Genomic DNA, 54,321 nt, shown 5'->3' with positions numbered 1-54,321 from the left:
TATAGAAGAGATTTTATTCTAGATAATGATTTAAATTTTGTTGAAGGTGCACATGCAGCAGAAGATTTAAACTTTATATTTAAAAGTTTATGGAATTCTACAAAAGTTAAAGTTATAGATAAAAGTCTTGCTTATTATTATCAAAGAAAAGATTCTTTAACTAATACTCCGAACATAGGAAAGAATATAACAGTTGTAGATTCTATGGATGATTTAATAGAAGCTGCTAGAAAAAAAGGTTTAGGTCTAGATTTTGAAAGAATGATAGAGAGTGGATTTGCTGTTGAACATATTATGTATCAAATACTTGGTTCATTAAATAGTAAAAATAAAAAAGATGTTTTAAATAAAATAAAACAACAACAAGTAAAAAAATATCTTGTAGAAAGTAATAAAAAGAATAATAGATATGGTAATAGTATGTTTATGTGGAGTAAACTAGCGGCATATTCACCAGCTTTATTTATATTCTTATACTTAAAAAAATCTGGGAAATAAATAATTTTATAAAAAAATATCATATGTTCATAATTTGTTAATATTTTTTTAGTATTATATATAAAGGTTTTAATAATATTTAAGTTAAGAGTAAAAGTGTTATAAATTATTATATAAAAAGTTGAAAACAAGAGATAAAGTTTTTAGTTACATAGGAGGATATAATAATTATGGAAAATTTAGAAAACGTACAACCTTGGAAGGGATTCAAGGACTTTGTAGTATATAAAAAGGTTATGGAAAATGCAGAAGTATCATCTTTATACTTAAAGCCAGTTGATGGAGAAAAAGTTGTTTTACCTAAGGGAGGACAATTTGTTACTATAAAAATAAACTCAGGTGATGAAAAATATGATGTAGTAAGAAGTTATAGTTTATCAAATAAGCCAAATAACGACTACTACAAAATAACAGTAAGAAAAGTTGAAGATGGAAGAGCAAGTGTTTATTTAACAGATATAGTTGAAGAAGGCGATGTAGTAGGGGTTAGACCTCCAGCAGGAAGATTCTGTTTAAAGGATGCTCCAAAGGAAAGACCAATAGTATTAATAGGAGCTGGTATTGGTATAACACCTGTTTTATCAATATTAAAGGACACTATTGGTAAGAGAGATAACATAAAATATGTAGAAATCTTTAGAAATTCTGATTATCAAGTTTTACATGAAGAAGTTGAACAATATGTAGCAGATAAGATGATTGATAACATAGTATTCTATACAAGACCATTAGAAAAAAATGAGCTTGGAAAAGACCACCATGTTCAAGGTTATATAACAAAGGAATGGATAGCAGATAATTTACCTTTAGATGCTGATTTCTATTTCTGTGGATCAAAAGATTTTAGTAAATCATTACAAACATACTTAACAGAGCTTGAAATAGCTAAAGAAGATATTAATTTTGAATTCTTCTAGAATAAAAACAATCAACTTTAAATATTAATATATAACAGTTATTATAGGGGCTGTCTCATAAGGAGACAGCCCTTTAGTTTTATTTTTATATCTTGAAATTGGATAAATAGTGTATAATAATAAAGAATTAAAATTATAATGGGGGAATTATGAAGGAGTATAGATTAAATAAAAGATTTATTCTAAAAATGATAATAACAAGATTAGCTTTTATTGTAATTTTAAATATATGTTATATTACATTTAAGCATAAGGCTATAAATATCTATTCTTATTATTTAATAATATTAATGTGTTTAGTAAATATAGTAGGTTTTTATATATCTATAATATCTCCATTTATTGAATATTTACTTTTTAAGTACTATATATCCGAGAATGAAATTCAAATAAAATATGGAGCTATTTTTAGAAAATCTGTTTATCTGCCTATACAAAACATTAAATATATAATAATTACAAAAGATCCATTAGATTATTTACTGAGGATAAATAAGGTTAAATTGTATACTACTGCTGGACATAGAGTAATAAAATCGTTAGATAATGAAAAAGCCAAAGAACTTTGGAATATTATGAAAGATAATAAGGTGGAGTACTGATGATATATTATGGAAGAAATCATTGGTATACAATACTTATAAATTATTATAAATTATTAAAAAAATTATGGGCAGTTTTAATAGTTATTACAATTCCATCAATAGCATATGGTTTTGATTATATTATTTTTACATTTATATTATTAGCTTCATTTTGCTTTTTAAAATGGTTAAATGAATATATTTTTATAAATGAGGAGTATTTAATTTATAAAAAAGGTATATTTATGACTGAAAGAGTCAAAATCCCTTTAAATAGTATTTCTTTAGTAGAGTTTAAGAGAAATATTGTTTATGTTATTATGGGAATTCAAAAATTAAAAATAGAGAGTATTTCTCCGAAAGATAGAAGATTTGATATAGTAATGATTATTAAAAAAGATAAGATAAGAGAATTTCAGAAGGTTGTAACTATAAATACTAATTTATATATGGGATATAAAGTTCAGGATAATATATCAGCTGAATTTGGCTATAAAATATATGGTAGACACTTATTAATATTAGCTACACTTAGAAGTAATATAATTTTAGGTATTGGTATTATATATTCTTTAGCACATTTTATAAGTTTAATAGATCAACAGTTTAAAGATGATATTAAAGATTTGATTTTTAAATTAATTAATAATAGTTTTTTACTAACTAAGGATATAGGAGCTTTTATTATATATTTTTTACTAAGTATAATTATATTAGTAGTAGTCATCATTATATTTTCTATTATAGGAATTATTTTTAAGTATTATAAATTTAGATTATATAGAATTGAAAATTATATAAATATAAAGCATGGTTTACTTGTTAGGAAGGAATATTCAATAAATATAAATAAGGTACACGCTATAAAAATCGAGCAGAATTTAATAAATCAAATTTTAGGTTTATATACACTAAAAGCTGCAGTTGTTGGATTTGGTAATTCACCTAAAGAGGATGAAATAATATTTCCACTTTGTGATAAAGAAATATGCGATTATATTATAAAAGATATAATTCCTGAATTTAAGTTTACAGAAAAAGTTCATATACCACCTAAAAGGGCTTTTAATAATTTTTATATGTCATGGATAGGATGGTCAGCAGTTATTGCTGTTATAGTTTATTTTATGACTAAAGGTTCTTTAATTGGGGGAATATTAATTCCTTTAACTATTTTATGGAGATTTCTTGTAAAGAAAAATTCAGGGCTTGCAGTATCTGATGATGTACTATATTTTAGTTCTAGGTCTTTTGTAAGAAGAATTTTTCTTATTAGAGCATCTAGTATGATAGAATGTACTAAGGTAGTTAATCCATTCCAAAGGAGAAAAGATATTTGTGATTATAAAATAAAATTTTATTCTCAAAAAAAAATGGACTGGATTAAGGTTAAAAATATGGAAAGCTATTTATATAAAGAAATTAAAGCTGGAATGAATAAAAGAATAAAGATTAGGAGGAAATAAGATGAGTAAGATTTTAGTGCTTGCTGAAAAACCATCAGTAGGAAGAGACCTTGCAAGGGTTTTAAATTGTAAGAAGAAAGGAAATGGTTTTTTAGAGGGAGATAAATATATTGTAACTTGGGCTATGGGGCATTTAGTAACTCTTGCTGCACCAGAATTTTATAATAAGGAATGGAAAGATTGGAAGATGGAGCATCTACCAATGCTTCCAAAGCATATGAAACTTGTCATTATTCCTAAAACAGCTAAACAATTTAATGCTGTAAAAAGTCAATTAACTAGAAAAGATGTAAGTGAAATAGTAATAGCAACTGATGCTGGAAGAGAAGGAGAACTTGTTGCTAGATGGATACTTGAAAAAGTTCATGTAAATAAGCCTATAAAAAGACTCTGGATTTCATCTGTAACAGATAAGGCTATTAAAGAAGGATTTAATAAGCTAAAAGATGGTAGAAGCTATGATAATTTATATAGAGCAGCTGAAGCAAGAGCAGAAGCTGACTGGGTTGTAGGAATAAATGCAACAAGAGCACTTACTTGTAAGCATAATGCTCAATTATCATGTGGTAGAGTTCAAACACCTACGATAGCAATTATTAATTCAAGAGAAGAAGAAATAAAAAACTTTGTACCAAAGGATTATTATGGTTTAGAGCTTAAGGCTGATAATATTAAATTTATATGGGCTGATAAATCTAATAATACAAGAACATATTCTAAAGAAAAGGTTGAAAAAGTTCTAGCAGTTGTAAAAGGTCAAAAGGCTGTAGTAAAAGAAATTAATAAAACAAGTAAAAAGAGTTTTTCACCAAAATTATATGATTTAACAGAATTGCAAAGAGATTGTAATAAGATGTTTCAATATACACCCAAAGAAACTCTTTCTATAATGCAAAGACTTTATGAAAATTATAAAGTTTTAACATATCCAAGAACTGATTCAAGATATTTAACAGATGATATGCTTGGAACTTTAAAGGATAGAGTGAAAGCTTGTGCTGTTGGTTCTTTAAGTAAGTTTTCAGTAAAGCTTATGAATACAGAAATAAAAGCTAATAAATCATTTATAGATAATTCAAAGGTTAGTGATCACCATGCTATTATCCCAACAGAAGAAAGAGCAAATCTTTCACTTATGGGAGATAAGGAAAGAAAGGTATATGAACTTGTTTCAAAGAGATTTTTAGCTGTTTTAATGCCTGCATTTGAATATGAAGAGGTTTCATTAAATCTTGATGTAGCAGGGGAAACTTTTAAAGCAAAAGGAAAAATTGTTAAAAAGCTTGGATGGAAAGAAGTATATAGTCATATAGAAGAAAATGATGATGAAAGTGATTTAAAGGATCAAGTTTTACCAGAAGTAAAGAAAGATGATATATTAAATATTAGCTCAGTAAAAATAACAGAAGGAAAAACAAAGGCTCCTGCAAGATTTAATGAAGCAACATTATTATCAGCTATGGAAAATCCAGCAAAATACATGATTGGAGAAAGTAATGAGCTTAAAAAGACAATAGGAGAAACAGGTGGACTTGGAACTGTTGCAACAAGAGCAGATATAATAGAAAAATTATTTAATAGCTTTATGCTTGAAAAGAGAGGTAATGAAATAATAGTTACTTCAAAAGGTAAGCAATTATTAGACCTTGCACCAGAAGAATTAAAGAGTCCAACACTTACAGCTCAATGGGAACAAAAACTTGCACTTATAGAAAAAGGAAAGCTTAATCAAAAAGATTTCTTACAAGAAATGAGAAATTATTCAGTAGCATCTATTGAAGAGATTAAAGAAGCAAATAGTAAATATGTACACGATAATATGACAAGAAGAAAATGCCCAGAGTGTGGTAAATATCTTCTTGAGGTTAATGGTAAAAAAGGAAAGATGCTTGTTTGCCAAGATAGAGAATGTGGATATAGAGAAAGCCTTACAACTATAACTAATGCAAGATGTCCTGAATGTAAGAAAAAACTTGAATTAAGAGGACATGGTGCTGGAAAGGTATATGTATGTACAGGATGTGGCTTTAAAGAAAAGGATGCAGTATTTAAAAAGAGATTTGCTGATAAAAAATCTAAAGTAAGTAAAAAAGAAGTTAATAATATAATGAGAAAGATGCAAAAAGAAGCAGAACAAGATATAAATAATCCATTTGCTGATTTACTTAAAGGTTTTAAATAAACTAAAAGACTTATACTTTGAAATTGAAAGTATAAGTCTCTTTTTATATTTTAGAGTTTAATAGTGTCTATTTTTCTTAACTTATCTTGTAGGTCAGTATTATTATAAAGTATATTCATTACTTCAAATATTTCTTTAGAGTTTGTCCAATCTTCTATTGGTAGTTCTTTAGAGAATTATACTTATTTCTTACAAACTCTAGATAGTCATTAAGTTGATTTTCACTTTCCTTTGAGTAAAATTTATTTTCTATAAGAAATACAAATTTTTTTGTCTTAGATATTATAAGTAAATCTATATATCTTTTTTTAGAAGTTTTAACTTCTCTTTCAATTGAAATATTATAAGAATTTAGTCTTAGAATTTGAGATATATCTAAATTTATATTAGTGAGAATATCTATATTTTCTTCTTTTGATAAAAGCTTTGCAATAAATCCTTTTAAAAAGTATTCATTCATATTATGGTTTTCATTAGGTGTAAGCAGCCATGCTAATATATTAGAATGTCTTATTTTATATTTTGAACTTTTTAAAATTTTTATTGGATTAAACTTATTAAGATTTTTATTAAGGGTTTGGAATTCTAATGAATTAAATAACATAGAGTAGCTATAAATATCATCTTTAAGCAAAATTAAATCCCCCTTTATTTTGGTTTTATAATATTATATCAGTAAATAAGGAGTTTATTAACATAAAGATATTAAATAAACCTCAAATTATGATTTGTAAATGAGAAGGGAATAAAAAGTTTGATAAGCAGATTTAAGCTGTAAATAAGAATGAAGAATAGCGATATGTAGTATAAAAAGAAAAACTAGAAATTAAATCTAGTTTTTCTTTTTTATATTTATATTTGATTCTAGATTATTAGATTTAGTACTACAATCTAAAATATCTTCTAAAGTATATAATGAAAATTCCTCTATAAATTTAGCTAAGGCATCATTCATTATACCTTTTAACTTACAACCCTTAGATAAAATAGGACAATTCTCTACTGAGGCAAAACAACTAGCTATATTAAGATTTTCTTCTGTAATTTCTAATATAGATCCAAGGTTAATGTCCTTAGGTTCAAGACCAAGTTTTAGTCCTCCTGAACGTCCTTTTAATGATATGACATAATCTGTTTTAGCAAGTTTTTGTATTATTTTTTTTAAGTGATGCTCAGATATATCTAGGTTAGTAGATAATTCTTCAACAGTACAAAGTCTTTCACTATTACTAGCAAGATATATTAAAGCTCTAAATGAATAGTCTGTAAATTTTGATAAGTACATAGAAAAGCTCCTTTTTTATTTTTATCCTTAATTTAATTCTAAATCATTTATATAAAAAAACAAGGATATTATAGCTAAATTTAAATAAATTTAATCTTAAAATAATATATGAGTACTATATATGAATAAAAAATATTAAATTATAACTAGAAAATTTAGTATATTTATTTTTAATATATTAAATAATATCTTAAAAAATATTAAAATAAATTGTTAATAAATATTATTTTTTATGTTAATATATATAGATGTTAATAGATATGGTGAGAAATATTTTATTATATTTATTTTTGTTTAAGGGGTTAAATGGAAAGGAAAATAGATGGAAAAAGTAGATTTAACCAAAGGGAATGTTTTTAAAGTTATTGTTTCACTTGCTTTACCTATAATGGGAACTTCATTTTTACAAGTAGCTTATGGACTTATTGATATGCTATGGGTAGGAAGACTTGGAAGTGGTGCAGTAGCAGCTGTTGGGACATCAAATTTCTTTATAAATTTAGGATATGCTATAAATTCCTTAGTAATAGTAGGGGTTGGAATAAAAGTAGCTCATTCTATAGGGAAAAAAGATGATAAACAGTTAAAGGAATATATAAATATTGGAATGCTTTTAAATGGTATTATAGCAGTAGTATATTGCGCTATATTAATTATATTTAGAAAGTATCTTATAGATTTCTTTGATTTAAATAATGCAGCATTAGAACAAGAAGCTCGTAATTATTTACTTATAAGCGCGCCAATGCTTTTCTTCTCTTTTTATAATTTTCTTTTTACAAGAATACTTGGAAGCTTTGGAAACAACAAAATAGCACTTAATATAAGTATGCTAGGGCTTATTTTAAATATAATTTTAGACCCTATTTTTATATATACTTTTAATATGGGAGTAGAGGGTGCAGCAGTAGCTACTCTTATATCTAAATTATTAATGTTTATAATGTTCTTGATGAAAAAAGGAAGCCCATTTAGATATTGTAGACATTTAGAAGTGTCAATGGCAAAAGTAGTAGAGATAATCAAGCTTGGATTTCCTACTGCATCACAAAGAATATTATTTACACTTGTAAGTATAGTTCTTGCTAGAATAATTGCTAATTTTGGAGCTGATGCTATAGCAGCTCAAAAGATAGGACTTCAAATAGAAACAATTACTCTGATGATAATAGGAGGACTAAATCGTGCTATCTCAGCATATACAGGACAAAATTATGGAGCTGAAAAGTTTGATAGAATAAACGAAGGGTATCATAAAACTTTACTTATAGGTATTGGATATTCTCTTATAACAAGTATAATATTCTTAGTAATTCCAAAACAAATAGTAAGTTTATTTGTATCAAATCAATCTACAATTGAAAGTGCTAGCAATTATCTAATAATAATAGGGATAGCTCAGATTTTCTCTTGTTTAGAAGTGATATCTAATGGAGTATTTACAGGACTTGGTATACCTAAAATACCAGCTGTAATAAGTATTACATTTACTCTTTCTAGACTTCCGATAGCTATGGTTCTTGCTAAATTTCTTGGAGTTAATGGAATATGGGTAAGTATAGCTGTTACAAGTGCATTAAAGGGAATAACTGCTTTTCTTGTGTATGAATTTAGAGTTAAGAAAAGATGTAGATTACATTTATATTAGAAAAAATTTATATATAAAAATAAGGACTATCTAAATAGATAGTCCTTATTTTATCTTTTTGAAAAAACTTCTATTCTTTTATTTCTATGTTTATTTATTGAATATTCATAAGGCCTACCATTAGTTAAATATCCAATATTATAAACTACTAAACTAGGTGCTCTTTCTTCTATATTTAAAAGTTCAGCTTCTCTTGATGTAAAAAATGAACTTTCTATTGTTTTATGTGCATGTGAAACTTCATATCCAAGTTCAGTTTCTACATAATATAATATGCTAGCTAAGCATTTTTCTTTTGTTAAGTTTGGAAATAGTGATACTGGCATAAATGTATTTTCTAAATGATGTAATTCATTATTAATATAACGAGCTCTTAAAATATGCCATACTTCTTTAGAATCATCTAATTGCAATTTATTAGCAACATCATCATTAGCTATAATTTTTTTTAAATAAAATATTTTACTACTTAAATTTTTAGCTGCATGTAAATCAAACATAGAAGATAAGCTTAGAAGATGGTTTGTTGGAATTTTATTAACATAAGTGGCACCACCATAAACTTTTGTAAGATAGCCTCTTTCAATTAAATGTTGAATAGAGACACGAATAGTATGTCTATTACAATCATACATTTTAGCAAGTTTTGCTTCAGATTCGAGTTTTGAAAATTCTTTAAGTTCACCGCTTACTATATTTTCTATCATATCTTTTATTATGTCTTTGCTAGTCAATGTAAAAACCCCCTTTATTTTATTATAATTAGGAGTTTGAGTATATACAACAAATTTTATGTACTTTGTCTATACAAGCAATGATTTTTAAATCAAATAATTCTATTATATAATCAATGAAACGTATACATAGGGGGATATTAAATATGAATAAATATGTTTTTCCAAAAGATTTTTGGTGGGGGGCAGCAACTTCAGGTCCACAATCTGAAGGGAGATTTAATAAGGCAAATGATAGTGTTTTTGATTATTGGTTTGATATATCTAAAGAAACTTTCCATAATGGAGTTGGACCTAATGTAGCATCAAACTTTTATAATAGTTATAAAGAAGATATAGCTATGTTAAAAAGTATAGGTCTTAATTCATTTAGAACATCTATACAATGGTCAAGACTTATAAAAGATTTTGAAACAGGAGAAGTTTGTCCTGATGCTGTAAGATTTTATAATGATGTAATTGATGAATGTATAAAAAATAATATAGATATAATTATAAATCTTCATCATTTTGATTTACCTATAGATTTATATAATAAATTTGGTGGATGGGAATCAAAGAAAGTTGTTGATTTATATTGTGATTTTGCAAAGAAGTGTTTTGAGTTATTTGCAGATAGAGTGGATAAGTGGACAACATTTAATGAGCCAATAGTAGTTGTTGAAGGACAATATTTATACAAATTCCATTATCCTTGTTTAGTTGATGGAAATAAGGCTGTACAAGTAGCTTATAATATAAATCTTGCATCAGCTAAAGCAATAAGGGCTTATAAAGAAGGAAACTATGATGGTGAAATAGGTATAATAGTAAATCTAACACCTTCATATCCAAGATCAAACTCAAAGGAAGATTTAGAAGCTGCAAATATAGCCGATTTATTCTTTAATAGAATGTTCCTTGATCCAGCTGTAAAGGGAGAATTCCCAAGTGAGCTTGTAGAATTATTGGCAAAGGATAATGTTTTATGGGAATCAACAGAGGAGGAACTTAATATTATAAGGGAATCCAAAGTTGATTATTTAGGTATAAATTATTATCAACCAAGAAGAGTTAAGGCAAGAGAAATTGAGTTTGAGGAAAGTACATGGATGCCAGATAAATATTTTGAAAATTATCTAATGCCAGGAAGAAGAATAAATAAGCATAGAGGATGGGAGATATATCCTGAAGCTATATATGATATTGCTGTAAATATAAAAGAGAATTATGGAAATATAAAATGGTATGTATCTGAAAATGGTATGGGTGTTGAAGGTGAAGAGAAATTTATCAATAAAGATGGAATGATAGAAGATGATTATAGAATTGATTTTATAAAGGAACATTTAATTCATCTTCATAAAGCTATAGAAGAAGGTGCAAATTGTAAGGGATATCATTTATGGACACCAATAGATTGTTGGTCATGGTGTAATTCATATAAAAATAGATATGGATTTATTTCTCTAGATTTAGAAACTCTTAATAAAACAATAAAAAAATCAGGATATTGGATTAAAAAAGTCTCTGATAGTAATGAATTAGTAGAATAAAACTTTATACGATAAATATTTAACAATAAAAATATAATGTAATGAAATATTGTTAAAAAAATGTTAAACTAATATTAGGAAACGATATTAGGGATTTAAAGTTTATTTTTATAAAAACATAATTTCGTTAGTTTCTTTGGGTTTGTGTTATGGTTACAAAAAATAAGATTATTTAGGAGACTAAAGATGAACAAAAGATCAGCAGCAAGTAGAATTAGAAAAAAATTAAATAGAAGAGTTAGTATAAGAAGAAGAGTGGAATTAATGAGATTAAATAAAAAGAAACACGAAATGGAAATGTTAATTGAAAATCAAGAAATGTAAAAAAGCTAGGATTTTATCCTAGCTTTTTTTTATTTAGCTTCTAAATACTCATCGTAAGTACATTCTTTGTTGAACTTGATTTGTCCTTCATTAATTTCAATTATTCTACTTGCTATTGTTTGAACAAATTGGTGGTCGTGACAAGCAAATAATATGATACTCTTATAGTCTATAAGACCATTATTTAAAGCTGTTATTGATTCAAGGTCTAAGTGGTTAGTTGGTTGATCTAATATAAGTACATTAGCTGGGCTAAGCATCATCTTAGATAACATACATCTAACTTTTTCTCCCCCTGATAAAACAGTTGCTTCTTTAAGAGCTTCTTCTCCTGAGAATAACATTCTACCAAGGAATCCTCTTAAATAACTTTCAGATTTTTCTTCTGAATATTGACGTAACCAGTCAACAAGTGAATAATGACAGTTTTCAAAGTATTTTGTATTATCTTTAGGGAAGTATTCTCTTGAAGTTGTTACACCCCATTTGAATGTACCAGCATCTGGTTCCATTTCTCCCATTAAGATTTTAAATAGAGTAGTGATAGCTATTTCATCACCTGTGAAAGCAACTTTATCTTCTCTTCCAAGGATAAAGCTTACGTTGTCTAAAACTTTAACTCCATCAACAGTCTTTGTTAAACCATCAACCATTAAAACATCATTTCCAACTTCTCTTTCAGGTTTAAATCCAACGAATGGATATCTTCTGCTTGAAGGTTGGATATCATCAAGAGTAATCTTATCTAAAAGTTTCTTTCTTGATGTAGCTTGTTTTGACTTAGAAGCATTAGCACTAAATCTTGCGATAAAGTTTTGTAATTCTTTAATTTTTTCTTCTTTTTTCTTATTTTGATCTTTAGCCATTTGAAGAGCTAATTGACTTGATTCATACCAGAAATCGTAGTTACCTACATAAAGTTTTATCTTACCAAAGTCAACGTCACATATTTGTGTACATACCATGTTTAAGAAGTGTCTATCGTGAGATACTACTATAACTGTTCCTTCAAAGTTTGATAAGAAGTTTTCAAGCCATTCAATTGCTTTAAGATCTAAGTGGTTAGTAGGCTCGTCAAGGATTAGAACATCTGGTTTACCAAATAAAGCTTGAGCTAAAAGAACTTTAACTTTTTCGTCTCCCTTTAATTCTCCAACGTTTTTAAAATGAAGTTCTGTTCCAATTCCAAGTCCTTGAAGTAATGATGAAGCATCTGATTCTGCTTCCCATCCTCCCATTTCAGCAAATTCAGCTTCAAGTTCTGAAGCTCTCATACCATCTTCATCTGAAAAATCAGGTTTTGCATATAAAGCATCCTTTTCTTCCATAACTTCAAATAATCTTTTGTTTCCCATCATAACTGTCTTTAATACTTCAGTATCATTATATTGGTTATGATCTTGCTTAAGAACTGACATTCTTGAGTTAGGAGCCATTGAAACGTCTCCTGTATTAGGTTCAACTTCACCAGATAATATTTTTAGGAAAGTTGATTTACCAGCACCATTAGCACCGATAACTCCATAACAATTTCCAGGTGTAAATTTTAAATTTACATCTTCAAAAAGTTTTCTTTCACCAAATCTTAAACTGACATTAGTAACTGTAATCATTCTTTTCTTCCTTTCAAATTTACAAAATCTAAATTAAATTTAACTAAAAGTTAATATTTTTACCTTTAAAAAGATTTGAAGCTACTTTAAGTTACTTCAATTGACTATTATATCATAAATATAGTCAAAATCCTATTGTATTAGATATATCATTATGTTATATTTATAAAAACTTTTAATTTAGTCCAGAGAGGCTAAGAAGGGGGAAGAAATGACAAAAAAATTAAATAATCAATTAAACATTCACCAAGAAGGACTTGCAGATATAATAGGAGTTGAAGAAAAAATTCCTTTTAAAAAGGCTTTTCCATTTAGTTTACAACATTTATTTGCTATGTTTGGAGCATCAGTTCTTGTACCGATATTACTTCATGTAGATCCAGCTACGGCTTTTTTATTTAATGGAATAGGAACTTTGTTATATGCATTTATTACTAAAAGAAAGATACCAGCATTTTTAGGTTCAAGCTTTGCTTTTATAGCACCAACATTATTACTTTTAGATAGAGGATATTCTTATGCAGAAGTTCAAGGTGGATTTGTAGTTTCAGGTCTTGTCTTTGCAGGAGTAGGTATATTAGTAGCTTTTATTGGAACAGGATGGATTAAAAAAATATTCCCTCCAGCAGCTATGGGAGCTATTATAGCTATTATTGGTTTAGAACTTGCACCTAATGCAGTTGACATGGCAGGATTCCCTGTTGGTCTTAGTAATTCACCTACATTTAATGGGACATGGGTTTTAGTATCTATGGTAACACTTATAACAACAATTTTAGCAACTGTTTTATTAAAAGGATTTTTAAAGATTATTCCTATACTAATAGGAGTTGTTGTTGGTTATATAACTTCATGTATGGTTGGTTTAGTCAATTTTAATGAGATAAAAGAAGCAAGTATAATTGCTGTTCCTCATATGCAAATGGCTAAATTTAATATAAATGCTATATTAACAATACTTCCAGCAACTTTAGTTGTTATTGCAGAAAATATTGGACATTTAGCAGTAACAAGTAGTGTTGTAGGAAAAGATTTATCAAAAGATCCTGGTCTTCATAGATCACTTATGGGAGATGGTTTTTCAACAGCTTTATCTGGATTATTTGGTTCAGTTCCAACAACTACATATGGAGAAAATATTGGTGTTATGGCATTAACTAAAGTTTATAGTGTTTATGTAATATGTGGTGCAGGTATTTTATCAATCTTGCTTGCATTTTCAGGAACACTTGCTACAATAATAAAAACAATACCTACTCCAGTACTTGGTGGTATAAGTATTCTTTTATATGGAAGTATTGCAGCTTCAGGTATTAGAACATTTATTGAAGCTAAGGTTGATTATTCAAAAGCAAGAAACTTAGTTTTAACATCTGTAGTTTTTGTTGTAGGTATGAGTGGTATGTCACTTAAAATAGGAGCTGTAGATTTAAAAGGAATGGGCTTAGCTACTGTAGTTGCAGTTGTAATGAGTATAGCTTTCCTTATATTTGATAAGCTAGGAATAATGAATGAAAAAGAAGATGCTGATGAGTTTGTAGAAGAAAATTAATAAGCAATATTTTGGATTATTTTAATTAAGGGCATTTTATAAAATAATAAAAAAGAACTATCTAGAAAAGATAGTTCTTTTTTTATGATTTATATAAAAGTCTAAGTGATTTTTATTAATAAATTTTTAAATTACTTAAAATTTTATTAATTATTTATATATGTAAAAAATAAATTTGATTTTATTTAATTTATCATATAAAATAGTGATGTTAATTGAATAGGACAGTTCGGAAGCTTCCTGTCCCTAAATAAAACTACGGCAAAACTTTAATTTAATCTTATTTAAGATTAAGTTTATTTTTGATGGGAAAAATTATTTTCCTATTTAAATAGTAATTATTTTAGATTTTAAGTTTAAAACCGTAATTTTATATTACGGTTTTTTTATTTTGGAGGTTTATAATAGATGAATAATACAAGTTCAAGAACTAAGAAATTAGTAGTATCAGCTATTATTGCAGCTTTATATGCAGTTTTAACTTTATGGCTTGCACCAATAAGTTATGGACCAATACAATCAAGATTATCAGAAGTAATGGTTCTTTTAGCATTTATTGATCCTTTCTATATATGGGGATTAACACTAGGTTGTTTTATAGCTAATGGTTTAGGACCAGATGCTGTTTCAAATATAATTTATGGAGTTCCAGCAACATTTATAAGTGTTGTATGTGTAGCTTTAACAGGAAAATATTTAAGAAATACAAAGTGGGGAGTATTTTTAGCTTCTCTTTGGCCAGTATTATTTAATGGTGTTATTATAGGATACATGCTAAATAAATTATTTAATTCACCATTAGTATTAACTATGGTTCAAGTTGGTGCTGGAGAATTCTTTGCAGTATCAATAGTAGGAATAATAGTATATAAATATATATTTGTTAAACTTAAAGATAGAAAAGTTATATAAAATATAATAAGCTTCAAAATAAAAAGGAGGTTTCAAATTGAAACGTCCTTTTTTATTTGATAAATTAATTTTTTAATGAATGAAGAGGAGCTGGAATTCGACCACCTCTATCTATAAATAAATCACAATTACCAGGGGAAGTTCTCATTATAGGAGCAGTTCCAAGGAGTCCACCAAATTCAACTGTTTCCCCTACATTTTTTCCAGGGACAGGTATTATTCTTACAGCAGTAGTTTTATTATTTATCATACCAATAGCAGCTTCATCTGCAATTATTCCAGAAATAGTCTTATCAGAAGTTGAGCCTGGAACTGCTAACATATCAAGTCCAACTGAGCAGACGCAGGTCATAGCTTCTAATTTTTCTATTGTTAAGAATCCATTAGAAACTTGTTGTATCATACATTCATCTTCTGAAACTGGAATAAAAGCTCCACTTAGCCCACCAACAGATGATGAAGCCATAAGACCACCTTTTTTTACAGCATCATTTAACATAGCTAGAGCAGCAGTAGTTCCATGACCTCCACAATTAGAAAGACCTATTTCTTCTAAAACTCTACCAACAGAATCACCAACTGCTGGAGTTGGGGCTAAAGATAAATCAACTATCCCAAAAGGAATATCTAATCTTTTAGAAGCTTCCTTAGCTACAAGCTGTCCAACTCTTGTTATTTTAAATGATGTTTGTTTTATTGTTTCTGCAACTTCTTGTAGGCTTTTACCTCTAATATCTTCTAGAGCTTTTTTTACAACTCCAGGTCCACTTACACCAACGTTTATAATTTTTTCAGCTTCTCCAGTTCCGTGGAAAGCACCAGCCATAAATGGATTATCTTCAACAGCATTACAGAATACAACTAATTTTGCGCAGCCAAATCCATCTGGAGTAATAGAAGATGTCTTTTTTATTATTTCTCCCATCAGTCTTACAGCATCCATATTTATTCCATATCTAGTAGATCCAATATTAACAGAAGAACAAACTATATCAGTTTCTTTTAATGCTTCTGGTATAGAATTAATAAGAGTTAAATCGCTATTAGTAAAACCTTTATGTACTAAAGCTGAAAATCCACCAATAAAATTAACTCCAACTTCTTTAGCAGCTCTATCCATAGCTTTTGCTATTGGAAGATAGGAATTTGCTTTTGTAGCAGCTGCAACTAATGATATAGGAGTAACAGAAATTCTTTTATTTATTATAGGAATACCATATTCTTTTTCTATATCCTCACCAGTTTTAACTAAGTTTTCTGCTGAAAAAGTAATTTTATCATATATATTAGTACAAATTTTATTCATATCATCACTAGCACAATCTAATAGAGAAAGTCCTAAGGTAATAGTTCTAACATCTAAATTTTGTTGTTTAATCATTGATAGAGTTTCAAGAACTTCATTTTGAGTAATCATTTAAATCGCCCCCTAAATTTTATGCATTGAATTAAAGATATCTTCATGTTGAATAATTACATCAACAGCATTATTTTTTGAGTAATCATTAAATATTTCTTTTATAGTTCCAAAGTCTTCTTTACAATTTGAAAAATTAGTAATCATCATCATTGTAAAATAATCTTCCATTATTGTTTGACTGATATCAAGTATATTTATATTATTATCTGAAAGAATCTTTGAAACTTCTGATATAATACCAACTCTATCTTTTCCAACAACAGTTATAACAGCTTTCATCTAAAACACCTCATTTTACAGTTTTTACTAATTATATCATAATATTTAATATTTTGCTTATTATAAGTTGAATTTTATATATGTAGTGATTTAAAAATTAACTATTAAAAGCATAGTTTATAAGATATAATTATTAGAGATTATTTTAAATATCGAGGTGATTGATTATATGAGTATAGCAGGAAATGGATGCGATATTTTGGTGCCCTTTAATGAAAGGAAGCCACTTAATGAAATAGAAAGAAGTATAATAAAAAAGTATAGAAGAAATATATGGTCAAAATTTATAAAAGGTATAAAAAATTATAATTTAGTTGAAGAGGGAGATAAAATAGCTATTGCTATTTCAGGGGGAAAGGATTCTCTTTTACTTGCAAAGTTATTCCAAGAATTAAAAAAGCATGGAAATGTAAACTTTGAAGTTGTATTTATAGCTATGGACCCTGGATATCATCCACATATAAGAAAGCTTTTAGAAGATAACTGTGAGTATTTAAATATTCCAATAGAAATTTATGAATCAGGTATTTTCAATGTTGTAGATAAAATAGCACAGGATTATCCTTGTTATATGTGTGCAAGAATGAGAAGAGGTTCATTATATGCAAAAGCTAAAGAACTTGGATGTAATAAACTTGCTTTAGGACATCATTTTAATGATGTTATAGAAACTACAATGCTTAACATATTATATGCAGGTAGCTTTAAGACAATGTTACCAAGGCTTAAGGCAAGTAATTTTGATGGTATAGAACTTATAAGACCAATGTATTATATAGAGGAAAGATACATAAAAAACTTTATTCAAAACGCTGGTATATGGCCACTAAATTGTGCATGTATGGTAGCTGCCAAGAAAATAGGAAATACACGTTTTGAAATAAAAGATATGATAGAAGAATTTAAAAAGAAATTTAATGATGTAGATAAATCAATATTTAGAGCTGCTGATAATGTTAATATAGATGCAGTTTTAGGTTATCAAATAAATGGTAAGCATCATTCATATTTAGATTTCTATGATGATGAAAGTCTTTTAAATACAGTAGGAAATTTAACTAATGAAAAGCTTGCTGATGAAAAAGTAATAGCTGAGAAAGTAAGAATAGCTAAAGAATTATTAGATGTTCTTGATATTGAAACTATTGCAAAGAAAGTTGATATGGATGTTTCAGAAGTTAAGAAGATAAAAATGGATTGTGGAAAGTAAACTTAATTTAGTAATCTTTAGATTTTATGAAACTTTAAAATTACATAATTAGAGGAGATATTAATATATATATTAATATAGTAATTTTAAAGGTGAAAATAATGTTGATTACAGCTATAGAACTTCCTAGCCCTAGGATAATAAAAAAGAAGCTTAAGAAGTATATGAATGCAGAAAGAATAACTATTTATTCTTTAGCATCAATAGGAATTGTAGTTGTTTGTTTTAATTCAGTTCCAGTGAAAATACTTCCTATTGCATCCCTTATATACTGTACAGTAGCATATGAGATTATACAAAAATCTGAAGGTTTTATAGAAGATCCAGAATTGATAAAACTTATAATGGAAGATCCAATGTTTACAAATCAATGGCATTTATAATATATATAATTATATATTAATTTATAAAAGGAGAACAAAGCCTTGGAATTAATAAAAGAAATAACAAATAATGATATAGGGTTAGAAACTAATAAAAAGGATAAAAACTATAGAATAAGAAGAGCAGCTAGAGCTATAGTTATAAATGATAAAGATGAAGTGGCAATTTTAAAGGTTTCAAATTTAAACTATCATAAATTACCTGGTGGTGGTATAGAAGAAAATGAAACTATAAAAGAAGCTACTTATAGAGAGATAAAAGAAGAAACAGGCTGTGATATTAACATTCTAGATGAAGTTGGAATGATTATAGAATATGCAGATAATGATGATTTTTTACAAATATCTTATTGTTATCTTACAAAAGCTTTTGCTTATGGACAAATAAGTTTAACAGAAGGTGAGATAGCAGAGGGAATAGCTTTAGAATGGATGCCTATAGATAAAGCATTAAAAGTATTTAAGGAAGATAAGCTAGAAACATACAGTGGTAAATTTATAAATCTTAGAGATTTAATGTTGTTAGAAAAGGCTTATGAAATTTATTATTTAAATAAATAGAGGTAATATTTGGGAAAAATAAAGAAACTATTACTATAGAAATTTTTAAGAAATTTTATAGTGATAGTTCTTTTTTATTATTTTAATCCTTTGATTATTCTATATAGAATATCAGGATGATTTGTTATTATTGAAGTTATTTTTTTATCTACTAGATATCTCATATGGTTTTCATCATTTACTGTATAAGCATTTATATCTATATTACTTTTTTGAAGTTTTTCAATATTAGAGCTTATAAGAAGTGATGTATAGTTTGGATGCATTGCATCTGCATTACATGTTTTACAGTATTCTTGAGGATTATGCATTAGATTATCATATAGCAGTCCTGTTTTGATATTTTTATCTAGATTTTTAACTTTAATCATTGATTCATGATTAAAAGATGAGATAATAACATCTTCTTTTAATCCAAATTTATAAATTAAGTTAAGAGTTATTAGTTCTAAATCTTTATAATCTATAACGCTATTTTTTAGTTCTATATTTGTATATATTTTATTAGATTTAGCAAATTCCAGATATTCTTCTAATGATGGAATTTTTTCGTTATTACCAGCATTAAGAGTTCTTATTTCTCTATAAGTAAAATCTTTAACTTTACCAAGCTGTCCTGTAGTTCTTTCTAAATCTTCATCATGTATTATAATAGGTACATTATCTTTTGTTAATTGAACATCTAGTTCTATACCATCACATAATCCTTGTTCTTTAGCTTTTGTAAAAGCTAACATAGTATTTTCTGGGTAAAGAGCAGAAAAACCTCTATGTGCTATATTAAGAGTCATAATTAAAACCTCCATTATTTTTTTATTAATATATTTAAATATATCAATTTTGATGGCATAATGAAATAGTAAGTTTTAATAGGAGGAAAATCATGGACTTTAAGATAGGTAAATTAGATATAATTATTGTTTTAATAGGACTTATTTTGGCTATACTAAGTTATATATTCTATGAAGCAAATATTATAGTTTCAATCGCAATATGGGTTTTAGTTATACTTATATATAGAAGATATTATAGAAACAGAAAGAAAAAAGATATGTTAGGAGATGAAGAATAGTATGGAATTAAAAATATTTTTAAAAGCGAAAAGAGAACCTGTTATATATAAAGGTGATAGAATAGATGTACTAGATTTTCAAATGGGAGGAATTGAGTATAAGCAAATTAGGTATTTTAAAAAAGGATTTTCAAAGTCAGAACTTATAGAAACTAAATTAATAAATAAAATAGAAGAGGCAAAATAGAAAAAATAAACTAAAGAAAAGCTAGGTGATATACAGGTGAAAGGTAAAATAAATTTATTAGAAGATAGTGAAAAAAGTTTACTTGTTAAATATATGATACCATCAGTAAGTGGAATGTTAGGACTTTCAATATGTATTTTATTTGATACTATGTTTATAGGAAGAAGGTTAGGAAGTCTTGGACTAGCAGCACTTAATATAGGAGTACCAATTTTCAGTGTCTATTATGCTATAGCTTTAACTTTTGGAGTGGGTGGAGCAACTGCTCTTTCAATAGCAGTTGGAAGAAAGAAATTTCATAAAGTTAATGATATTTTTACTAGCTCCCTTATAGGAGCTATTATAGTAATAGTTTGTATTAATATACTAACATATTTATTTTTAGATGATATTTGTTACATACTTGGAGCAACTCCACAAACATTTGATTATGTTAAGCAATATTTAAAGATAATTTTTGATTTTAATGCAGTATTTATACTTTCTAATTTCTTAAATGTTTTTGTTAGAACTGATAAGGCTCCAAAGCTTGCAATGCTATCTATAATAACAACTAATATTGTTAATATAGTTTTAGACTATGTGTTTATATATCCATTAAATATGGGGATGAAAGGTGCAGCACTTGCAACAACCATAGGTCAGGCCTTTGGATTAGCAGTGTTACTAATACATTTTATTCAAAGAAATAATAGTATGCATTTAGAATTTAAAGCAGCAAGAACATCAACAATTTTTAAAGTTATAGCAAATGGTATGCCTAGTTTTGTAACGGAGCTTTCAGCAGGATTTGTTATATTTGTATTTAACAAAGTTATTTTATCTATAGGTGGTAATATATCTGTTTCAGCTTATGGAATTATAGCAAATATAGCACTTATATTCCTAGCTGTATTTAATGGCATAGCACAGGGAATGCAACCTCTTATAAGTATTAATTATGGTGGAGGAAAAGAAGAAAGAGTTAAAAAATTATTTAATATATCATTTAAGATAGCTTTAGGATTAGGTATTTTCTTCTTTTTAATAGGATTTATTATGCCAAAACAATTAGCATTAATATTTACTGATCAAAGAGGAGAATTAATTGATATAACTGTTAAAGGGATAAGAATATACTTTATAGCATTTATATTAATGGGAGTAAATATAGTTTCAATATCATACCTACAAGCTATCGAAAAGGCTAGATCATCATTTATATTATCAACATTTAGAGGTTTAATATTAACAATAGTATTAGTTATATTACTACCTAAGATTTTTGGACTTACAGGAGTTTGGATTACAGCTCCTTTAGTTGAAATTATTATTATGATTTGCTTTGTTATATTAAAATTAACAGAAAATAAAAAAGCAAAGTTATAAATTTATATATTTAATATTTGTAGAACAAATAAAAGTCGTATATAATAATTATAAAGTTAATTTATAAATGGAGGGAGAATTATGGATTTAAGTAATTATAAGTCAATAGATCCATTTATGCTACTTAGTATAATCAATTTAAAGCTAAGAGATTTTTATAGTTCACTTAACGAACTTTGTGAAGATTTAAACATTAATAAAGAAGAATTAAAAGAAATATTAGAGAAGAATGGTTTTGAATATATAGAATCATTAAATCAGTTTAAATAAGAGCGGCAGTATTCAGGAGGGAAAGTTTACATGAACACAGGAAAAGAGCCATATATTTTAGTATTTGGGGCAGCAATAGTAGATATTTTTGGATTTAGTAGATCAAAATATAGATCTTATAATTCAACACCAGGAGAAGTTAAGATGTCATATGGTGGAGTTTGTAGAAATATAGCAGAAAACATGGCTAGGGTAGGAGCTAATGTTAAGTTCATATCTATATTAGGAGACGATTCTAATGGACAACAGATGATGGAGCATGGTGCAAAACATGGTTATGATATGTCAGATTCATTAATATTAAAAGGAATGTCAACACCAACTTATCTTGCTGTATTAGATGAAAATGGTGAAATGGTATCAGCTATAGTTGATATGAAGAGTATAGACAGAATGACACCAGAATTTATAGATAGTAAAAGAGAAATAATTGAAAATGCTGAATATGTAGTTTTAGATGCAGATAACCCTGCAATAATGGAATATTTACTTACAAACTTTAGTGACAAGACTAAATTTATTTTAGATCCAGTATCAGCAGAAAAAGCAGGTTGGGTAAAACATCTTGTAAAGTATTTCCATACTATAAAACCAAATAGACATGAAGCTGAAATTTTAGCAGGCTTCCCTATAATAGATGATGATGACCTAATAAGAGCAAGTAACTACTTTATAGAACTTGGGGTAGAAAAAGTATTTATAAGTTTAGATGCTGATGGAATATTCTATAATGATGGTAAGGAATGTGGTAAAATATGTTCTGGCAAAGTTAAGGTTGTTAATGTTACAGGGGCAGGAGATTCATTTGTAGCAGGTATGGGATATGGATATTTAAATGGTCTTTCATCAGAAGAAACAGTTAAGTTCTCAATATCAATGTCTGTATTAACAATAGCTCATGAACAAACAATACATCCAGAAATGTGTTATGAAAAGGTAATAGAAACTGCTAATAATATGGAATGGACTGTAAAGAAATTATAGTTTTAATTTAAAATAAAGATCTTAATTAATATTTATAGGTGGTGAATTAAAATGAAAATTAAAAAAGGAAAAGCTACTTTGCTTGCTCTTGCAAGTGCTGCTTTAATAGCATCTTTAGCTTATGATAAGAAAAACAAAAAAAATAGTAATAATCAAGAAGAAAAAGAGGAAAGCGAAGAAAAGAGCTTTACATTATAATTTTCTTAAAAGATAGTTATTTTAAATAACTATCTTTTATTTCGAATTTTAACTTATAAATTATTTAATTAGAGTAAAATAAAATTTTAGGAGATTTTAGGTATGAATGCTATACAAGTATTAAGAGATGAACATAGAAATGTTGAGAGAATTTTAAATATAGTAAAAGCTATGGATTATAAAGTTTTATTAGATGATAAAATAGATTATGATGATTTCTTTATTGTAATAGATTGTATAAGAAATTATGCTGATGGAATACATCATAAAAAAGAAGAGGACATGCTATTTAAAGTTATGGTTAATGAACTTCCATTAGCAATAAAAAAGACTATAGAATCAGGAATGTTAGTAGAACATGATCAAGGTAGATTTTTTGTTATGGAACTTGAAAAGGCTGTAAATGCATATAAAGCTGGTGATGATAAGAAGAGACTTGAAATTATATCAAATTCTATGGGATATGTATCTCTTTTAGAAAGGCATATAAATAAAGAAGATAATGTTGTATTTAAATTTGGCGAAAATAATTTAAGTAAAGAAAGTATAGAAAAGTTAAATAAAGAATTTTCAGAAGTAATGTTATCACAAGATAGTAAAAAGTATATAGATAAAATAGAGTTATTAGAAAAGAAATATTTAGCTTAATAAGGGAAAGAGTTGTCTTTATAATTGACAACTCTTTTTTATTTATAAATTTAATAGGTTCTTAATAAACAAAGTTTATTACTTTTTTATTGTGTATTCTGTACATCTCAGGTGTTGTTTCATCTATCTTTTTAAATTCATAACCTGCATCTTTATAATGTTTAATAATTTTAGGAAGTGCAGTTGATGTATTATTGTGTAAATTTGTACAATGCATAAGTAGGATGATATATGGCTGATTACTCATAGCTTTTTTATAAATAGTAGATACTGAACTCTTAGGGTTTGCCCCATCTGCTGTATCAACATTCCAATCATATATCATAAAACCTTTATTATGTAAAAATGTTTCCCAATCTTTATTTATATGGAAAGATGTATTATTAACTCCAAAAGGAAATCTTAATATATTAGTTTTTACAGAAGTAATTTCATAAATTTTATTTTGTGTTTTTAACATTTCATCTAAAAATGCTTCTTTTGACCTATAAATTTTGTTTCTTTCATGAGTATATGTATGAAGTCCAACAGAATGACCTTCGTCAACCATACGTTTTAAAATATCTTGATTATCATCTAAAGTTTCACCTATTAGGAAGAAGGTAGCTGGAACTTCTTCTTTTTTTAATGTATCTAATATTTTAGGAGTAATTTTACATGAGATACCATCATCAAATGTTATATATATGACTTTAGATTCAGATGATTCTAAAGGTGAATCTTTTTCTTTAGCTAATACACCTGTATAAGGAATTATAATAGATAATATTATAGTTATTAAAATATTATAAATTGTAAATTTCTTAAACATACAATTCAGTCCTTTCTTATTATGCTAAGATTATTATTTGTATAAAATACTTATAATATTAGTAAATCCTATTAATATTTAAAAAACGATTTCTCTATGATATAATATATAAAAATAGAAAAGAAGGGATGTTTATGAAACAGATTATAGGAATAGTTCTAGGGATTATTATACTATTATTTGTAGCAAAGGTGTTATTAGCAGCTTTACCTATAATAATAGTAGCTGGAGCAGCTTTATGGTTATATTTAAGATATAAAACTAATAAAAGAATTAAGGAATTTAATGATAATATAAAGAACCAATATAATAGAGAAAATAATATGAGGTCACAAGAAACATATTATAATAAAGATAAGCAAGAGGAAAATTATAAAGGACCTATTATAGATGTAGATTATGAAGAAACAGATGAAAAATAGAGGTTTATAATATGAATTTTAGAAAATTAAAAATATTTTATGAAACAGCCAGCTCGTTAAATATGACGGAGGCAGGTAAAAAACTTTATATAAGTCAACCATCTGTTAGTCAAGCTATAAGGGAATTAGAAAATGAATTAGAAGTAAAACTTTTTGATAGAATAGGTAAGAAACTTTACTTAACAAATGAAGGTGAAATTTATTTAAAGTTTGTAAGTAGAATTTTGAATCTAAATGAAGAAGTTAAAATTATGTTAGATGATCTAAAAAATAATGTAACTGGCAAAATAAAAATAGGAGCTAGTACAACTATAGGAACTTATATTTTGCCTAATGTAATAAAAAGTTTTTTAGAGAAAAATAAAGATGTAGAGATATCTATAGTGATAGAAAATACTGAAGATATAGAAAAGTTAATTCTAGATAATGATGTAGATATAGCCTTTGTTGAAGGTGATGTAAATTCTAAAGATATAGTTAAAGAAGAACTATGGAAAGATAAATTAGTATTTGTTAAAGCTAAAGATATTGATATAGAATATAAAGAAAAAATTCCACTTATAATGAGAGAAAGAGGGAGTGGAACAAGAGATATAATTGAGACTAACTTAAAAAATAGTAATGTAGATTATAGTATTTGTATGGAACTTGGAAGTACAGAGCTTATTTTAAAAGTAGTTGAAGTAGGTCTTGGAATTGCATGTGTACCATATAGATGTGTAGAAAAAGAAATTAAAGAAGGAATTCTAGAAGAAGTCTTTATTGATGGAGTAAAAGAAATAAAAAGAGATTTTAGATTTATTTATCATGAAGATAAATTTTTATCTAATACTATGAAAGCTTTTCTAGAAGAACTAAAATCATATAAATAAGAGTCTATCTTTAATAAGATAGACTCTTTATTTTTTTATAATACATAAAAATAAACAGAAATGAAGTGTGATAGACTTCCAAGTAAAATAAATATATGAAATATTTCATGAAAACCTAAATGTTTAAATTCTAGAAATTTAGGTTTAACTGCATAAATAACTCCTCCGATAGTATATAAAATACCACCTAAAGCAAGCCAAAGAATACCAGCTAGAGAGATAGCAGAATATAAAGGAGCTATAATAAATATTGATACCCATCCCATTGCGATGTATATAGAAGTTGATAACCATCTAGGGCAATTAAACCAAATCATTTTAAATAAAACACCTGCTATAGTTGCAATAACTATTATACTTGTAAAAATTATTCTTAGATTACCTTGTAAAGCTAAAATACAAAAAGGAATATATGTTCCACCTATTAATATAAAAATCATTGAATGGTCTAGTCTTCTTAAAAAGGCTATTACATTTTCTGATGATATTGTTAAATGATAAGTTGCCGATGCGCTATAAAGAAGTATTAGGCTTATTCCAAATATGATGACTGAAATAAGACTTAGAGTCATATTTTCATTAATATAAGTTACTTTAGTTATCATTATTATTAGAGCTATTAAAGATAATATTGCTCCAGCTAAATGAGTAAATCCATTTACAGGCTCTCTAAAGTGGTTATTAATATTCATAAAATTCAACCTCCTAATCTGACATCTAGTTTTTAAAACTACGTTATGTTATAATCTGATTATGAACTAATAAAATATAAAAGTCAATAAAAAAATTCATATTTAATATATGAATATAATCATAGATTTTTGATATAATTAAAGCTGGATTAAAAAAATTAATACTTTTTTAATATTTAATGAGGTGAAAAATTGAGAGACTTACTAGATGAAACAGAAAATTTAAATTTAACAGATAATATAGAACTTCAAGATATTCCTGAAATAGATTTATATATGGATCAAGTTATACAAATATTTGAATCAAAACTTTCAAATTACAAAAGAAATGAAGATGATAAAATACTTACTAAAACGATGATTAATAACTATGTGAAAGGCAAGCTTTTAATGCCAGTAAAAAATAAGAAATATAGTAAAGAACATATAATACTTATGAGTTTTATTTATAATTTAAAGGGAGCTTTATCAATATCGGATATAAAAAAATTATTAGAACAAATTGTTGTTGATATAGAGGATGGGAATGATGTAAATATAGAAGAAACATATTCAAAATATCTTGATATCAACAAAATAAATTCAGAGAATTTTAAAGAAGAAGTAAGAATTATAAATGAAGAAATAGAAAAGCAAAATATAAATAAGAATAAAGAATTGATATTAGCGAGTGCTCTTATTGATAAAGCTAATATGTATAGAAAATTAGCAGAAAAAATTATAGATGAAAATAATTAATAATAAGATATAAAACTAAAAAAACAATCACCCTAAGCTAGATATATTCATATATATATATTAAGTAAAGGTCTTAATATTTTTTATAACTGAGGAGGTAAAGTTATGAACTTTGAAGAATATATGAATTATCAAAATTCTGGCGACGTTTGTGATTGTGAATGGGAAGAAGATTACGATGATGATTTTTGTGAAGAAAAATATGAACCAGAATGTGAAGAAGAAGATCCATATTGTCCAGAAGAACCAGATTGTGAATATGAAGAAGAACCACCATGTAAATGTGAACCAGAAGAAGAATGTTTAGAAGATACAGTAGATAATAGTTGTATGAGCTGTTGTAGACCAACTTATAAACCATTACCTAGAATGGGAAAAGTAGAAGCTTTTTCATTTTTAAATTGTGTTGATGGTGAAGCAATAAGTGGAGTTCCTTTCAATTTATATTTAATAGAAGATGGTTGTGAAAAGTTAGTAGCAAGCAAAAAGACAGATAAATGTGGAAGAGTAGAATTTACTTGTTTAAAGAATGGATTATATAGAATACAACAAGTAGTTGATGAATGTGTATTTGAATGTCCAGAATATTTCCCAGGAAGAGAATTCTGTATTACAGACAGAACTAAATGTCAAAAAATAGTCGTTATTAATAAGCTTAGACAAATAGACAGATGTTTAAAGAAAGTGATTGATAGAGCTGCAGAACGTGCTGTTAATAGAGCTCTTTGCAGAATTGCTAGAGCAAGAAGATGCTGTTAAAATCATTTGATTAAGATAAAAGAATATTTTATTTTATTAAAAGAAGAGGATTATCCTCTTCTTTTAAATTTAAGCAAGTTCTTCCCATTCTTCGTAAAGTTCTGCTATATATTTTTCAAGATTTAAAATTTCCTTATTAACTTTTTCACTTTCAGTTGGATTTGAATAAACTTCTTCTTTACATAGTTCTTCTTGAAGTGCAAGGAGCTTATCTTCACTATCTGAAATTTCTTTTTCTAAGTTTTTAAGTTTCAATTTTAATTCTTTTTCAGCTTTTTGAGCTTCTTTTTTCTTTTTACGATCTTCTTTGATTTGAGTTTTAGTTTTTGAAGTTCCATTTTCACTTTCAAATTCTTCAAATCTATTAGGATTTTCTTTTTTCTCTGAATAATAACTATAATTACCTAGATAAGTATTTATATTATTTTCTTCAAGTTCAAGTATTTTTGTAATAACTTTATTTAAGAAATATCTATCATGAGATATAACAATTAAAGTACCATCATAACTAAGAATGGCATCCTCTAAAGCTTCTCTAGACATTATATCTAAATGGTTAGTAGGCTCATCAAGTAATAGGAAATTAGGCTTTGATAACATAAGCTTTAACAGGTTTATTCTACATTTTTCTCCACCACTTAAAAGAGATATTTCTTTAAATACATCATCTCCAGTAAATAGGAATGAAGCTAGAGCGTTTCTAAGTTCTGTTGTAGTCATTTTAGGGAATGTATCCCAAACTTCATCTAAGATAGTTTTATTTAAATCAAGATCAGATTGTTCTTGGTCATAGTATCCTGAGAATACATTTTTACCCATAGAGAATGAACCAGAATCTGCTTTAATTTTTCCTAAAAGTATTTTTAGAAGGGTAGTCTTACCTCTACCATTTTCACCTATTAAAGCAACTTTTTCTCCACGTTTTAAATCAAAAGATATATTTTCGAAAAGTTTCTTCTCAGCAAAGCTTTTTGAAAGATTTTCTACATGAAGAACATCATTACCGCTAGTTACTTCTGCTTTAAATTTTATATTAGAAGCACGTTTTGCTATTTCAGGTGCATCAAGTCTTTCCATTTTATTTAAAGCTTTTTCCCTACTTTCAGCAGCTCTAATACTTTTTTCTCTATTAAATGAACGGAACTTTTCTATTATTTCTTCCTGTCTTTTTATTTCATTTTGTTGAAGTTTATAAGCTTTAAGCTTTGCTTCTAAATCCTTTTCTCTAAGCTCTAAGAACTTAGTATAACTAGCATTGTAGCAATTAACCTTACCACTCATAAGTTCATATGTATAATTAGTAACTGAGTCTAAGAAAAATCTATCGTGAGATATAACAAGAACAGTACCTTTATATGATTTTAAATAATCTTCTAGCCATTCAATAGCATTTAAATCTAAGTGGTTTGTAGGTTCATCAAGAAGTAATATATCAGGTTTTGATAAAAGTAGTTTACATAGAGCAACCCTTGTTTTTTGTCCTCCACTTAGGAAATTTATTTGTTTGCTATAATCATTTTCAAAGAAACCAAGCCCTTTAAGAACTCTTGAAATTTCACCCTTATAAGTATATCCACCAATATTTTCAAGCAATTCTTGAGAAGTAGTGTAATCTTTTATAAGTTTATTATGATAATCTTCTTTACTAGGATCAAAAGGTTCATTCATTTTTTCTTCTAGCTTTAATAATTTATTTTCTAAATCAGTTATTCTAGAAAATACTGATAACATTTCATCATAGATTGTTTTATTTTCATCTAAGGAAAGATTTTGTGAAAGGTATCCAAGTGATTTATTTTTATCTATAAATAATTCTCCAGAATCAGCTGATGATTCTTTAGTTAATATTTTAAAAAGTGTAGATTTACCTTCACCATTAGCACCTATAAGTCCAACCTTATCTCCTTCATTTATATTAAATGTGACATCTCTTAAAACTTCATCTATACCAAAGCTTTTTTTTATATTTTTGCAACTTAAAACGATCATATTATTAAACTCCTTTTTAGCTATAGTATGAATTCCTGTATTAAACAATATATTAATTATACTAACAACTTCTATTAAATTCAAATAAGTATTGGCTTGAGGCTAATATGTTAAGTAACGTATCTGCCTTATTTTGAATAGAATAGTGTGGAGACAATGTAGTTATGTTATCTTCAATTATTATAAAATATCATAGAGTATAGATAATAATTAGATAGTATAAACTAAGCTTAGTAAATAAATAGAGTAGAGTTAGATTAATATAATTCATTGATATTTATAAATTTATAAACATTTAAAAATAAAGTTGAAGATAGATAATAAATTTTAGGAGAAGTTTATAAGGGAGGAGAAAATAACTTATAGAAATACAAAAGAATATTATAAATATGAAAGGAGGATTAATAAAAGATTAGGTATTTAATCTAATTTTTTATTAAGATAAGATATGAGTAATATAGATAGTTATAGAAATTTATTTATTGGTGTTGATGATAAATTAAAAAATAGTGATGGAAGTTTATTTATTCCTATTAATTTTGATAATGCAGCTACTACACCTGCTTTTAAATATGTTCATGATAATGTAGAAGAATATTCGCATTGCTATGGGTCAATAGGTCGTGGTAAGGGTTTAAAAAGTTGTATGTGTACTGATTTCTATGAAAATTCAAGAAAGGTAGTTTTAAATTTTTTTGATATACCAGATGATAAGGATTATACAGTAATATATGTTAAAAATACAACAGAGGCAATAAATGTTTTAGCACAGGCTCTCATAGATGATAAAAGTGAAAAAATTATATCTACTAGAATGGAACATCATGCAAATGACTTACCTTGGAGAGAAAGAGCTAATGTTCTTTATATAGATGTTGATGAAAATGGAAGATTAAATTTATCTGATATTGAGAAAGTTTTAAAAAATAATAAAATAAAATTAGTTACTATTACTGCTGCTTCTAATGTTACTGGTTATATAAATTCAGTAAATAAAATAGCTAAAATTGCTCATAAATATGGAGCTATGATAGTTGTTGATGCTGCTCAGTTAGTTGCTCATAAGCATTTAAATATATTAGGTGAGAATGAAGGAGAAGATATAGATTTTGTAGCTTTTTCAGCGCATAAAATGTATGCTCCTTTTGGAGCTGGAGCAATAATAGCAAAAAGAAGTTTAATCAAAGATAAAGTTCCATTTATAAAAGGTGGTGGAGCTGTTGATATGGTTTTAGATAATAAAGTTTATTGGGAAAAGATACCTGCAAGATATGAGGCAGGAACACCAAATTTTTTAGGTGTAGTTGCATTAGTTTCAGCAATACAGGAATTAAATAAAATAGGCTTTAGTAATCTTGAAAAACATGAAATTTCTTTAAAAAAATACTTGTTAGATAGGCTGAATTTAATACCCAATATAATTGAATATGGACAACCAAGAGATAATGATAGTATAGGGGTTATAAGTATTAATGTAAAAGGAAGAGAGCATGAGGAAGTTGCTAAATTATTATCAGATATTAGAGGGATAGCAGTTAGAAGTGGAGGATTTTGTTCACATCCTTATGTTAGAAGATTAATTGGCTATGATGAAAAAGAAAGTATGAAATATATAAAAGACTCTAGTATAAGTAGACCAGGACTTGTTAGGATAAGCTTTGGTTTATATAATAACGAATCTGAGGTGGATATATTTTTAGATACCTTAGAATATATAGCAAGAAATAAGAATTTAAGAATATAAAAAAGAGGTGTCTCTATTGAGACATCCTCTTCCTATAATATAAAGTTACCGTATATAGGTAAATCAGTTTCATTATTATTGATTGTTTCATTGTTTATTAAAGGTCTAAAGTAATCTAAGGCTTCCTCAGTTACCCCATTACCTTTTTCATTTATCCAATCAGTAGGGAAGTATTTTATATTATTAGCTACATTTTTAGCAGGGATTAATATTGATTTTGAACTATAGATTTCAAAATTATTTCTTTCTATTCCAACCATAATACCATTTTCACAATCTTTAGAATACTTAAGAGCATCTCTACCTACCATTTCTGCTTCTTTAAGATCTACTTTAGAAGCACAGTGCATAGCACATCTTTGTAAAACTCCAAGTTCTAATGATTTAACTCTACTTGTGATTCCTGATTTTATAATTAAATTCTTTAGATAATTTCCCACACCACCAAGTTGAGCATGTCCAAAGTTATCATGTGAAGAAATTTTTGCTTCTGCTATAAATTTATTGTTAGCATCTTTAATTCCCTCAGAAGCTACTATATAAACATGATTATTTTCTTTAAATAATCTTTCTACATCTTTTAAAAATTCATCTTCTGAGAAGGCTGCTTCTGGAAGATATATAAGGTCAGCACATTGTTTTCCATTAATATGTGCTAGAGCAGCTGAAGCAGCAAGCCAACCAGTATCTCTTCCCATAGCTTCTAAAATGAATATGCCATTATTAGTATATACTTTTGAATCAAGATAGCTTTCAAGTACAGATGTTGAAATAAATCTTGCTGCACTTCCAAAACCAGGTGTATGATCTGTATACATTAGATCATTATCAATTGTCTTTGGTATTCCTATAAATTTGATTTTTATATTATTAATATTGGCATATTCACTAAGTTTAGCGATTGTATCCATAGAATCATTACCACCAACGTAGAAGAAAGTAGTAACATTTAATTCGTTTAATATATCTATAAGTTTTATATATTCTTCTTCTGAAGTATTAAAATCTTTTAATTTATATCTACAAGAACCAAGTCCAGAAGATGGTGTATTTTTAAAAGTTTCTAATTTATCTAAATCAATAGAAGATAAATTAACTATTTTTTTTTGTAGAATACCTTCTATTCCGTTTAGACCTCCATAAACATTATCATATATTTGTAGATTAAAATTTTCTTTAACAACTCCATAAACACTAGAATTTATAACAGATGTAGGTCCACCTGATTGAGCGATAATACAATTCATATAAGATACTCTCCTTTGATTAGTTAAATATATGTGATATACAATTTAGTATAATAAGATAACACAATTAATAATATACAACATATTAGTAAATAAATCAAAGGAAAAATATTTTATTTTTATAAATTAAAATTATTTTAACAATATATATATTAAAGTAGCGTATTCTAAATATTAATTAAATATAATTTTAAAATAATATATACAAAAAATATAATAAGTTATTATATGTTATAATTAATATATAAAGAATTCGTTAAATGTAGGAGTAAGAACTATGGAAATTAGGGAAGTTTTAAAAAGTAAAAATATAAAGATTACAAAAGCTAGACTTTTAATATATGATTTATTATTAAATAAAGAGGAGAGTCTTTCAGCAGAGTACTTATTTAATAAGTGTAAAGAGCAGGAAGATATAAATTTATCTACTATATATAGAACATTAGAATTATTTGAGAAGAAAGGAATAGTTGATAAAATTTTTGCTCTTGATGGTACAAGTGCATATACCATAAGAAAACATAAACATAATCATATAGTTGAATGTAGTTTATGTCATAAAGAAATAGAAGTAGCTTGCCCAATGACTCAAATAGAAGAGCTATTAAAAGAACAAACAGGTTTTAAGTTAACTGAACACAAATTACAATTAAAAGGATTATGTAAGGAATGTTCAGTAGATGAGGATAAAAATAAAAAGTAGCCAATAAATAATATGGCTACTTTTTTTATAATTTTTTTCTATTTATAATAATTGAAATTATAAGAATTGCTACAGATGTTAAGGCGATTGTTCCACCAGGAGCACTGTTATACTCATATGATAAGAATAATCCAAGAACAACATCTATAAATCCTATAAGCATAGATAAGAATAGAGTTCTTCCAAATCCTCTTTTAAATTGCATTGCTGTTGCAACAGGTACTACTATTATTGAAGATATAACAAGTATACCCATAACTCTTATTGAAACAGAGATAGTAGCTCCTACCATTAAAGTAAATAAGTAATTTACAAGTCTAGTATTTATACCTGAAACTTTAGCTCCTTCTTCATCAAATGTTGTATAAAGAAGTTTATTATAAAGAAAATAAATACCTACAAAACATATAACAGCAACTAGAGCGATCATAATTAAATCTGATTTAGATACTGTTAATATACTACCAAATAAGAATGAATCAACTTTAGCTGATGATTTACCAGAGCTTACAAGAACTATTGCTAAACCAAGGCTAAAAGTTAAGATTATTGACATTACTAGTTCTGAATATTTTTTATAGTAATTTCTTAAAAGTTCTATAATTATTGCACATAAAGTAGTAAAGATAAATGCTGTTAAAAGTGGATTAAATCCAATTACAAGACCAATTGCTACTCCGGCAAATGAGGAGTGAGCAAGGGTATCCCCTATCATTGAATATCTTTTAAGTACTAGGAAAAGTCCTATACAAGGACAAAGTAGAGCAATTATAATACCTGCCATAAATGCATTACGCATAAATTCAAGTTGAAACATTTCTAACATAATCTAATTAACCTTTCTAAGTAAGTTTTCATTATAGTGTTTTAAGAATTCATCTTTTGAATATAGTTTTGCTCCTCCAAAAGATAACTCTAATATGTCTGAAGAATATTTAATAGCTTTTTCTTTATTATGCTCAACAGAAACAACAGTAATATTTTGATTTCTATTAAGTTCATAAATTAAATTATAAATTTCATTTTGAGTTTTTTCATCAACACCAGTTGATAATTCATCAAGAACTAATAAATCAGGAGAGCCTATAAGAGCTCTAGCTATAAAAATTCTTTGTTGTTGTCCTCCAGAAAGGCTTCCGATTAATCTATTTTTAAACTTTTCCATATTAACAGCTTTAAGAACTCTATCTATTTCAGTTTTATCTTTTAATTTTAATGCTTTTAAATGACAATATAAAATTTCATATACTGTTATTGCAAATTCAGAGTTAAAGTTTTCAAGTCTTTGAGGAACATAGCCTATTTTATTGAAATCTTTTTTTATTTGTCCTTTTTGAGGTCTTAGATGACCTAGTATAAGTTTTAATAATGTTGTTTTACAACTACCATTTTCACCAACTATTGAAATAAAGTGAGATTTAGGTAAATTTATATTTATATTCTCAAGATTATAAGGTGCACACCCTGTATATGAGAATGAAAGATTTTCTATTTTAATCAAATTAATCACCCCTATAAGTTCAATAGTAATATTATATACTTAAATGCAAAAGATTTGCAACAAGTCGTGCTAAAAAAATAAAAAATTTATATTTTTTCTAAAAGATATCTATGATTTATTATCTACATAAAGTGAAATATCATTAAGTTTCCAAGTGTTAGAATCCTTTTTTAGTTTTACTAAATAACTTTCATCAAATTCAAAAGAATTTTTAGTTATTGTATCAATTTTATAAATCATTAAATCTTCACTAGAAAATAGTGTCTCTTTTGACTTTAATTTTTTTATATTAAATTTATCATTATTTTTGGCATGATATTCTAAAGCTTTAGAGTTAGATTTACATATATAACTTATGTAAAATGATTTAGTAATTATAGATATTAAAATAATACAAATTACAAGAGATATGTTTTTTAAGAACTTAAGTTTATTAAATTTTATTTTTATATTTTTTTTCAAAATATCAACTCCTATATGGTAATTATTTACAAATTAATTTTATCATATTTAAGTTATACTGAAAATAATTCTTTAGATTGAAAAATATTCTTTTAATTGTTAAGATGTAAAGATAAAGTTAAATTTTATAATAATAAAATAGTTAATGTGTAGAATAATAATGGATAAAAAAAGAGAGGAAGAGATAAATGGATTTTTCATCATTAGTATTAATGGAAAAAGATAAAGAAACAGGATTTTTAGGAAAAGAATTAGGAAGTTACTCAGTTGGAGAAGGAGCAAAATATGTTAAAAAATTATTTGCTTTAGGAGATGATGTAACTTTAGTTTTTGATACTAAAGAAGATGTGGAAGAATGGGAATTTTCAGCGATTTTTGACTTGTTTAATATGGAAGCTTTTTCGGAGCTTGGATATAAAATAGAAGAAGATGATAATGAATATAACCCAACATGGGTAATTAATTTTAAATATGATGAAGAGCATGAAGAGATGAGAGCTATTTTAAATGAGCTATGTAATCTTATAGAAGCTAATATGCAAAAGGTATTTGAAGATATAAAGGGAAAAGAAGAAGAGTATAAATAAAACAAATATTTTATTTTTAAATTTATATATAGGAGGAGAATTATGAGTAAAAAACTTAGAGAAAGAAATGAAATTCCAGATAAGTATAAATGGGCTGTAAATAAGATATATGCAAATGTGGAAGAGTGGAATAAAGATTTTGATAAGTTAAAAGTAGAATCTGTAAGATTAAAAAATTTTGCAGGTAAATTATCAGATAGTAAGGTGCTTTTAGAATATTTAAAGCTAAATGAAACACTATCTAGAACTTTAGAAAAACTATATGTATATGCCCAAATGAGAAGTCATGAAGATACTTCAAATACAGAGTTTCAAGCTTTATCAAGCAGAATAGAAGGATTTGTAGCAGAGTTTTCAAGCTATACATCATTCTTTGAACCTGAAATTCTATCTTTAGATGAAGATAAATTAATGCAAGATTTAGATTCAAATATGGAATTAATGAAATATAAGTTTTTCTTTAAGAGTATTTTAAAAGAAAAGCCACATATTTTATCAAAAGATATGGAAGAACTTTTAGCTAGTGCTTCAGATTGCTTAAGAGCCCCTGAAAACATATTTGAAATACTTACTAATGCAGAGCTTAGAATTGGAAATATAGAAGATGAAGAGGGAAATACTGTAGAACTTACAGAAGGTAATTACGGAAATTATATAAGAAGTAAAAATAGAAAAGTAAGAGAAAGTGCTTTTAAATCATTATTTAATGCATATAAAAATTATGAAAATACTATAGCTACAAGCCTTACTAGTTCTATAAAAACAAATGTATTTAAGGCTAAGACTAGAAAATATAATAGTTGTTTAGAAGCTTCTTTAAGTCCTAATAACATTCCAACAAAAGTCTATTTTAATGCTTTAGAAACAGTTGAAAAGAATTTGGGGCTTCTTCATAGATATGTTTCTCTTAAAAAGAAACTACTTGGATTATCAGAGATTCATATGTATGATTTATATGTTCCAGTAGTAGATACACCAAATGAAAAAATAGAATATGAAGATGCTATAAAAATAGTAAAAGAAGGTTTAAATGTTCTTGGAAGTGAATATATTGATATTTTCACAAAGGGAGTAGACGAAGGTTGGATAGATGTTTTTGAAAATAAGGGAAAAAGATCAGGAGCATATTCAAGTGGTTCATATGATACAATGCCATATGTCCTTTTAAATTATAATTATGATTTAAATGATGTAAGTACTATAGCTCATGAAATGGGTCATTCAATCCATTCATATTATTCAAGAAATAATCAACCATATATTTATGGAGATTATACTTTATTTAGTGCTGAAATAGCATCAACAACAAATGAAATTCTTCTTATAAATGATCTTATAAATAAAGAAACTGATAAAAAGAAAAAATTATATCTTGTAAATCAAGAATTAGAGCAAATAAGAACAACAGTATTTAGACAATTGATGTTTGCAAGATTTGAAATAATAACACATGAAGCTCTAGAAAAAGGTGAAGCTTTAACAGCAACAGAACTTAATAATATCTGGCTTAATTTAAATAAACAATATTTTGGTGATGATATTGTTGTAGATAAAGAAATAGAGATAGAATGGGCAAGAATACCTCATTTCTATTCAGATTTTTATGTTTATCAATATGCAACAGGATATGCAGCAGCATCAGCTTTTAGTAAAGCTATATTAAATGAAGGAAATACTGCTATTGAAAGATATAAAGGTTTCTTAAAAGATGGTGGAAGTAAATATCCTATTGACGCTATAAGAGATGCTGGAGTTGATATGGAGCAAGCAAAACCTATAGAAGATACTTTAGAAAGATTTAAAGAACTTCTTGATATATTAGAAACTTTAATTTAATAGAAAATAAAAATAGCTGTCTTTTTGAGATAGCTATTTTTTTAATGAACTTAGAATATAAAAATGGTAGAATAATGTAGGGGAATATAAATTTTATTAAGGGGGAAATAATGAAAAATAATAAAATTAGTACGTTTCAAGTTGAGTTATTTAGAAATTTATCTAAAAGCTATAAGTTTATAACTGAAGAAGTTTCTGTAGAAAAAGGAATATGGATTTCTTTTAAATATATATCTGAGAATGAAGTTTATGTTGTAAGTATAAGTAGAGATAAAAATGAGGAAGAAGTATATCTAGAGCTAAAAAGATATTTAGATGAAAAGGGACTTAAATATAATATACATAATATAGTGTTATCTAAAGAAAATTTTAATTCAAGTTTAAATAATGATAAATATTATCCTATCTTTATAGATGTAAATAGTAAGTCTATTGTTTCATATAACTCATTTTCAGAACCTGTAGTTAGAGTTTTAAAAGCAACTTTAGAGCTTTCTAAGTCTTCTAGTTATAAGAAAAGAAATTTTAAAGATAAAATAAAAAGCTTTAATAAGGATATTCAAACAATAACTAAGTGGCTTATTTATTCTAATATTGCTATTTTTGTTTTATCAATGATACTTAGTGTAGCATTTGGTAAAGGGATTTTAAATAGTTTATTAGAAATAAATCCTGGAATTCTTTATATTATGGGAGCAAAGGTTAATTCACTTATTTTATATGATGCACAATGGTGGAGACTTATTACAGCTATGTTTTTACATGCAGGTATAGTACATTTATTATTTAATATGTATGCTTTATATATTTTAGGAAATCAATTAGAGAGTATATTAGGAAAAGAGAAGTTTATATTAGTCTATTTTATTTCTGGAATAGTATCTAGTTTAGCTAGTTTTATCCTTTCAGCTAATATGTCAGTTGGAGCTTCTGGTGCTATCTTTGGATTGCTTGGAGTTCTGCTAATATTCGCTTATATAAAGAAAGATGAGCTTGGATTTAAGTTTTTTAAAAATATTATAATAGTTGTTTTACTTAATTTAGTTATAGGTTTTAGTATAAGTAATATAGATAATGCTGGACATATTGGTGGACTTGCATGTGGAATAATTATCGGAAGTATTATATTTAGAAAAGAACTTTTTATGCAACTAAAATCTTTTAATTAAAATATACATTATTAAATTTTATGAGAATAGTTTTATATTATAATAAAGTTTTATAATGAGAGGTAGAAAATGAAATTAGTAGAAACAAAGTTATTAATAGAAGAAAAAGACTTATTAGATTTAGTTAAAATGGCTATAAATATAGAGGAACTTAATATAAATTCTCTGAAATTTAATGAAATAAAAAATGAGATTGAGCTTAATGGATCTATTAAAAAAGTTTTTTCAGTAAAATTTATTTGCATATTAAGTCTTGAAAAGATTATAGATAAGAATATTATTTTAAAGATAAAGAAAATTAAAGCTTTAAAAGTTGATATGTTTTCTGTTATAGATAAGATTATAAATAATAAGCATAAAAAAGGACTTAAAAACAGTGGTGTAGAAATAGATGGGAAAAAGATAAAAGTAAATCTAGATACTTTAAAGAAAAACTTTAATTTTGTAGATTTTAATATAAAAGAGATAACTATAAAAAATAAAGGAATCTTAGTAGAATTTAATTATATAAATGTTGATATAGAAAAACTTTTATTATTTAAATTACAAAAGAAAGGTTTAGGCAGTAGGAGAAGTATTAAGTCATGTTAGGAGGAGAGACAAATGAATATATCAGAGGTTGTTACTAAATTAAGTGCTAGTGATATAAAAAGTATTATAAATGATTTTGTAAAAGTTGAAGGATTAACTATAAATAATATTGAAATATTAGATGGACAGTTAAAGGTTCAAGGTAGTTTTAAAAAGATATTATCACTAGGATTTAAAGCTGTAGTTGAGATTGATGGAGTAAAAGAAAATAAATTAAATATTAAACTTAAAAAAGCTTCTTTAATGAAGATAGGAATTTTAAGACCTTTTAGAAGAATAGGATTAAAACTTGCTTTAAAAGGATTTAAGGAAAGAGGAATATTTATTTTAAATGATAGTTTAATAATAGATATTCGTAAAATTTTAGAAGAGGTAAAGCTTATAAAATTAGTTCTAAAAGAAGCAAAAATTACAGAGAATTATATAGAAGTAAAAGTTCAAGATATTGATTTACTTCTAGGAGATATTATGGGAGCAAAACCTAAAGTTGTAGTTGAAGAGTCTGTTAAGCTTGATGAAGAGGTTATAACTGAAGAAGAAAAAGAAGACTATATACTAAATTTAAATGTAGAGAAAAAAGAGGATATTTATACTCAAGGAAGAGAAAAGGTAGTTGAAAAAATTCCTAATAAGGTTAAAGGATATTCAGATATAATAATGTTCCTTCCAGATATTTTAGCTTTAATAGCTAGATTATTTAAAGATAATAGAGTTCCAAAGAAGACTAAAATTGCTTTAGCTCTAAGCCTTGGATATACAGTACTTCCAATAGATATAATACCTGATAAAATTCCTATATTAGGTAAGATAGATGAAGTTGCACTTATTTTATTTGCCTTAAATAGAATTATTGAAGATGTTCCAATAGAAGTAATTTTATCAAATTGGCAAGGAAGTACAGAATTTGCTTTAATTCTAAAAAATGCAGTTGAATATTTAGTAGCATTTACAGGAGCTAAAAATTTAAATAAGATATATGATGTTATAAATGCTTTAGCATAATCAAAAGAAGAGATAAAGAAAATAAAGTTATTAAGGAGAGATAGTATTGGCTAAAAAAGTTTATGCAATAAAAGAAGGATATGATTCAAGCTTAAATGAAGTAGTACAAAATAAAATAGTAAATACATGGGCAGAGTGTTTAAAATATGTAAAAGGTGTTAAAGGAGCAAAATATAAAAGTTTTGAAAGTATGGAAGCTGCAAAGGAATATTTAGCTGATACGAATACTTTATTGAAAAAAGGAAGAGATGAGTATCCAGAAGATTGCTTACATATCTATGTTGATGGAAGTTACAATATAAAAACGCAAAGATATTCATATGGTCTTGTAGTAGTAAATAACAATGTAGTTGAGTATATGGAGAGTGGCTCTCCTTTAGATACAAGTAAACGTAACATAAGGCAAATTGCAGGAGAGCTTGATGCTGCAATTAAAGGAGTAGAATATGCATTAAAAAAAGGTGCTAAGAAAGTAGTTTTATTCCATGATTATGAGGGGATATTTCATCATGCCACAGGTAGTTGGGATAGAAAAGAGGACTCATCTACTGCTTACTATGAGAAAATGAATACTTTCTTCAAACAAGGAATAGAAGTTATATTTGTTAAAGTAGATAGTCATACAGGGGATTTCTTTAATGAACTTGCAGATGAAAGTTGCAAAAAAAGACTTGCAATAACTTCAGAGAAAGTTGTTGAGAAATGGCTAAGAGAGAATAAATTATTTGTGGCTAATAAAGAGCTTAAGGAGCAGATTTTAGAATTAGCTAGTAGTTGTGAGGATAATATTATTATTAAAGATGTAGATAATATTACTAAAGAAAGAAAGACACAAGAAAATAATGATGTTAAAGTAGAATTACTAGAATTGATTAATAAGTTAACAGATGAGCAAAAACTAGAAGTATTAAAGTATACAAAATATATTATTGAAAAATAAAAGTATAAGGGACTGTGATGAAAGTAGGAATACTAGATTATAGTCTCTTATTTTTTTGATATTAATAATTGGAAAGTTCTTATTTTTGTAAACCTATTATTTTTAAATTTTGTTTAAATATATATAGTGAAATTTAATCGTATATAAATTAAAAAAATTATTTAGGTAAAAGATGTTAAAATTAATCGATAAATTATTAAAAATGTTGGTATATTAGAATTTATTGATAGGCAAATAAATGAAGATGTTGATACTAAGGCTTAAAAATAGTATTAGAATTTATTGTAATATCAAATAGAAAGTAATTATATTAAAAATAGTATTAAAATGAAATAAAAACAGATAAAAAATAATAAGTGTATAGAAAAGTCTTTATAAAAATGATAAATAGATAATTAAATAGTTATATAAAAATAAAATGGTAATATTTCTGTTATTTAGGTATAAGGAGTAAAAAAAATTATTATTGTAATAATTAACTTAAAAGGGTAATATAATATAAGCCTAAAAATTAGATACGATCAGATAAAAGAATAATATTAACTTATGATGAAAACAAGGGAGGAAAACAAAGTGCCATTTAATAAGAAATTATTAGAGTTAGTAGTTGCTACAACAGCAGCGATGGTAATAGGAAGCAATGTCCATATGGATTTAAATGAAAATAATAATTCACAACATAAAGGGTTAAAAATAAGCAATCAAAAGTTATTAGTTCAAAGTGATAATAATTCAACAATAAATGATTCAGATACTATAATCATGGCTGGAAATGGAAAAGCATATACTGATTTAGAGAATATAAAGTTTAATTTAAATGGTGTTCCTGTGAGTGGAAGAACAATTACAGTTGAGAATGCTAATGGTGATTTTATTGGAGGTGGAATACTTTCAAATGGAGTAGTTCCTGTTTCTGAATTAGAACAAGGGCAAACTGTCTTAGGGAAACAAGATATAGTTATTAGGGTGCAGGGATGCAAAGAACCAATTATAATAAAAGATAAAAATATAAATATGTTAAATTATGAAATAACTAAGGTAAGTGGCTTAAAACCTGGTGTAACTTATGAAGTTAATGCATCTCCAGCTTCACAAAATAGTACAGTAACTGCTAATAGTAATGGAGATATATTTATAAAAAGAGATAATGCCTATGCATATATTAATTTATATAAAAATGGGCAATTAATTAAATCATTGCCTGGAGCTGGTCCTATATCAGGAGTAAATGAAATATATACAATACCAAATTTAAAGAAGGCAGAAACTGAAATATTACCTTATTTTGTTATAGGTAAGGGTGACATAATAATAGATTTAGGTACTGTAAATAGAAAATTTGTAGATAGTAATGGAAAAGTAATAAAAGAAGATTCGTTTACTGGTGAGGTAGGAACAAGTATTGATAAGGTAGAAATTCCACAAGGATATGAAGTTAAAAGTATTACTGTAGAGAAAAATGGACAAGTTATTTCAGGAGAATTACCACCAATAAGTATAGGAGATTCAAAGATAACTGTAATTTATCATTTACAAAAGAAAGAGCAATATGGGAATGCAGTTATAAAGGTTGTTGATGGTAAAACAGGAAAGGTATTAGCGGGGGCAACTGTAAATATAGATGGACAAATATTACATACAAATTCAAATGGAGAAGTGTATGTAAGCAATATTAAACCTGGAGAAATAAGTGCAACAGCTTCAGATGAAGGATATATTAAAGCTAAAACTTCAGTTGAGGTAGATCCAAATAAAACAGTGACAGGAAAAATTTCTCTAATTCCAGAAGAAGGAAATGTTATAGTAACAGTTAATGGTGAGAATGGGCCACTTAAAAATACTAAGGTAACAGTAAATGGAGTTTCAGAAACAACAGATGCAGATGGAAAAGTAATTGTAAAAATATCAGAAGGTTCTAATAATATAACAATAGGTTCAAAGGATTATCAAAATGGAACAATAATAGTTGATGGTAAACCGGGAAAAATAAAAAAAACTAATATTACATTAATACCGGATAATGGAACGATGAAAATAACAGTAGTGGATAGTTTAACAAAGAAAGTATTAGGAAATGCAAAAGTAACTTATGATGGAAAAACTTATACAACTAATTCAAATGGAGAAGTAACAATATCAAACGCAGTACCAGGAGATATAACAGTTGATGGTTCATATAAAAATTATCATAATGGAAGTACTAAAGTTGAAGTAACTCCAAATGGAGAAGGAAATGGAATAATTTCATTAACACCGGACAACGGAATAATGAAAATAACAGTAGTAGATGGCTTAACAAAGAAAGCACTAGGAAATGCAAAAGTAATTTATGATGGAAAAACTTATACAACTGATTCAAATGGAGAAGTAACAATATCAAATGTAGTACCAGGAGATATAACAGTTGGTGGTTCAGATAAAAATTATCATAATGGAAGCACTAAAGTTGAAGTAACTCCAAATGGAGAAGGAAATGGAATAATTTCATTAACACCGGACAACGGAACAATAAAAATAACAGTAATAGATAGTTCAACAAAGAAACCATTAGAAAACGCAAAGGTAACTTATGATGGAAAAACTTATACAACTGATTCAAATGGAGAAGTAACAATATCAAACGTAGTTCCAGGAGATATAACAGTTGATGGTTCAGATAAAAATTATCATAATGGAAGCACTAAAGTTGAAGTAACTCCAAATGGAGAAGGAACTGGAATAATTTCATTAATACCGGACAACGGAACAATGAAAATAACAGTAGTAGATAGTTTAACAAAGAAAGCATTAGCAAATGCAAAAGTAACTTATGATGGAAAAATTTACACAACTGATTCAAATGGAAAAGTGACAATATCAAATGTAAAATCAGGAGATATAACAGTTGATGGTTCAGATAAAAATTATCATAATGGAAGCACTAAAGTTGAAGTAACTCCAAATGGAGAAGGAACTGGAATAATTTCATTAACACCGGATAACGGAACAATGAAAATAACAGTAGTAGATAGCTTAACAAAGAAAGTATTAGGAAATGCAAATGTAACTTATAATGGAAAAACTTATACAACTGATTCAAAAGGACAAGTAACAATATCAAATGTAGTTCCAGGAGATATAACAGTTGATGGTTCAGATAAAAATTATCATAATGGAAGTACTAAGGTTGAGGTAACTCCAAATGGTCAAGGAACTGGAACAATTTCATTAATACCGGATAACGGAACTGTAGTTATAAAAGTCGTTGATAGTAAAACAGGAAATGTATTATCAGGAGTAACTGTAAATATAAATGGGCAAACATTACATACAAATTCAAATGGGGAAGTACAAATAAATGATGTTAAACCAGGAGAAATAAATATAACAGCTTCAGATAAAGGATATACTAATGGACAAGCTTCGGTTAAGTTAGATCCGAATGGAAAGGCAACAGGAATAATTACCTTAAATCCAGAGGAGGGAAAAGTTATAGTAACAGTTAATGGTGAAAATGGATCACTTAAAAATACTAAGATAACAGTAAATGGAGTTTCAGAAACAACAGATGCAGAAGGGCAAGTAACTGTAAAAACATCAGAAGGTTCTAATACTATAACAATAGGTTCAAACAATTATCATAATGGAACAGTAATAGTCGATGGTAAACCGGGAGAAACTGAAAAAACTAATATTACATTAATACCGGATAACGGAACAATGAAAATAACAGTAATAGATAGTTTAACAAAGAAACCATTAGAAAAAGCAAAAGTAACTTATAACGGAAAAACTTATACAACTGATTCAAATGGAGAAGTGACAATATCAAATGTAGTACCAGGGGATATAACAGTTGAAGGATCAGATAAAAATTATCATAATGGAAGCACTAAAGTTGAAGTAACTTCAAATAGTGAGGGAACTGGAATAATTTCATTAACACCGGATAACGGAATAATGAAAATAACAGTAGTAGATAGCTTAACAAAGAAACCATTAGAAAATGCAAAAGTAACTTATGATGGAAAAACTTATACAACTGATTCAAAAGGTGAAGTTACAATATCAAATGTAATACCAGGAAATATAACAGTTGATGGATCAGATGATAATTATCATAATGGAAGTACTAAAGTTGAAGTAACTCCAAATGGAGAAGGAACTGGAACAATTTCATTAACACCGGACAACGGAACAATGAAAATAACAGTAATAGATAGCTTAACAAAGAAACCATTAGAAAAAGCAAAAGTAACTTATGATGGAAGAACTTACACAACTGATTCAAATGGAGAAGTAACAATATCAAATGTAAATCCAGGAGATATAACAGTTGATGGATCAGATAAAAATTATCATGATGGAAGTACTAAAGTTGAAGTAATTCCAGATGGACAAGCTACAGGAATAATTTCATTAGTACCGGATAATAATTATAAAAATGAAAGTAGTAAAGTAGAAGTAGATTCAAATGGACAAGGGAAAAAAATAACTTCATTAGTACCAGATAACGGAATTGTAGTTATAAAAGTTGTCGATAGTAAAACTGGTAAAGTATTATCAGGAGCAGATGTAAATATAAGTGGAAAAATATTACGTACAAATTCAAATGGAGAAGTACAAGTAAATAATCTTAAACCAGGAGAAATAAGTGTAACAGCTTCAGATAAAGGATATACTAATGGACATATATTAGTTAATGCTGCTTCAAATAAAACAGTAATGGGAACAATTTCATTAGTACCAGAAGCAGGAAGTACTACAATAACAGTTAATGGTGAGAATGGACCACTTAAAAATACAAAAGTAACAGTAAATGGAGTTTCAGAAAAAACAGATGCAGAAGGCCAAGTAACTATAAAAACATCAGAAGGCCCAAATACTATAACAATAGGTTCAAAGAATTATCATAATGGGACAGTAATAGTTGATGGTAAACCAGGAGAAACAGAAAAAACGAATGTTACATTAACACCAGATAACGGAATAATGAAAATAACAGTAGTAGATAGCTTAACAAAGAAAGTATTAGGAAATGCAAAAGTAACTTATGATGGAAAAACTTATACAACTGACTCAAATGGAGAAGTAACAATATCAAACGTAGTACCAGGAAATATAACAGTTGATGGTTCAGATAAAAATTATCATAATGGAAGTACTAAAGTTGAAGTAACTCCAAATGGAGAAGAAAATGGAATAATTTCATTAACACCGGATAACGGAATAATGAAAATAACAGTAGTAGATAGCTTAACAAAGAAACCATTAGAAAATGCAAAAGTAACTTATGATGGAAAAACTTATACAACTGATTCAAAAGGTGAAGTTACAATATCAAATGTAATACCAGGAAATATAACAGTTGATGGATCAGATGATAATTATCATAATGGAAGTACTAAAGTTGAAGTAACTCCAAATGGAGAAGGAACTGGAACAATTTCATTAACACCGGACAACGGAACAATGAAAATAACAGTAGTAGATAGCTTAACAAAGAAACCATTAGAAAATGCAAAAGTAACTTATGATGGAAAAACTTATACAACTGATTCAAAAGGTGAAGTTACAATATCAAATGTAATACCAGGAAATATAACAGTTGATGGATCAGATGATAATTATCATAATGGAAGTACTAAAGTTGAAGTAACTCCAAATGGAGAAGGAACTGGAACAATTTCATTAACACCGGACAACGGAACAATGAAAATAACAGTAATAGATAGCTTAACAAAGAAACCATTAGAAAAAGCAAAAGTAACTTATGATGGAAGAACTTACACAACTGATTCAAATGGAGAAGTAACAATATCAAATGTAAATCCAGGAGATATAACAGTTGATGGATCAGATAAAAATTATCATGATGGAAGTACTAAAGTTGAAGTAATTCCAGATGGACAAGCTACAGGAATAATTTCATTAGTACCGGATAATAATTATAAAAATGAAAGTAGTAAAGTAGAAGTAGATTCAAATGGACAAGGGAAAAAAATAACTTCATTAGTACCAGATAACGGAATTGTAGTTATAAAAGTTGTCGATAGTAAAACTGGTAAAGTATTATCAGGAGCAGATGTAAATATAAGTGGAAAAATATTACGTACAAATTCAAATGGAGAAGTACAAGTAAATAATCTTAAACCAGGAGAAATAAGTGTAACAGCTTCAGATAAAGGATATACTAATGGACATATATTAGTTAATGCTGCTTCAAATAAAACAGTAATGGGAACAATTTCATTAGTACCAGAAGCAGGAAGTACTACAATAACAGTTAATGGTGAGAATGGACCACTTAAAAATACAAAAGTAACAGTAAATGGAGTTTCAGAAAAAACAGATGCAGAAGGCCAAGTAACTATAAAAACATCAGAAGGCCCAAATACTATAACAATAGGTTCAAAGAATTATCATAATGGGACAGTAATAGTTGATGGTAAACCAGGAGAAACAGAAAAAACGAATGTTACATTAACACCAGATAACGGAATAATGAAAATAACAGTAGTAGATAGCTTAACAAAGAAAGTATTAGGAAATGCAAAAGTAACTTATGATGGAAAAACTTATACAACTGACTCAAATGGAGAAGTAACAATATCAAACGTAGTACCAGGAAATATAACAGTTGATGGTTCAGATAAAAATTATCATAATGGAAGTACTAAAGTTGAAGTAACTCCAAATGGAGAAGAAAATGGAATAATTTCATTAACACCGGATAACGGAATAATGAAAATAACAGTAGTAGATAGCTTAACAAAGAAACCATTAGAAAATGCAAAAGTAACTTATGATGGAAAAACTTATACAACTGATTCAAAAGGTGAAGTTACAATATCAAATGTAATACCAGGAAATATAACAGTTGATGGATCAGATGATAATTATCATAATGGAAGTACTAAAGTTGAAGTAACTCCAAATGGAGAAGGAACTGGAACAATTTCATTAACACCGGACAACGGAACAATGAAAATAACAGTAATAGATAGCTTAACAAAGAAACCATTAGAAAAAGCAAAAGTAACTTATGATGGAAGAACTTACACAACTGATTCAAATGGAGAAGTAACAATATCAAATGTAAATCCAGGAGATATAACAGTTGATGGATCAGATAAAAATTATCATGATGGAAGTACTAAAGTTGAAGTAATTCCAGATGGACAAGCTACAGGAATAATTTCATTAGTACCGGATAATAATTATAAAAATGAAAGTAGTAAAGTAGAAGTAGATTCAAATGGACAAGGGAAAAAAATAACTTCATTAGTACCAGATAACGGAATTGTAGTTATAAAAGTTGTCGATAGTAAAACTGGTAAAGTATTATCAGGAGCAGATGTAAATATAAGTGGAAAAATATTACGTACAAATTCAAATGGAGAAGTACAAGTAAATAATCTTAAACCAGGAGAAATAAGTGTAACAGCTTCAGATAAAGGATATACTAATGGACATATATTAGTTAATGCTGCTTCAAATAAAACAGTAATGGGAACAATTTCATTAGTACCAGAAGCAGGAAGTACTACAATAACAGTTAATGGTGAGAATGGACCACTTAAAAATACAAAAGTAACAGTAAATGGAGTTTCAGAAAAAACAGATGCAGAAGGCCAAGTAACTATAAAAACATCAGAAGGCCCAAATACTATAACAATAGGTTCAAAGAATTATCATAATGGGACAGTAATAGTTGATGGTAAACCAGGAGAAACAGAAAAAACGAATGTTACATTAACACCAGATAACGGAATAATGAAAATAACAGTAGTAGATAGCTTAACAAAGAAAGTATTAGGAAATGCAAAAGTAACTTATGATGGAAAAACTTATACAACTGACTCAAATGGAGAAGTAACAATATCAAACGTAGTACCAGGAAATATAACAGTTGATGGTTCAGATAAAAATTATCATAATGGAAGTACTAAAGTTGAAGTAACTCCAAATGGAGAAGAAAATGGAATAATTTCATTAACACCGGACAATGGAATAATGAAAATAACAGTAGTAGATAGCTTAACAAAGAAACCATTAGAAAATGCAAAAGTAATTTATGATAGGAAAACTTACACAACTGATTCAAATGGAGAAGTAACAATATCAAACGTAGTACCAGGAGATATAACAGTTGGTGGTTTAGATAAAAATTATCATAATGGAAGCACTAAAGTTGAAGTAATTCCAAATGGAGAAGGAACTGGAATAATTTCATTAACACCGGATAACGGAACAATGAAAATAACAGTAATAGATAGCTTAACAAAGAAAGTATTAGGAAATGCAAAAGTAACTTATGGTGGAAAAACTTATACAACTGATTCAAATGGACAAGTGACAATATCAAATGTAGTTCCAGGAGATGTAATAGTTGATGGATCAGATAAAAATTATCATGATGGAAGCACTAAAGTTGAAGTAACTCCAAATGGAGAAGATACTGAAATAATTTCATTAACACCGGACAACGGAGTAATGAAGATAACAGTAATAGATAGTTCAACAAAGAAAACGTTAAAAAACGCAAAGGTAACTTATGATGGAAAAACTTACACAACTGATTCAAATGGACAAGTAACAATATCAAACGTAGTTCCAGGAGATGTAACAGTTGATGGTTCAGATAATAATTATCATAGTGGAAGTACTAAAGTTGAGGTAACTCCAAATGGTCAAGGAGCTGGAACAATTTCATTAACACCGGACAACGGAACTGTAGTTATAAAAGTCGTTGATAGTAAAACAGGAAATGTATTATCAGGAGTAACTGTAAATATAAATGGACAAACATTACGTACAAATTCAAATGGGGAAGTACAAATAAATGATGTTAAACCAGGAGAAATAAATGCAACGGCTTCAGATAAAGGATATAATAAGGGACAAGTTTCGGTTAAGTTAGATCCGAATGGAAAGGCAACAGGAATAATTGCTTTAAATCCAGAGGCTGGAAAAGTTATAGTAACAGTTAATGGTGAAAATGGACCACTTAAAAATACTAAGATAACAGTAAATGGAGTTTCAGAAACAACAGATGCAGAAGGGCAAGTAATTGTAAAAACATCAGAAGGTTCTAATACTATAACAATAGGTTCAAAGAATTATCATAATGGAACAGTAATAGTTGATGGTAAACCAGGAGAAACTGAAAAAACTAATATTACATTAACACCTGATAACGGAACAATGAAAATAACAGTAGTAGATAGTTCAACAAAGAAAGGATTAGCAAATGCAAAAGTAACTTATGGTGGAAAAACTTACACAACTGATTCAAATGGGCAAGTTACAATATCAAATGTAGTTCCAGGAGATGTAATAGTTAATGCTTCAGATAATAATTATCATAATGAAAGTACTAAAGTTGAAGTAACTCCAAATGGAGAAGGAAATGGAACAATTTCATTAGTACCAGACACCGGAACTGTAGTTATAAAAGTTATTAATAGTAAAACAGGAAAAATATTATCAGGAGCAACTGTAAATATAGATGGACAAACATTGTATACAAATTCTAATGGAGAAGTACAAGCAAATGATGTTAAACCAGGAGAAATAATTGCAACAGCTTCAGATAAAGGATATACTAATGGACAAACTTCAGTTAAGTTAGATCCAAATGGAAATGTAACAGGAATAATTGCCTTAGACCCAGAAGCAGGAAAAGTTATAATAACAGTAAATGGAGACAATGGACTATTAAAAAATAAAAAGATAATAGTTAATGGTAAAGAAGAAAAAACTAATAGTAATGGAGAAATTATTGTAGGAACAACAGCTGGAACTAATCATATAAAAATATCTGTAAACGGATATAATGATAAAAATATCGATGTAAATGTTACTACAGGAAATACTAAATATAGAACAGTGACATTAACTCCTAAAGTAGCTTCTGTAAGAATAAATACTATAGGAAAAGATGGTAATATTATTTCAAGTAAAATAGTAAATGAAAATAATCCAGAATTAACTATACCGAAAGGTTATAAAGTATCAAGTATAACTGTTAATGGAGAAAAAATTAATGAGAACAATCTTACAAAATCAGATTTAGAAGATAAAGATGTTTCAATTAATATAGTTAATGATAAAAATCTACCTGATACAGGTATAAATGATGACATAAGCTCTAATATAGAAGGAATAGTTACTTGGGCTTCTATATTAGGAATATTAGGTATAGGAGAAATTTTTAGACGTAAAAATAGAAAGTAACAAATAAAAAGGATTTATGTTTTTATAAGCATAAATCCTTTTTTATTATTAGTAAAATATATATAGTATATAAAAGGAGGATAACTAATAAACTCATATATTTAAAAAAAATCCTTTTAAAAATAATTTTAAACACTTCTTTAATTATTTTAATAAAAAGCAAAAATTCTATAATAATACTTAGTGATTAAGTTGGAAATAAGTATATTGTAGATCGTCTAGTTAAGATTTTAGAAGAAAACTAAATACCACTAAAATACTAATATAAATTTAGAAGGATAGTGAACACTAATAAGGAAATATATATGAAAGAGGTGTTCTCTATGTGTAAATTAGTAAAAGGTTTAGTAGCAGGCACATTTGTAGGTGCAGCTATTGGAATGGCAATAGTACCTAATCTAGATAAGAATACACAAAGAAGATTAAAAAGAATGTGTAGAAAAACATGTTGTATGTTTGAAGATGGGTATGATTGTTTTATGTCACGACTTAAATAATATAAAAAAAAATTACAAAAGAGAGGGAAAAATCCCTCTCTTTTTTTGTATAAATTGAAAAAAAGAGATAGAATATTTAAAAAAACTTAAAGAATATATGTAAAAATAAAGGGAAAAATGTGGTATAATAAGGATTATATAGCTATGTTTGTGAAATATAACGGGTTAAAGGTGATTAAATTATGGAAATATTATCATTGGGTGAAAAGATAAAGAGAAAAAGAAAAGAATTAAATATGACTTTAAAAGATTTAGCAGGAGAAAGAATAACTCCAGGTCAAATAAGTCTTGTAGAGTCTGGTAGAAGTAATCCATCAATGGATTTATTAGAGTATCTGGCAGATACTTTAGAAACATCAGTTGAATATTTAATGGAATCAGAAAAGACACAAGCTGAAAAAATTTGTTTATTTTTTGAACAAACAGCTGAAAGATGTATATTACAAGGAAATTTAGATAAAGCAGAACAATGTATAGAAAATGCATTGTATTATGCCGAAAAATATGATTTAGAATATAGAAAAGCAAAGAATTTATATTTAAGAGCTGAGATATATTTAAGTAAGGAAGACTATGCTTTAGCTCAACAATTTTTCTTAGCTGCAAATGTATTATTTATAAAGACTTCTAGTTATATAGATATGGTTCATACATATTTAAATGTAGGTAAATTAAGCTTACAAGCAAAGGCATATCATTCATCAAATTCATATTTAAAAGAAGCGGAAAAAGTTTATTTAAATAATAAATTAACAGAGGATACTTTACTTGGAGAGATACATTACTATCTATCTAAGACATATTTCCTTTTAGATGATATGAGACAAGCTATGAACTTTGTATTTTTAGCTAAGGAAGAATTTTTAAGAGTATATGATAGAAAGAAATATGCTGAGACATTAGCTCTTTTAAGTGAAGAGTATAATAAGGCAGGAGAACTTGAAAATGCAATAATATATTCTAAAAAGAGTTTAGCTATATATAAAGAATTAAAGCAAACTGAGAATATTGCAGAAATAGAAAATTCATTAGGAAAGTTATTCTATGAATTTGATAATATTGAAGAATCTTTCATCCATTATGAAAAAGCTAAAAAAATGAGAGAAGATAATAATGATGAAAAAGTTGTAGATACATTAATTAATATATGTGAGAACTATATTAAATTAAAAGATATACCAAATTGTAATGTTATATTACAGAAAATAAAAAGTAAATTAGATATTAATAATATGGAAAAAGTTTTAGATTATAATTATTTAAATTATAGAGTTACACTATTAGAAGAAAATATAGAAAAAGCAGAGTTTATTCTTTTAGATATGCTACATATAGCAGAAAAGAATAATCTAGAGAAGAGAAAAGCAGAGATTTGTATAATACTTGGAAAATTCTATTTAGAGTTAAAACGTGATTATGAATCTGCAAAATACTTAGATAAGGGAATCAACAGCTTAAAGCAAGTTGGGGTAATAAAAAATTAAATTGATTTTAGGTAGATAGGTGATAAATATGAACTTCTTATCAACAGGGGAAAAGATAAAAAGAGCCAGAATTTATAAGGGTGTGACATTAAAAGAGTTATGCAAAAAAGATGTATCTATTTCTAAAATGAGTTGCATAGAGAATGATAAGATTAAAGCAGAGCAATGGATTTTAGAGATGGTAGCAGAAAGATTAGATCTTGACATTCAGTATTTACTTTTTGATG

General features: G+C 27.0%; 48 protein-coding genes and 2 pseudogenes (1 of these 50 running past the window's edge). 36 read left to right on the top strand and 14 right to left on the bottom strand.

Translation table 11 applies throughout. From position 1 onward, the window contains the following. The 5 genes and pseudogenes from BN8917_RS14385 to BN8917_RS10000 all read left to right on the top strand — a co-directional run. Positions 1-498, top strand: a pseudogene (locus BN8917_RS14385) (glycosyltransferase family 2 protein); the annotation flags it as partial. A 170-nt stretch (positions 499-668) separates the two neighbouring features. Further along, positions 669-1,415 (top strand): FAD-binding oxidoreductase, encoded by a 747-nt coding sequence (locus tag BN8917_RS10015; protein ID WP_066874005.1) that lies wholly within the window; start codon positions 669-671, stop codon positions 1,413-1,415. A 149-nt stretch (positions 1,416-1,564) separates the two neighbouring features. Further along, on the top strand, positions 1,565-2,017 hold the full coding sequence (locus tag BN8917_RS10010) for a PH domain-containing protein (RefSeq protein ID WP_066874003.1): 453 nt from the start codon (positions 1,565-1,567) through the stop codon (positions 2,015-2,017). Further along, the gene (locus BN8917_RS10005) at positions 2,017-3,465 is read left to right on the top strand and encodes a PH domain-containing protein (RefSeq protein ID WP_066874002.1); all 1,449 of its coding nucleotides are present in this window, start codon (positions 2,017-2,019) and stop codon (positions 3,463-3,465) included. The genes BN8917_RS10010 and BN8917_RS10005 overlap by 1 nt, the downstream gene beginning before the upstream one ends. A 1-nt stretch (position 3,466) precedes the next feature. Beyond that, positions 3,467-5,647, top strand: coding sequence for a DNA topoisomerase III (locus tag BN8917_RS10000; RefSeq protein ID WP_066874000.1), 2,181 nt, complete (start codon positions 3,467-3,469; stop codon positions 5,645-5,647). Between the two features lie 154 nt (positions 5,648-5,801). Here BN8917_RS10000 and BN8917_RS09995 read toward each other — a convergent pair whose 3' ends face one another. Beyond that, positions 5,802-6,281, bottom strand: a complete 480-nt coding sequence (locus BN8917_RS09995) for a PDDEXK-like family protein (RefSeq protein WP_066873998.1) — start codon at positions 6,279-6,281, stop codon at positions 5,802-5,804. 198 nt (positions 6,282-6,479) lie between these two features. Continuing rightward, the gene (locus BN8917_RS09990) at positions 6,480-6,932 is read right to left on the bottom strand and encodes an RrF2 family transcriptional regulator (RefSeq protein ID WP_066873996.1); all 453 of its coding nucleotides are present in this window, start codon (positions 6,930-6,932) and stop codon (positions 6,480-6,482) included. A gap of 322 nt (positions 6,933-7,254) precedes the next feature. Between BN8917_RS09990 and BN8917_RS09985 the strand changes: the two genes are divergently transcribed. Further along, a complete protein-coding gene (locus tag BN8917_RS09985; protein ID WP_066873994.1) occupies positions 7,255-8,580 on the top strand; it encodes an MATE family efflux transporter in 1,326 nt (441 codons plus the stop codon). A 50-nt stretch (positions 8,581-8,630) separates the two neighbouring features. On the opposite strand, the gene BN8917_RS09980 is transcribed toward BN8917_RS09985, so the two are convergent. Next, positions 8,631-9,314 (bottom strand): GntR family transcriptional regulator, encoded by a 684-nt coding sequence (locus BN8917_RS09980; protein ID WP_066873992.1) that lies wholly within the window; start codon positions 9,312-9,314, stop codon positions 8,631-8,633. 146 nt (positions 9,315-9,460) lie between these two features. Between BN8917_RS09980 and BN8917_RS09975 the strand changes: the two genes are divergently transcribed. Next, positions 9,461-10,849 (top strand): glycoside hydrolase family 1 protein, encoded by a 1,389-nt coding sequence (locus BN8917_RS09975; protein WP_066873990.1) that lies wholly within the window; start codon positions 9,461-9,463, stop codon positions 10,847-10,849. 186 nt (positions 10,850-11,035) lie between these two features. Next, a complete protein-coding gene (locus BN8917_RS14380) occupies positions 11,036-11,173 on the top strand; it encodes a hypothetical protein (protein WP_159426737.1) in 138 nt (45 codons plus the stop codon). Between the two features lie 29 nt (positions 11,174-11,202). On the opposite strand, the gene BN8917_RS09970 is transcribed toward BN8917_RS14380, so the two are convergent. Next, the gene (locus tag BN8917_RS09970; RefSeq protein ID WP_066873988.1) at positions 11,203-12,786 is read right to left on the bottom strand and encodes an ABC-F family ATP-binding cassette domain-containing protein; all 1,584 of its coding nucleotides are present in this window, start codon (positions 12,784-12,786) and stop codon (positions 11,203-11,205) included. A gap of 211 nt (positions 12,787-12,997) precedes the next feature. Between BN8917_RS09970 and uraA the strand changes: the two genes are divergently transcribed. Continuing rightward, entirely contained in the window at positions 12,998-14,338 is a 1,341-nt protein-coding gene (gene uraA / locus BN8917_RS09965) for a uracil permease (protein WP_066873986.1), read from the top strand. A 408-nt stretch (positions 14,339-14,746) separates the two neighbouring features. After that, a complete protein-coding gene (locus tag BN8917_RS09960; protein ID WP_066873984.1) occupies positions 14,747-15,250 on the top strand; it encodes a QueT transporter family protein in 504 nt (167 codons plus the stop codon). A 64-nt stretch (positions 15,251-15,314) separates the two neighbouring features. Here the strand turns inward: BN8917_RS09960 and BN8917_RS09955 are convergent, their stop codons facing one another. Both BN8917_RS09955 and BN8917_RS09950 read right to left on the bottom strand, forming a co-directional pair. Beyond that, entirely contained in the window at positions 15,315-16,667 is a 1,353-nt protein-coding gene (locus BN8917_RS09955; RefSeq protein ID WP_066873981.1) for a PFL family protein, read from the bottom strand. A 12-nt stretch (positions 16,668-16,679) separates the two neighbouring features. Beyond that, positions 16,680-16,949 (bottom strand): ACT domain-containing protein, encoded by a 270-nt coding sequence (locus tag BN8917_RS09950; RefSeq protein WP_066873979.1) that lies wholly within the window; start codon positions 16,947-16,949, stop codon positions 16,680-16,682. 169 nt (positions 16,950-17,118) lie between these two features. Here BN8917_RS09950 and BN8917_RS09945 point away from each other — a divergent pair. The 3 genes and pseudogenes from BN8917_RS09945 to BN8917_RS09935 form a co-directional block, all read left to right on the top strand. Beyond that, positions 17,119-17,979 (top strand): annotated as a pseudogene (locus BN8917_RS09945) (tRNA 2-thiocytidine biosynthesis TtcA family protein); the annotation flags it as partial. Positions 17,980-18,260: 281 nt separating this feature from the next. Next, positions 18,261-18,542, top strand: coding sequence for a hypothetical protein (locus tag BN8917_RS09940; RefSeq protein WP_141668660.1), 282 nt, complete (start codon positions 18,261-18,263; stop codon positions 18,540-18,542). A gap of 42 nt (positions 18,543-18,584) precedes the next feature. Further along, positions 18,585-19,103, top strand: coding sequence for an NUDIX hydrolase (locus tag BN8917_RS09935; protein WP_066873973.1), 519 nt, complete (start codon positions 18,585-18,587; stop codon positions 19,101-19,103). Positions 19,104-19,180: 77 nt separating this feature from the next. Here BN8917_RS09935 and BN8917_RS09930 read toward each other — a convergent pair whose 3' ends face one another. Continuing rightward, positions 19,181-19,894, bottom strand: coding sequence for a glycerophosphodiester phosphodiesterase (locus tag BN8917_RS09930; RefSeq protein ID WP_084748583.1), 714 nt, complete (start codon positions 19,892-19,894; stop codon positions 19,181-19,183). A 92-nt stretch (positions 19,895-19,986) separates the two neighbouring features. On the opposite strand from BN8917_RS09930, the gene BN8917_RS09925 reads away from it, so the two are divergent. From BN8917_RS09925 to BN8917_RS09900, 7 genes are all read left to right on the top strand, one after another. Next, the gene (locus tag BN8917_RS09925; RefSeq protein ID WP_066873969.1) at positions 19,987-20,175 is read left to right on the top strand and encodes a hypothetical protein; all 189 of its coding nucleotides are present in this window, start codon (positions 19,987-19,989) and stop codon (positions 20,173-20,175) included. Position 20,176: 1 nt separating this feature from the next. Further along, a complete protein-coding gene (locus tag BN8917_RS09920; RefSeq protein ID WP_066873967.1) occupies positions 20,177-20,362 on the top strand; it encodes a hypothetical protein in 186 nt (61 codons plus the stop codon). Positions 20,363-20,398: 36 nt separating this feature from the next. Further along, a complete protein-coding gene (locus tag BN8917_RS09915; protein ID WP_096030720.1) occupies positions 20,399-21,730 on the top strand; it encodes an MATE family efflux transporter in 1,332 nt (443 codons plus the stop codon). An 81-nt stretch (positions 21,731-21,811) separates the two neighbouring features. Next, on the top strand, positions 21,812-22,000 hold the full coding sequence (locus BN8917_RS09910) for a DUF4250 domain-containing protein (protein ID WP_066873965.1): 189 nt from the start codon (positions 21,812-21,814) through the stop codon (positions 21,998-22,000). Between the two features lie 30 nt (positions 22,001-22,030). Continuing rightward, positions 22,031-22,984, top strand: coding sequence for a carbohydrate kinase family protein (locus tag BN8917_RS09905; protein WP_066873963.1), 954 nt, complete (start codon positions 22,031-22,033; stop codon positions 22,982-22,984). 51 nt (positions 22,985-23,035) lie between these two features. Continuing rightward, positions 23,036-23,182 carry a hypothetical protein gene (locus BN8917_RS14375; RefSeq protein ID WP_159426736.1) on the top strand — a complete coding sequence of 49 codons (147 nt, stop codon included), beginning with the start codon at positions 23,036-23,038 and terminating at the stop codon, positions 23,180-23,182. Between the two features lie 102 nt (positions 23,183-23,284). Next, the gene (locus BN8917_RS09900) at positions 23,285-23,830 is read left to right on the top strand and encodes a hemerythrin domain-containing protein (protein ID WP_066873960.1); all 546 of its coding nucleotides are present in this window, start codon (positions 23,285-23,287) and stop codon (positions 23,828-23,830) included. A 61-nt stretch (positions 23,831-23,891) separates the two neighbouring features. Here the strand turns inward: BN8917_RS09900 and BN8917_RS09895 are convergent, their stop codons facing one another. Then, on the bottom strand, positions 23,892-24,641 hold the full coding sequence (locus BN8917_RS09895; RefSeq protein ID WP_066873959.1) for a polysaccharide deacetylase family protein: 750 nt from the start codon (positions 24,639-24,641) through the stop codon (positions 23,892-23,894). Positions 24,642-24,775: 134 nt separating this feature from the next. Here BN8917_RS09895 and BN8917_RS09890 point away from each other — a divergent pair, with 134 nt between their 5' ends. Together BN8917_RS09890 and BN8917_RS09885 are read left to right on the top strand one after the other, a co-directional pair. Further along, positions 24,776-25,063 carry a hypothetical protein gene (locus BN8917_RS09890; RefSeq protein WP_066873956.1) on the top strand — a complete coding sequence of 96 codons (288 nt, stop codon included), beginning with the start codon at positions 24,776-24,778 and terminating at the stop codon, positions 25,061-25,063. 11 nt (positions 25,064-25,074) lie between these two features. Beyond that, on the top strand, positions 25,075-25,935 hold the full coding sequence (locus tag BN8917_RS09885) for a LysR family transcriptional regulator (RefSeq protein ID WP_066873954.1): 861 nt from the start codon (positions 25,075-25,077) through the stop codon (positions 25,933-25,935). Positions 25,936-25,970: 35 nt separating this feature from the next. Here BN8917_RS09885 and trhA read toward each other — a convergent pair whose 3' ends face one another. After that, on the bottom strand, positions 25,971-26,627 hold the full coding sequence (trhA, locus tag BN8917_RS09880; protein ID WP_066873952.1) for a PAQR family membrane homeostasis protein TrhA: 657 nt from the start codon (positions 26,625-26,627) through the stop codon (positions 25,971-25,973). 192 nt (positions 26,628-26,819) lie between these two features. On the opposite strand from trhA, the gene BN8917_RS09875 reads away from it, so the two are divergent. Both BN8917_RS09875 and BN8917_RS09870 read left to right on the top strand, forming a co-directional pair. After that, the gene (locus tag BN8917_RS09875; protein ID WP_066873950.1) at positions 26,820-27,365 is read left to right on the top strand and encodes a DUF1836 domain-containing protein; all 546 of its coding nucleotides are present in this window, start codon (positions 26,820-26,822) and stop codon (positions 27,363-27,365) included. Positions 27,366-27,470: 105 nt separating this feature from the next. Further along, positions 27,471-28,124 (top strand): prealbumin-like fold domain-containing protein, encoded by a 654-nt coding sequence (locus tag BN8917_RS09870; protein WP_066873948.1) that lies wholly within the window; start codon positions 27,471-27,473, stop codon positions 28,122-28,124. A 69-nt stretch (positions 28,125-28,193) separates the two neighbouring features. Here BN8917_RS09870 and abc-f read toward each other — a convergent pair whose 3' ends face one another. Next, positions 28,194-30,113 carry a ribosomal protection-like ABC-F family protein gene (abc-f, locus tag BN8917_RS09865; RefSeq protein ID WP_066873946.1) on the bottom strand — a complete coding sequence of 640 codons (1,920 nt, stop codon included), beginning with the start codon at positions 30,111-30,113 and terminating at the stop codon, positions 28,194-28,196. Between the two features lie 448 nt (positions 30,114-30,561). On the opposite strand from abc-f, the gene BN8917_RS09860 reads away from it, so the two are divergent. After that, the gene (locus BN8917_RS09860) at positions 30,562-31,857 is read left to right on the top strand and encodes an aminotransferase class V-fold PLP-dependent enzyme (RefSeq protein ID WP_066873944.1); all 1,296 of its coding nucleotides are present in this window, start codon (positions 30,562-30,564) and stop codon (positions 31,855-31,857) included. Positions 31,858-31,889: 32 nt separating this feature from the next. On the opposite strand, the gene BN8917_RS09855 is transcribed toward BN8917_RS09860, so the two are convergent. After that, positions 31,890-33,104 carry a 6-phosphofructokinase gene (locus BN8917_RS09855; RefSeq protein ID WP_066873942.1) on the bottom strand — a complete coding sequence of 405 codons (1,215 nt, stop codon included), beginning with the start codon at positions 33,102-33,104 and terminating at the stop codon, positions 31,890-31,892. Positions 33,105-33,381: 277 nt separating this feature from the next. Between BN8917_RS09855 and BN8917_RS09850 the strand changes: the two genes are divergently transcribed. After that, entirely contained in the window at positions 33,382-33,807 is a 426-nt protein-coding gene (locus tag BN8917_RS09850) for a Fur family transcriptional regulator (RefSeq protein ID WP_066873939.1), read from the top strand. Positions 33,808-33,832: 25 nt separating this feature from the next. Here BN8917_RS09850 and BN8917_RS09845 read toward each other — a convergent pair whose 3' ends face one another. From BN8917_RS09845 to BN8917_RS09835, 3 genes are all read right to left on the bottom strand, one after another. Further along, positions 33,833-34,624 (bottom strand): metal ABC transporter permease, encoded by a 792-nt coding sequence (locus BN8917_RS09845; RefSeq protein WP_066875458.1) that lies wholly within the window; start codon positions 34,622-34,624, stop codon positions 33,833-33,835. Between the two features lie 12 nt (positions 34,625-34,636). Then, positions 34,637-35,308 carry a metal ABC transporter ATP-binding protein gene (locus BN8917_RS09840; RefSeq protein ID WP_066873938.1) on the bottom strand — a complete coding sequence of 224 codons (672 nt, stop codon included), beginning with the start codon at positions 35,306-35,308 and terminating at the stop codon, positions 34,637-34,639. 108 nt (positions 35,309-35,416) lie between these two features. After that, positions 35,417-35,770, bottom strand: a complete 354-nt coding sequence (locus tag BN8917_RS09835) for a hypothetical protein (protein WP_066873936.1) — start codon at positions 35,768-35,770, stop codon at positions 35,417-35,419. Between the two features lie 188 nt (positions 35,771-35,958). On the opposite strand from BN8917_RS09835, the gene BN8917_RS09830 reads away from it, so the two are divergent. From BN8917_RS09830 to BN8917_RS09790, 10 genes are all read left to right on the top strand, one after another. After that, positions 35,959-36,357: a DUF6762 family protein gene (locus BN8917_RS09830; protein ID WP_066873934.1), complete on the top strand. Its 399-nt coding sequence runs from the start codon at positions 35,959-35,961 to the stop codon at positions 36,355-36,357. A 42-nt stretch (positions 36,358-36,399) separates the two neighbouring features. After that, positions 36,400-38,193, top strand: coding sequence for an oligoendopeptidase F (gene pepF / locus BN8917_RS09825; protein WP_066873932.1), 1,794 nt, complete (start codon positions 36,400-36,402; stop codon positions 38,191-38,193). A 110-nt stretch (positions 38,194-38,303) separates the two neighbouring features. Next, a complete protein-coding gene (locus BN8917_RS09820) occupies positions 38,304-39,362 on the top strand; it encodes a rhomboid family intramembrane serine protease (protein WP_066873931.1) in 1,059 nt (352 codons plus the stop codon). A 69-nt stretch (positions 39,363-39,431) separates the two neighbouring features. Then, a complete protein-coding gene (locus tag BN8917_RS09815; protein ID WP_066873929.1) occupies positions 39,432-39,953 on the top strand; it encodes a hypothetical protein in 522 nt (173 codons plus the stop codon). Positions 39,954-39,965: 12 nt separating this feature from the next. Continuing rightward, positions 39,966-40,955 (top strand): YkvA family protein, encoded by a 990-nt coding sequence (locus tag BN8917_RS09810; RefSeq protein ID WP_066873927.1) that lies wholly within the window; start codon positions 39,966-39,968, stop codon positions 40,953-40,955. 46 nt (positions 40,956-41,001) lie between these two features. Then, entirely contained in the window at positions 41,002-41,895 is an 894-nt protein-coding gene (locus BN8917_RS09805; RefSeq protein WP_066873925.1) for a ribonuclease H1 domain-containing protein, read from the top strand. 573 nt (positions 41,896-42,468) lie between these two features. Beyond that, on the top strand, positions 42,469-52,113 hold the full coding sequence (locus BN8917_RS09800) for a beta strand repeat-containing protein (protein ID WP_066873923.1): 9,645 nt from the start codon (positions 42,469-42,471) through the stop codon (positions 52,111-52,113). Between the two features lie 323 nt (positions 52,114-52,436). Then, complete coding sequence (locus BN8917_RS14175) at positions 52,437-52,610, top strand: YtxH domain-containing protein (protein WP_141668659.1); 174 nt, start codon at positions 52,437-52,439, stop codon at positions 52,608-52,610. Between the two features lie 182 nt (positions 52,611-52,792). Beyond that, positions 52,793-54,094, top strand: coding sequence for a helix-turn-helix transcriptional regulator (locus BN8917_RS09795; RefSeq protein WP_066873922.1), 1,302 nt, complete (start codon positions 52,793-52,795; stop codon positions 54,092-54,094). Between the two features lie 28 nt (positions 54,095-54,122). Next, positions 54,123-54,321 carry the 5' end (the start) of a helix-turn-helix domain-containing protein gene (locus BN8917_RS09790; protein WP_066873920.1) on the top strand. The gene runs 1,064 nt beyond the window's last position, so 199 of the gene's 1,263 nt are visible here — the first part of the coding sequence; the start codon lies at positions 54,123-54,125; its stop codon lies beyond the right edge, outside the window.

Origin of the sequence: Clostridium mediterraneense (assembly GCF_900091705.1) — a bacterium.
In the GTDB taxonomy this organism is placed as follows: domain Bacteria; phylum Bacillota; class Clostridia; order Clostridiales; family Clostridiaceae; genus Sarcina; species Sarcina mediterraneense.
The sequence above is the reverse complement of the archived record's forward strand: the minus strand, read 5'-3'. Positions and strand labels throughout refer to the sequence as shown.

Bases quoted from the DNA above. Each gene is read 5' to 3' on its own strand.
- BN8917_RS10015 (WP_066874005.1), top strand. From the start codon at position 669: ATGGAAAATTTAGAAAACGTACAACCTTGGAAGGGATTCAAGGACTTT.
- BN8917_RS10010 (WP_066874003.1), top strand. From the start codon at position 1,565: ATGAAGGAGTATAGATTAAATAAAAGATTTATTCTAAAAATGATAATA.
- BN8917_RS10005 (WP_066874002.1), top strand. From the start codon at position 2,017: ATGATATATTATGGAAGAAATCATTGGTATACAATACTTATAAATTAT.
- BN8917_RS10000 (WP_066874000.1), top strand. From the start codon at position 3,467: ATGAGTAAGATTTTAGTGCTTGCTGAAAAACCATCAGTAGGAAGAGAC.
- BN8917_RS09990 (WP_066873996.1), bottom strand. From the start codon at position 6,932: ATGTACTTATCAAAATTTACAGACTATTCATTTAGAGCTTTAATATAT.
- BN8917_RS09985 (WP_066873994.1), top strand. From the start codon at position 7,255: ATGGAAAAAGTAGATTTAACCAAAGGGAATGTTTTTAAAGTTATTGTT.
- BN8917_RS09975 (WP_066873990.1), top strand. From the start codon at position 9,461: ATGAATAAATATGTTTTTCCAAAAGATTTTTGGTGGGGGGCAGCAACT.
- BN8917_RS14380 (WP_159426737.1), top strand. From the start codon at position 11,036: ATGAACAAAAGATCAGCAGCAAGTAGAATTAGAAAAAAATTAAATAGA.
- BN8917_RS09970 (WP_066873988.1), bottom strand. From the start codon at position 12,786: ATGATTACAGTTACTAATGTCAGTTTAAGATTTGGTGAAAGAAAACTT.
- uraA (WP_066873986.1), top strand. From the start codon at position 12,998: ATGACAAAAAAATTAAATAATCAATTAAACATTCACCAAGAAGGACTT.
- BN8917_RS09960 (WP_066873984.1), top strand. From the start codon at position 14,747: ATGAATAATACAAGTTCAAGAACTAAGAAATTAGTAGTATCAGCTATT.
- BN8917_RS09955 (WP_066873981.1), bottom strand. From the start codon at position 16,667: ATGATTACTCAAAATGAAGTTCTTGAAACTCTATCAATGATTAAACAA.
- BN8917_RS09950 (WP_066873979.1), bottom strand. From the start codon at position 16,949: ATGAAAGCTGTTATAACTGTTGTTGGAAAAGATAGAGTTGGTATTATA.
- BN8917_RS09940 (WP_141668660.1), top strand. From the start codon at position 18,261: ATGTTGATTACAGCTATAGAACTTCCTAGCCCTAGGATAATAAAAAAG.
- BN8917_RS09930 (WP_084748583.1), bottom strand. From the start codon at position 19,894: ATGACTCTTAATATAGCACATAGAGGTTTTTCTGCTCTTTACCCAGAA.
- BN8917_RS09925 (WP_066873969.1), top strand. From the start codon at position 19,987: ATGGACTTTAAGATAGGTAAATTAGATATAATTATTGTTTTAATAGGA.
- BN8917_RS09920 (WP_066873967.1), top strand. From the start codon at position 20,177: ATGGAATTAAAAATATTTTTAAAAGCGAAAAGAGAACCTGTTATATAT.
- BN8917_RS09910 (WP_066873965.1), top strand. From the start codon at position 21,812: ATGGATTTAAGTAATTATAAGTCAATAGATCCATTTATGCTACTTAGT.
- BN8917_RS09905 (WP_066873963.1), top strand. From the start codon at position 22,031: ATGAACACAGGAAAAGAGCCATATATTTTAGTATTTGGGGCAGCAATA.
- BN8917_RS14375 (WP_159426736.1), top strand. From the start codon at position 23,036: ATGAAAATTAAAAAAGGAAAAGCTACTTTGCTTGCTCTTGCAAGTGCT.
- BN8917_RS09900 (WP_066873960.1), top strand. From the start codon at position 23,285: ATGAATGCTATACAAGTATTAAGAGATGAACATAGAAATGTTGAGAGA.
- BN8917_RS09895 (WP_066873959.1), bottom strand. From the start codon at position 24,641: ATGTTTAAGAAATTTACAATTTATAATATTTTAATAACTATAATATTA.
- BN8917_RS09890 (WP_066873956.1), top strand. From the start codon at position 24,776: ATGAAACAGATTATAGGAATAGTTCTAGGGATTATTATACTATTATTT.
- BN8917_RS09885 (WP_066873954.1), top strand. From the start codon at position 25,075: ATGAATTTTAGAAAATTAAAAATATTTTATGAAACAGCCAGCTCGTTA.
- trhA (WP_066873952.1), bottom strand. From the start codon at position 26,627: ATGAATATTAATAACCACTTTAGAGAGCCTGTAAATGGATTTACTCAT.
- BN8917_RS09870 (WP_066873948.1), top strand. From the start codon at position 27,471: ATGAACTTTGAAGAATATATGAATTATCAAAATTCTGGCGACGTTTGT.
- abc-f (WP_066873946.1), bottom strand. From the start codon at position 30,113: ATGATCGTTTTAAGTTGCAAAAATATAAAAAAAAGCTTTGGTATAGAT.
- BN8917_RS09860 (WP_066873944.1), top strand. From the start codon at position 30,562: ATGAGTAATATAGATAGTTATAGAAATTTATTTATTGGTGTTGATGAT.
- BN8917_RS09855 (WP_066873942.1), bottom strand. From the start codon at position 33,104: ATGAATTGTATTATCGCTCAATCAGGTGGACCTACATCTGTTATAAAT.
- BN8917_RS09850 (WP_066873939.1), top strand. From the start codon at position 33,382: ATGGAAATTAGGGAAGTTTTAAAAAGTAAAAATATAAAGATTACAAAA.
- BN8917_RS09845 (WP_066875458.1), bottom strand. From the start codon at position 34,624: ATGTTTCAACTTGAATTTATGCGTAATGCATTTATGGCAGGTATTATA.
- BN8917_RS09830 (WP_066873934.1), top strand. From the start codon at position 35,959: ATGGATTTTTCATCATTAGTATTAATGGAAAAAGATAAAGAAACAGGA.
- pepF (WP_066873932.1), top strand. From the start codon at position 36,400: ATGAGTAAAAAACTTAGAGAAAGAAATGAAATTCCAGATAAGTATAAA.
- BN8917_RS09820 (WP_066873931.1), top strand. From the start codon at position 38,304: ATGAAAAATAATAAAATTAGTACGTTTCAAGTTGAGTTATTTAGAAAT.
- BN8917_RS09815 (WP_066873929.1), top strand. From the start codon at position 39,432: ATGAAATTAGTAGAAACAAAGTTATTAATAGAAGAAAAAGACTTATTA.
- BN8917_RS09810 (WP_066873927.1), top strand. From the start codon at position 39,966: ATGAATATATCAGAGGTTGTTACTAAATTAAGTGCTAGTGATATAAAA.
- BN8917_RS14175 (WP_141668659.1), top strand. From the start codon at position 52,437: ATGTGTAAATTAGTAAAAGGTTTAGTAGCAGGCACATTTGTAGGTGCA.
- BN8917_RS09795 (WP_066873922.1), top strand. From the start codon at position 52,793: ATGGAAATATTATCATTGGGTGAAAAGATAAAGAGAAAAAGAAAAGAA.